Source organism: Flavobacterium sp. FlaQc-30 (assembly GCF_044005885.1).
Taxonomy (GTDB): domain Bacteria; phylum Bacteroidota; class Bacteroidia; order Flavobacteriales; family Flavobacteriaceae; genus Flavobacterium.
The window spans coordinates 115,344-173,014 of the sequence record NZ_JBIPCO010000005.1; the positions used below are offsets into that span (position 1 = coordinate 115,344).

The 57,671-nt window shown below is 41.3% G+C and carries 52 protein-coding genes (2 of these 52 cut by a window edge); 22 read left to right on the forward strand and 30 right to left on the reverse strand.

From position 1 onward, the window contains the following. The 4 genes in view from ACHRV0_RS12735 to ACHRV0_RS12750 are tightly spaced (at most 24 nt apart) and all read right to left on the reverse strand, a layout consistent with a single transcriptional unit that may run on beyond the window. A protein-coding gene (locus ACHRV0_RS12735; RefSeq protein ID WP_395441078.1) for a DUF262 domain-containing protein crosses the window boundary here: on the reverse strand, nt 1–602 show its 5' portion. It extends 1,468 nt beyond the left edge of the window; the window shows 602 of its 2,070 coding nt (coding positions 1–602); the start codon lies at nt 600–602; its stop codon lies beyond the left edge, outside the window. Nucleotide 603: 1 nt separating this feature from the next. Next, nucleotides 604–2,331 (reverse strand): DUF262 domain-containing protein, encoded by a 1,728-nt coding sequence (locus ACHRV0_RS12740; protein ID WP_395441079.1) that lies wholly within the window; start codon nt 2,329–2,331, stop codon nt 604–606. Between the two features lie 24 nt (nt 2,332–2,355). Next, nucleotides 2,356–2,829 carry an exonuclease domain-containing protein gene (locus ACHRV0_RS12745; protein WP_395441080.1) on the reverse strand — a complete coding sequence of 158 codons (474 nt, stop codon included), beginning with the start codon at nt 2,827–2,829 and terminating at the stop codon, nt 2,356–2,358. Beyond that, nucleotides 2,829–3,728 carry a helix-turn-helix transcriptional regulator gene (locus ACHRV0_RS12750; RefSeq protein WP_395441081.1) on the reverse strand — a complete coding sequence of 300 codons (900 nt, stop codon included), beginning with the start codon at nt 3,726–3,728 and terminating at the stop codon, nt 2,829–2,831. The genes ACHRV0_RS12745 and ACHRV0_RS12750 overlap by 1 nt, the downstream gene beginning before the upstream one ends. A gap of 452 nt (nt 3,729–4,180) precedes the next feature. Here ACHRV0_RS12750 and ACHRV0_RS12755 point away from each other — a divergent pair, with 452 nt between their 5' ends. The 13 genes from ACHRV0_RS12755 (at nt 4,181) to chrA (ending at nt 13,822) form a co-directional block, all read left to right on the forward strand. Further along, nucleotides 4,181–4,360 carry a hypothetical protein gene (locus tag ACHRV0_RS12755; protein WP_395441082.1) on the forward strand — a complete coding sequence of 60 codons (180 nt, stop codon included), beginning with the start codon at nt 4,181–4,183 and terminating at the stop codon, nt 4,358–4,360. A gap of 399 nt (nt 4,361–4,759) precedes the next feature. Beyond that, on the forward strand, nt 4,760–5,170 hold the full coding sequence (locus tag ACHRV0_RS12760; RefSeq protein ID WP_395441083.1) for a single-stranded DNA-binding protein: 411 nt from the start codon (nt 4,760–4,762) through the stop codon (nt 5,168–5,170). Nucleotides 5,171–5,221: 51 nt separating this feature from the next. After that, the gene (locus ACHRV0_RS12765) at nt 5,222–6,295 is read left to right on the forward strand and encodes a DUF932 domain-containing protein (RefSeq protein ID WP_395441084.1); all 1,074 of its coding nucleotides are present in this window, start codon (nt 5,222–5,224) and stop codon (nt 6,293–6,295) included. 120 nt (nt 6,296–6,415) lie between these two features. Further along, the gene (locus ACHRV0_RS12770) at nt 6,416–7,081 is read left to right on the forward strand and encodes a PRTRC system protein E (RefSeq protein WP_395441085.1); all 666 of its coding nucleotides are present in this window, start codon (nt 6,416–6,418) and stop codon (nt 7,079–7,081) included. A gap of 16 nt (nt 7,082–7,097) precedes the next feature. Continuing rightward, nucleotides 7,098–7,316 carry a PRTRC system protein C gene (locus ACHRV0_RS12775; RefSeq protein WP_395441086.1) on the forward strand — a complete coding sequence of 73 codons (219 nt, stop codon included), beginning with the start codon at nt 7,098–7,100 and terminating at the stop codon, nt 7,314–7,316. A 16-nt stretch (nt 7,317–7,332) separates the two neighbouring features. Then, a complete protein-coding gene (locus ACHRV0_RS12780) occupies nt 7,333–8,517 on the forward strand; it encodes a hypothetical protein (RefSeq protein ID WP_395441087.1) in 1,185 nt (394 codons plus the stop codon). Then, nucleotides 8,501–9,229, forward strand: a complete 729-nt coding sequence (locus ACHRV0_RS12785; protein WP_395441088.1) for a PRTRC system protein B — start codon at nt 8,501–8,503, stop codon at nt 9,227–9,229. The genes ACHRV0_RS12780 and ACHRV0_RS12785 overlap by 17 nt, the downstream gene beginning before the upstream one ends. Continuing rightward, entirely contained in the window at nt 9,226–10,029 is an 804-nt protein-coding gene (locus ACHRV0_RS12790; RefSeq protein WP_395441089.1) for a PRTRC system ThiF family protein, read from the forward strand. The genes ACHRV0_RS12785 and ACHRV0_RS12790 overlap by 4 nt, the downstream gene beginning before the upstream one ends. A 279-nt stretch (nt 10,030–10,308) precedes the next feature. Further along, the gene (locus tag ACHRV0_RS12795; RefSeq protein WP_395441090.1) at nt 10,309–11,133 is read left to right on the forward strand and encodes an AraC family transcriptional regulator; all 825 of its coding nucleotides are present in this window, start codon (nt 10,309–10,311) and stop codon (nt 11,131–11,133) included. 72 nt (nt 11,134–11,205) lie between these two features. Then, nucleotides 11,206–11,694: a hypothetical protein gene (locus ACHRV0_RS12800; protein WP_395441091.1), complete on the forward strand. Its 489-nt coding sequence runs from the start codon at nt 11,206–11,208 to the stop codon at nt 11,692–11,694. Further along, a complete protein-coding gene (locus ACHRV0_RS12805; protein WP_395441092.1) occupies nt 11,691–12,269 on the forward strand; it encodes a phosphatase PAP2 family protein in 579 nt (192 codons plus the stop codon). The genes ACHRV0_RS12800 and ACHRV0_RS12805 overlap by 4 nt, the downstream gene beginning before the upstream one ends. Nucleotide 12,270: 1 nt before the next feature. Further along, entirely contained in the window at nt 12,271–12,702 is a 432-nt protein-coding gene (locus tag ACHRV0_RS12810) for a DoxX family protein (protein WP_395441093.1), read from the forward strand. Further along, entirely contained in the window at nt 12,692–13,822 is a 1,131-nt protein-coding gene (chrA, locus tag ACHRV0_RS12815; protein ID WP_395441094.1) for a chromate efflux transporter, read from the forward strand. Before ACHRV0_RS12810 ends, chrA begins: the two co-directional genes overlap by 11 nt. Before the next feature lie 115 nt (nt 13,823–13,937). Here chrA and ACHRV0_RS12820 read toward each other — a convergent pair whose 3' ends face one another. The 16 genes from ACHRV0_RS12820 to ACHRV0_RS12895 form a co-directional block, all read right to left on the reverse strand. Beyond that, nucleotides 13,938–14,978 (reverse strand): IS110 family transposase, encoded by a 1,041-nt coding sequence (locus ACHRV0_RS12820; protein WP_395441095.1) that lies wholly within the window; start codon nt 14,976–14,978, stop codon nt 13,938–13,940. A gap of 256 nt (nt 14,979–15,234) precedes the next feature. Continuing rightward, the gene (locus tag ACHRV0_RS12825; protein ID WP_395441096.1) at nt 15,235–15,786 is read right to left on the reverse strand and encodes a hypothetical protein; all 552 of its coding nucleotides are present in this window, start codon (nt 15,784–15,786) and stop codon (nt 15,235–15,237) included. 184 nt (nt 15,787–15,970) lie between these two features. Next, nucleotides 15,971–16,864, reverse strand: coding sequence for a conjugative transposon protein TraN (gene traN / locus ACHRV0_RS12830; protein WP_395441097.1), 894 nt, complete (start codon nt 16,862–16,864; stop codon nt 15,971–15,973). Between the two features lie 23 nt (nt 16,865–16,887). Further along, nucleotides 16,888–18,168, reverse strand: coding sequence for a conjugative transposon protein TraM (gene traM / locus ACHRV0_RS12835; protein WP_395441098.1), 1,281 nt, complete (start codon nt 18,166–18,168; stop codon nt 16,888–16,890). Nucleotides 18,169–18,172: 4 nt separating this feature from the next. Next, the gene (locus ACHRV0_RS12840; RefSeq protein WP_395441099.1) at nt 18,173–18,442 is read right to left on the reverse strand and encodes a nitrogen regulatory IIA protein; all 270 of its coding nucleotides are present in this window, start codon (nt 18,440–18,442) and stop codon (nt 18,173–18,175) included. 19 nt (nt 18,443–18,461) lie between these two features. Further along, a complete protein-coding gene (locus ACHRV0_RS12845; protein WP_395441100.1) occupies nt 18,462–18,899 on the reverse strand; it encodes a hypothetical protein in 438 nt (145 codons plus the stop codon). 9 nt (nt 18,900–18,908) lie between these two features. After that, entirely contained in the window at nt 18,909–19,532 is a 624-nt protein-coding gene (gene traK, locus ACHRV0_RS12850) for a conjugative transposon protein TraK (RefSeq protein WP_395441101.1), read from the reverse strand. A 19-nt stretch (nt 19,533–19,551) separates the two neighbouring features. After that, complete coding sequence (traJ, locus tag ACHRV0_RS12855; RefSeq protein ID WP_395441102.1) at nt 19,552–20,547, reverse strand: conjugative transposon protein TraJ; 996 nt, start codon at nt 20,545–20,547, stop codon at nt 19,552–19,554. A gap of 1 nt (nt 20,548) precedes the next feature. Continuing rightward, nucleotides 20,549–21,181, reverse strand: coding sequence for a DUF4141 domain-containing protein (locus tag ACHRV0_RS12860; protein ID WP_395441103.1), 633 nt, complete (start codon nt 21,179–21,181; stop codon nt 20,549–20,551). Between the two features lie 27 nt (nt 21,182–21,208). Next, nucleotides 21,209–23,713, reverse strand: coding sequence for a TraG family conjugative transposon ATPase (locus ACHRV0_RS12865; RefSeq protein ID WP_395441104.1), 2,505 nt, complete (start codon nt 23,711–23,713; stop codon nt 21,209–21,211). After that, nucleotides 23,710–24,042, reverse strand: coding sequence for a DUF4133 domain-containing protein (locus tag ACHRV0_RS12870; RefSeq protein ID WP_395441105.1), 333 nt, complete (start codon nt 24,040–24,042; stop codon nt 23,710–23,712). Before ACHRV0_RS12870 ends, ACHRV0_RS12865 begins: the two co-directional genes overlap by 4 nt. A 9-nt stretch (nt 24,043–24,051) precedes the next feature. Next, entirely contained in the window at nt 24,052–24,357 is a 306-nt protein-coding gene (locus tag ACHRV0_RS12875) for a DUF4134 domain-containing protein (protein WP_395441106.1), read from the reverse strand. Nucleotides 24,358–24,557: 200 nt separating this feature from the next. After that, nucleotides 24,558–25,406 (reverse strand): hypothetical protein, encoded by an 849-nt coding sequence (locus ACHRV0_RS12880; protein WP_395441107.1) that lies wholly within the window; start codon nt 25,404–25,406, stop codon nt 24,558–24,560. A gap of 40 nt (nt 25,407–25,446) precedes the next feature. Then, nucleotides 25,447–26,076 carry a conjugal transfer protein TraD gene (locus tag ACHRV0_RS12885; protein ID WP_395441108.1) on the reverse strand — a complete coding sequence of 210 codons (630 nt, stop codon included), beginning with the start codon at nt 26,074–26,076 and terminating at the stop codon, nt 25,447–25,449. Nucleotides 26,077–26,078: 2 nt separating this feature from the next. Then, complete coding sequence (locus tag ACHRV0_RS12890; RefSeq protein WP_395441109.1) at nt 26,079–26,495, reverse strand: DUF3408 domain-containing protein; 417 nt, start codon at nt 26,493–26,495, stop codon at nt 26,079–26,081. 4 nt (nt 26,496–26,499) lie between these two features. After that, nucleotides 26,500–27,267 carry a ParA family protein gene (locus ACHRV0_RS12895; protein ID WP_395441110.1) on the reverse strand — a complete coding sequence of 256 codons (768 nt, stop codon included), beginning with the start codon at nt 27,265–27,267 and terminating at the stop codon, nt 26,500–26,502. Between the two features lie 657 nt (nt 27,268–27,924). On the opposite strand from ACHRV0_RS12895, the gene mobA reads away from it, so the two are divergent. The 5 genes from mobA to ACHRV0_RS12920 all read left to right on the forward strand — a co-directional run bounded on the left by mobA (nt 27,925) and on the right by ACHRV0_RS12920 (nt 33,632). Then, the gene (mobA, locus tag ACHRV0_RS12900; protein WP_395441111.1) at nt 27,925–28,362 is read left to right on the forward strand and encodes a conjugal transfer protein MobA; all 438 of its coding nucleotides are present in this window, start codon (nt 27,925–27,927) and stop codon (nt 28,360–28,362) included. 1 nt (nt 28,363) lies between these two features. Continuing rightward, a complete protein-coding gene (gene mobB, locus ACHRV0_RS12905; RefSeq protein ID WP_395441274.1) occupies nt 28,364–29,650 on the forward strand; it encodes a conjugal transfer protein MobB in 1,287 nt (428 codons plus the stop codon). 138 nt (nt 29,651–29,788) lie between these two features. After that, nucleotides 29,789–30,826: a YhcG family protein gene (locus ACHRV0_RS12910; protein ID WP_395441112.1), complete on the forward strand. Its 1,038-nt coding sequence runs from the start codon at nt 29,789–29,791 to the stop codon at nt 30,824–30,826. A gap of 244 nt (nt 30,827–31,070) precedes the next feature. Next, nucleotides 31,071–33,089: a conjugal transfer protein MobC gene (gene mobC / locus ACHRV0_RS12915; RefSeq protein ID WP_395441113.1), complete on the forward strand. Its 2,019-nt coding sequence runs from the start codon at nt 31,071–31,073 to the stop codon at nt 33,087–33,089. A 150-nt stretch (nt 33,090–33,239) separates the two neighbouring features. Further along, nucleotides 33,240–33,632 (forward strand): hypothetical protein, encoded by a 393-nt coding sequence (locus ACHRV0_RS12920; RefSeq protein ID WP_395441114.1) that lies wholly within the window; start codon nt 33,240–33,242, stop codon nt 33,630–33,632. Nucleotides 33,633–33,665: 33 nt separating this feature from the next. Here ACHRV0_RS12920 and ACHRV0_RS12925 read toward each other — a convergent pair whose 3' ends face one another. The 7 genes from ACHRV0_RS12925 to ACHRV0_RS12955 form a co-directional block, all read right to left on the reverse strand. Further along, complete coding sequence (locus tag ACHRV0_RS12925; protein WP_395441115.1) at nt 33,666–39,029, reverse strand: Eco57I restriction-modification methylase domain-containing protein; 5,364 nt, start codon at nt 39,027–39,029, stop codon at nt 33,666–33,668. Then, the gene (locus ACHRV0_RS12930) at nt 39,016–39,453 is read right to left on the reverse strand and encodes a DUF1896 domain-containing protein (RefSeq protein ID WP_395441116.1); all 438 of its coding nucleotides are present in this window, start codon (nt 39,451–39,453) and stop codon (nt 39,016–39,018) included. Before ACHRV0_RS12930 ends, ACHRV0_RS12925 begins: the two co-directional genes overlap by 14 nt. A gap of 241 nt (nt 39,454–39,694) precedes the next feature. Then, nucleotides 39,695–41,785 (reverse strand): DNA topoisomerase, encoded by a 2,091-nt coding sequence (locus ACHRV0_RS12935; protein ID WP_395441117.1) that lies wholly within the window; start codon nt 41,783–41,785, stop codon nt 39,695–39,697. A gap of 4 nt (nt 41,786–41,789) precedes the next feature. After that, nucleotides 41,790–43,226: a DUF3945 domain-containing protein gene (locus ACHRV0_RS12940; protein WP_395441118.1), complete on the reverse strand. Its 1,437-nt coding sequence runs from the start codon at nt 43,224–43,226 to the stop codon at nt 41,790–41,792. A gap of 81 nt (nt 43,227–43,307) precedes the next feature. After that, nucleotides 43,308–43,616: a helix-turn-helix domain-containing protein gene (locus ACHRV0_RS12945; RefSeq protein WP_395441119.1), complete on the reverse strand. Its 309-nt coding sequence runs from the start codon at nt 43,614–43,616 to the stop codon at nt 43,308–43,310. 223 nt (nt 43,617–43,839) lie between these two features. Continuing rightward, nucleotides 43,840–44,688 carry an RteC domain-containing protein gene (locus tag ACHRV0_RS12950; RefSeq protein ID WP_395441275.1) on the reverse strand — a complete coding sequence of 283 codons (849 nt, stop codon included), beginning with the start codon at nt 44,686–44,688 and terminating at the stop codon, nt 43,840–43,842. Nucleotides 44,689–44,788: 100 nt separating this feature from the next. Beyond that, nucleotides 44,789–47,215, reverse strand: a complete 2,427-nt coding sequence (locus tag ACHRV0_RS12955) for an aminotransferase class I/II-fold pyridoxal phosphate-dependent enzyme (RefSeq protein WP_395441120.1) — start codon at nt 47,213–47,215, stop codon at nt 44,789–44,791. 245 nt (nt 47,216–47,460) lie between these two features. On the opposite strand from ACHRV0_RS12955, the gene ACHRV0_RS12960 reads away from it, so the two are divergent. The 4 genes from ACHRV0_RS12960 to ACHRV0_RS12975 all read left to right on the forward strand — a co-directional run bounded on the left by ACHRV0_RS12960 (nt 47,461) and on the right by ACHRV0_RS12975 (nt 50,771). Beyond that, nucleotides 47,461–47,844, forward strand: coding sequence for a hypothetical protein (locus tag ACHRV0_RS12960; protein WP_395441121.1), 384 nt, complete (start codon nt 47,461–47,463; stop codon nt 47,842–47,844). Nucleotides 47,845–47,888: 44 nt separating this feature from the next. After that, entirely contained in the window at nt 47,889–48,833 is a 945-nt protein-coding gene (locus tag ACHRV0_RS12965) for a helix-turn-helix domain-containing protein (protein WP_395441122.1), read from the forward strand. 79 nt (nt 48,834–48,912) lie between these two features. Beyond that, a complete protein-coding gene (locus tag ACHRV0_RS12970) occupies nt 48,913–50,403 on the forward strand; it encodes a MauE/DoxX family redox-associated membrane protein (RefSeq protein WP_395441123.1) in 1,491 nt (496 codons plus the stop codon). Nucleotides 50,404–50,501: 98 nt separating this feature from the next. Beyond that, a complete protein-coding gene (locus ACHRV0_RS12975; protein ID WP_276173400.1) occupies nt 50,502–50,771 on the forward strand; it encodes a hypothetical protein in 270 nt (89 codons plus the stop codon). Nucleotides 50,772–50,833: 62 nt separating this feature from the next. Here the strand turns inward: ACHRV0_RS12975 and ACHRV0_RS12980 are convergent, their stop codons facing one another. The 3 genes from ACHRV0_RS12980 to ACHRV0_RS12990 all read right to left on the reverse strand — a co-directional run. Then, nucleotides 50,834–53,335 carry a prolyl oligopeptidase family serine peptidase gene (locus ACHRV0_RS12980; protein WP_395441124.1) on the reverse strand — a complete coding sequence of 834 codons (2,502 nt, stop codon included), beginning with the start codon at nt 53,333–53,335 and terminating at the stop codon, nt 50,834–50,836. A gap of 114 nt (nt 53,336–53,449) precedes the next feature. Continuing rightward, on the reverse strand, nt 53,450–54,868 hold the full coding sequence (locus ACHRV0_RS12985; RefSeq protein WP_395441125.1) for a RagB/SusD family nutrient uptake outer membrane protein: 1,419 nt from the start codon (nt 54,866–54,868) through the stop codon (nt 53,450–53,452). A gap of 16 nt (nt 54,869–54,884) precedes the next feature. Next, nucleotides 54,885–57,671, reverse strand: the 3' portion of a protein-coding gene (locus tag ACHRV0_RS12990) for a SusC/RagA family TonB-linked outer membrane protein (protein ID WP_395441126.1). The gene runs 240 nt beyond the window's last position; 2,787 of the gene's 3,027 nt are visible here — the last part of the coding sequence; its start codon lies beyond the right edge, outside the window — the gene reads right to left on this strand; it ends in the stop codon at nt 54,885–54,887.

Here is a 57,671-nt window from a genome sequence, read left to right on the forward strand (position 1 = left end):
AGTTCTTTAAACAGGAACGTTATTGGAGGATTTTCAGAAGTAAGATCTTTGAAAAAAGTGGCCATTTCATCTTCACTTTTCACTTCTAATTTTTCTTCAATAGCATCGAGCATTGTGAGCATCGCTTTGATTGTCGGATCTTTTTTCCAGGATAAGAAGAACCAATTAGAATCAGATATTTTTTCACTTATTTTTTTTCCTTCTCCTAAATCATCTCGATTGTCAACTAATTCATTGCAAAATTCTCTAGACGAAGTGCGTGTTTCATAAGTGAATTTTAGCAAAGTATTTTTGCTTTCAGCCAATTTATCTGTTTTTAAATAAAGATACCAATGCAGTAAAAAAAGTGTAGTCAATCGTTGTTGACCATCAAGAGGTTGTAAAACCTTCTCGTCGACATTTCCATAAACAAAATCTAGTTCTAAAGCCTTTTTATTTTCTAAAGTATCTATCAAGCTGGATAGAAAACCATTTCTAATTATTTTAGTCTTATCATCATTTCGACCTTGTGCGTAGTCACGCTGAATAATTGGGATTTCAATTTTATTTTTAGAAATAAGTTGCCAAAAACCCATTCCGTTTTCTAGTGTATTGTTGCTCATGTTAGCTTTGTTTTTTGTTTGGGAAAATTATATTATCAATATCCGTTAAATAAGATGTTCTATCACTTTCATTCCATACTTCTAAATCTTTAAGTTCTTTAGAATAATATTTCATGAAGACATTTTTTGTGCAAATAGGAATGAATACACCATTCTTCTCGTTTTCGATAATTTTTCGTCTCTTCTCTTTAAAAGAATCATTTTTATAAGAACGATTCGTTCCGCTATCCAATAAGCAAAGATTCTTAATGTTATTATCTTCTTCTCCTAATACATAGTTGATTATCTCATCAAATTCTTCGACCGGCGCCTCATTCTGTAAAATGTCCTTAATTTTTGTATTAACTTCATCATCAGCATCTGTAGCAATGTAATTAAGCTTAAGCCAATTTACTTCGTCTTCTTTTTTTACTTTAACCTCCGTAGCAATTGCATGTATATGTTCTATATCCCAACCAATTTTTTTATCCTTAAATCTATTAAAAGGAAATCTGCTTGTTTCTTTTTTAAAATTCAGCATTGTCTGAATATTGTGCAGTAATAAAATGTTTCTTACAGATCCGTTTTTGTATTCCAAATTAGCTAAATCGGTATCTGATTTCTTTTGAATTTCAGTGTCTATAAAAATTTTGAAGTCATTTTTTTTCTTGTTTTTAACTTCCTTTAGCAAGTCCTTAATATTTGTATTTGTTGCAATTAAATAGCCAATTTTGTGATACAATTCTCGATCATAGAACCACTCTTCAATTGTCTGAAAGATTCGTTTAATTTCTTTCCAATTTGCATCAATTTCATCTTTAGATCTTGTTTTGAATTTTTCTGCAAAAAAGCGAAAGGTAGAGTTTTTATCTTTGGCGTTTTGGGTTCCTTCAATACTTTCCATAAGTTGAAAAATATAATCAATTCTTGTAGGTAATTCATTTTCAGAGTTATTAATGAAATACCAAAGCTCATCGTTTTGTAAAGCATATTCAATTCTGTCCCATTCTGAAGCGATTTCTAATTGTTTTAACCTAATTGTTTCACTGTTAGCGTCTTTGAAGTTTGAACTATTTAAGAAAAGAGCTTTAATTAATTCGGCATTTGTTAACGGAATTTTTCCCATATTAATGCGTGTGAATATTTCGATAGCATCTTTATCAGAAGCAACTTCATACCATATTATCTTAGAATCTGATTTGAATTTCGATTGAAAATTATTGTTGTCAAATTCAACTTTGAATTTGTTTTTGTAATTAAGAACCCATTTGTGAATCGTATCATAAGCATTTGAGATATGATGAAAATCAATATTTGAATTGTTTATTACAGCGCTGCCTTTCAAATCATCTATTTTTTGATTTTTGAGAAATTCAAAACTTTTGTCTCTGGTTTCATATTTTAGGTTAAATTCGGTAATTTTTTGTTTTCCAACCCACATTTCATTTGCATAGTGAATGATAAGAAAAATTGTTGTTAATCGTTGCTGACCATCAATTACTTCGTACCAAACTCCAGATAGATTGTTTCTCTTATTCGTTTCTTCATCACATTCTTTTACAACGATAGGTTGTAAACAATACCATGTTTTATCATTTGAATTAGCAATGGGTAGAGGTGTGAATGAATTAATATCATCCAATAAATCTTCAACTTGTTGTTTTGTCCATCTATAGCCTCTCTGGTAAGATGGGATAAGAAAGTTCATTCCCAATAACTCAGCTATTGGTTTTTCTGTTAAATTAATCATAGATACTATTTATTATATTGTGTTTTAATTTTTGAGACTTTTTAAATACAATTCCGCACAAGCCTTAGCATCACTCAGTGCATCGTGATGGTTTAGTAAAATGTTATGCTGCTTGCACAAGTTGGATAAGTTTGATTTGTAGATTTTATAAGTACAGATTTTATTATAGTTAGGAATTGGTAAATTAAAATGTTGAAGTGTTTTTTCAAGAACAGGAAAATCAAATCCAAAACCATTATGAGCCACTACATTTTGGTTCTCTATAAATGGCTGTATGATTTGCCAGATTTGATTAAAATTAGGAGCGTTACTTGTTTTCTTTGATGAGATTCCATGAATGTCGGTAAATTGATTCCAATAGAAATTTCCGGGTGGTTGCACTAGTAAATTTATTTCTTTAGAAGTTATTCCATTTTCAATTCTAACTAATCCGATTTGACAAATGCTATTTCTATAACCTGTGGCAGTTTCAAAATCTATCGCAGTAAATGTGTTCATTAAATATAGAGATTTGTCATTTGTGAAATTCTGTTTTTCATTTCATTCTGAAGCCTGGCAGGAGAGACGACTTTTACATCTGCACCGTATTTCAATAGTTCCATTACAATATCATTAGTGGTATGTATGTAAATTTCTATAAGTAGCGTATCATCATTCTCTTTTATAATTTTTTGAGATTCATGAAGAGGAAAGGTTTTAATGTAATTTCCTTGCTTATTGACAAATTCGAGAACTACTTTTTCCGCAGGAGAATATGTTTCTACGCCGAAAGCGTGCTGAAATTCTTTTTCCACATTATATTTAATTGGCTTAAACTTAGTGTCTGTAATATTTAGATTTGAAATTCTATCAAGTCCGAAAGTTTTCACTTTGTTGTCTTTTTTATCCAAAGCAATTAAATACCATCGCTGATGAGATTCTTTTATAGCAATAGGATAAACTTCACGATTAGTGCTAAAGTCATCCCAATGCTTCTGGTGTGTGAATTTTGTAATATAAAGATTCTGTATGGCATGAATAATACCGTGAATGTTTTCCGTACCGGATGATTTTCTCTTTTCTAGAAAAACACTAGGGGATAACTTGTTTCCTTCTTGCAAGGCATGATGAATAGAAAAAGCATCCATTATTCGTGTAATCGATTGATCTTCTATTTCTTCTTCATCAATACTATAGGTTTTGTCTTTTCGGTTGTAATCAATTACAATTCCAAATATATCTAGTATATCTTTTTTGTCACGCTCAAACGTTCGAACGGAATATTCAAAATTAGTGTCAATGTCTTCATTCTCTAATTTACGAATAATATGTTTTTGTAAATCTTTAAAGTTACAGTTGCGGCTTCTTAAGCGATCTATAATATACAGGTATCTTTTGAAATATATTAATTTGGACATAGTTGTTTGGTTTTATTTTTCAAAAGTAAAACACTTGTCTGTCATTTTACGGCAGAGTATTACCGATGTTAAAATAGAAACAATATGCTTAATAAAAAAACGGTTTTCCGTAAAACAGTCTTTTTTTACAATATGCCCCTGTAGAATTTATCCACGAAGCGGTCTATTATTCTTCCTGACTTTCCTTTATCCATAATATCCCAATTGCTTCCCATTTGCTTTTATCAAAACCAGTATGCTTCTGTTTTTTGTTTCAGGAGCAAAGGTAGTCCGTGCCCTTTTCCAAAAGCAAGGCCGGGCCTTTGGTCTGCCTTGAAAATCTCCAGCCCTTCGGGTAGTATTTTCAGGCAGAGCCCTGCTTTTGTAGGACACTCACCTTTTTATGCGCATGAAACAAAACACAGCATACTGAGGCTCTTTAGACGAATAAAAAAAAATGTCAGAAAAAAGATTTGAAATATTGGAAAACAGAAGTGGTGAAACAAAACAAGCGCCTGCTCTCATTGCCGAATAAAATTTCTGAAAAAAATAAAATCAAAAGAAATAAGAATAAAAAGGCGCAGAGCAATGCGGGCGGGGATGCAGGGGGAGCAGAAACAAAAGGAAATGCGGGGACGGTAAAAGAAAGCTAAAATGCGGGCGGGTTAAAGCACATTAAATGCAGGGGCGGGAAAAAATGTTAAAAAGAGGGACATGAAAAACAGGGTGGTGCGGGGAAAATGAAAGAAGTGTTTAAGGGTGGGGTTTTGGGTAAGAGTGTTTGAGAATGAAAGGCAATTTAGGCGTCAGGGAAGATTGAAAGGCTTTAAAGGGATGCTGTGGCTACGATGTGAGGATGTTTTTTTGTTTGGGCTTTTTGGGTGTGGAAATTTTGAGCGGGGCTTTTGTGGATGCAGGGCTTTAATAGGAAGTAAAATGCACAGCAGAAGATTATACAGTATAAAAGTATAAAAGTATAAAAATGAATAAATAAATAAAACTATTAAGTAATACAATAATTAAGTGGATATAAATATTTAAAAATCAGAATCATGAACATTACAGGAAGATTGACAAGAGATGCGCAGGTGCGCACATTGTCGGACAGCAGACAGGTGGTGAATTTTTCGGTAGCCATCAACGAGAGCTACAAAAACAGAAAAGGCGACAGGGTGGAGCAGACCACCTTTTTTGACTGCGCCTACTGGATAAGCCCGAGGGTTGCCGAGTGGCTGACAAAAGGCACGGTGGTGGAGCTCACGGGAATGGTAAGCGCACGGGCGTGGAAGAACAGCGAGGGAGAACCGCGAGCGGGGCTGAATTTCAACGCATCGAATATCAAACTGCACGGAGGAGGCAGAAAAGCGGGAACAGCGCAGGAAACGCAGAGCGGGAAGGATTCGGTGCAGGGAGAGAACAACAAACCCAATTTGAAAGAGCCTGAAGAAGACCTGCCGTTTTAAGGGACGGCAGTAAAAGCAGAACATAGTTATAAACCTTAAAATAGATGCATTATGGCACACAATATCAACTATAACAGCAAAACGGGGAAGTATTCGTTTTTCAGCGTGAAGGAAAAAGCGTGGCACGGGCTTGGACAGACAGTAGAACAGTACCCGACAAGCGCGGAAGCCATCAAATACGCAGGGCTTGACTATCAGGTTGCTAAAAGCCCTCTCTACACCAAGGGCTCTGAAATCTTGGTCACCCGTGAGGGCATTGAAGTGGGAAGCTCCGAACTTGCAGTCCCTGACTGCTTTGCCACCATACGCACCGACAGCAATGCCGTTTTGGGCGTGGTAGGAAAGGACTACCATATCGTGCAGAACCGCGAGGCGTTCAGCTTCTTTGATGCCATTGTGGGCGGGAGCGACGGGATACTCTACGAAACGGCGGGAGCGCTCGGGCAGGGGGAACGAATCTTTATTACAGCAAAACTCCCTGACTATATCCGTGTGGGGAAAGGGGATGATGTTACCGAAAAATATATTTTTCTCACGACTTCCCATGACGGAAGCGGTAGCATCACGGCGGCATTCACGCCCATCCGCATTGTATGCCAGAACACCCTTAACGCTTCGCTCCGCTCAATGAGCAACGTGGTGCGCATCCGCCATACCTCGGGTGCTAAACAGCGACTTGACGATGCCCATAAAGTGATGGGGCTTGCCGACAGGCTCAGCGCACAGCTTAAAGGCATCTTCAATAACTGGGCTCAAGTAAAGATTACGGACAGGGAAGTCAAAAAGCTTATACAGTTGGCTTTATGCCCAAATAAGGAAACCTTGGAGCTAATCAGAAAAGGTGCGGAGGAAGAGGCTTCCGCAATATTCAAAAATACCGTAGAGGATGCTTTCGCCTACGCCATGGCAAGCGAGGCACAGCAGATGGAGACTACTAAAGGCACTCTTTTCGGGGCTTACAACGCCGTGACGGGATACTATCAGAATGTGCGCAAATACAGGGACGGTGAGGCAAAACTGCAGTCGATCGTCATGGGAGGCACGGCGCAGGAAAAAGCGCAGAAGGCGTTTGATTTATGCATGGCTTTCAAGACGGACGGCGCGGAAATCCTCAACCTTAACTAGGCGGGAAATAAACCAAAGGCTGTTGCCAAAATGGGACAGCCTTTAAAAAGCTATTCCCATCGGGATTAAAAAGCTGAAAAACTCAGAAACAGCACAAGAAACAATTAAAATTTAAAAGCAATGAACACTAATTTTTTCAATCAGATTGCGCAGATGGACATTATAGGGGATCTGCACATTACCGTAGCCAAAGCAACAGAGGACAGGCTTGTAGTGCTTGTGATGCTACAGAACGAGGCTTGCGGGGACAGCGCAAAGCACAGCATCCCGCCACTGAGCCTTCGCGGTACGGCAGAGGAGCTCGACCAAGGCTTTTTTGAGAATATCACCACGCCCATGCAGAGCGCTTCGGGTCTTATGGTGGATATGGAGGGCTATATGAAACAGCTTGAAAATACCAAGAAGCAGTCTGCCATGGAGAAACAGAAAGCAGAAAGCCAAACAAAGGAAGCCGAGGCAAAGGAGAAAAAGTTCAATGATGGCATGGCAAAGGCGGACGAGCTTGAAAAGGAAGGGAAATTCCGTGAGGCATGGATGAAAGTGCCCGAAATCCACGAGTACCCTTTAAAAGCCGAGCAGTTGCGAAAAAGAAAAGCCGAACTGTCTGCGAAATTTGCGCCCGACCTTTTCGGCATTGCATCAGAGAAGACAGCGCCCGAACCGCCAAGAGAAGCGCTTTTCCCCGAGCACGGCTATACTGGGGAAGACGAACAGACAGACGAAGAGGAAACAGAAACCGAAGAAGCCGAGTATTGGGAAGAAGACCCCGAAGAGCAGCAATATTAACTAAAATACAGCGGTCATGATACTATCGACACAATTGCAGAGGATATTTATACTCAAAGACAAGGGGCAGAAAATCAGGCTTTCCGACCCCGAACCGCGATGGAGCGCCGAAGCGGTGCTGAATTTCTATGCGCCGACATACCCCATACTGACCACAGCCAAGATATCCGCCCCTGCCATCAGGGACGATGCGGTCGAGTACCGATTTGAAACGGTAATGGGAACAAAAGGCTAACCGAAAATCTAAAGCCATGAATTATGCAAAAACAAATCATATCGGGGGCAGTGAAACTGCCCGAGGGAAAAAGGCAAAAACAGCTTCACGAACAGCTCGCAGGGTTTATGCATTGGATGCAGAGACCCAAAGACGCGGGCGAGGTGCAGAAGGACAAACCAAGGGCGGTTCCTGCGGGAATGCTTCCGATGGTTTTCTAAAGGTTTCTTTCCTGCCTGTACTGCAGCAAAATAAAGCGGTACAGGCTGGCAAGGAATCTGAAAAAATGCAGAACGATTTTTATGCGTCCCTTGACAGGCTTGCACGACATTACGGAATTATGCCGATGGCAACCCGCCATTTAGGGTTTCCATACAATACGGCGCTTGCTTTGTGGGATTTGCAGGAAAAGCTCAAAAAAAGCGTGGGGAATTTTTCCGAACTGCGGGTGTTGCAGGACTCAGAGAAAACCTATCTGACAAGCGAGGAAAAATACCATACAGGCACAACGCTCTATTATATCCCGATACAGCCGATTTATCAGATGCTCAAAGCCCCAAAACGAAAGATGAATGCTCAACTGCTTTTATCGGTCTGTGCTTATCTGTACCATGTGGCAGGGATTCCGTACTACAGGGAAGAGGGAAGCTACCTGTACTGGCTCTATGAAATGCACAGGGAATGGACGGAGCAGGAAGAGGACAGGGAGGAAGACGAAAGGTACATCGGTGAGTTTGACAAGGCGGAATTTATTGGGGACTTTATCGCACAGAAGATTTTCAGCCCCAAGAACCTGACCTTTTTTGAAAAACGGCTGAACGACTTTAAATGCCTTAATGCCTTTGATGAGGAATGCTTGGATATCGCCAAAAATGCTTTTGCCTTATTTGCAGACTATCCCAACGAGAGCATTTTTCGAAATGCAGTCGTACAGGACGGAGATGAAGACGCAGAAACGGAAGAGGAGAGCATAAGCATGGAAAAGTATATTTCCTTTATCTCGCATACCCGAGGATGGCTGTATGAAAGCATTGAGGAGAGCATCAACAATGAATTCAACGAGTATGGCGCAATGGACGAGCCGACAATTATAAAATGTTTTGACGGAAATGAGCTGACAGAGGACAGTCTTGATTTTGAAAGCCGACTGTTTGCCCTTTTGGACGACATGTGCGCCTTGCTGTATAACTATAAAAGCAACGAAGATGAATACTATAATTGATATAACCCGAGATTTTGGAACGCTCTACCGCCCGAAATCAGCCCTTGTTTTTTATGAAAGCAATACTTTAGATAAAGAGGTGTATGTCGAGCATTTTGATATGGATAAAAACGGCATGCCTATCAACGCCCATCCGCTTACGGAGCGTGAAGCCGAGGGGCTTGCCAAGGCGCTCGCCAATGAAAAGCAGAAGCAGACCACCTTTCTGCGATCTAGCGGAATTCTGCCGACAAACATTCTGCATATCAATCCAAGCAGGGAAAAAAGTTCTGTGATATGGCATACCAAATCCCAAAAAAGACCGCTGTATTTCATAGAAGGCTTGGGCATTCCCTGCGGTCAGGCTCTTGTCCCTGCCATGGTCTGGCAGGCGGACAAAAGAGGCCTGCGGGTGTTTGCCTTAAAAGGCAACCGCAGACCATCGGAAAAAACACCGCTTTATCATGCGCCGTTTTTCAACATCTACGAGGACGGCAGGGTGTGCATGGGCTCGGTAAATGTGGAAATAAAGGAATCATCCTCAATTGAAGAGTTTATAAAGGCGTGGGAGCATTATTTCTTTAAAAGCTATTTCAGCCACCTTATGGGAGAGAACAGTACCGTAGAAGGCAATTGCGTGAGCCTTTGGAAAGACCTTGTCGCATCGGGCAGAGCTTTTCCCACAGCGATTTTGAAAAAAAGCCACAAAACACTTAAAAACTTATTGCCATGAAAACGGAGAAAACCAAAATGCATTTTACAGACCCATATCTCATTAGCCCGACCAATCCCATTACTGTCAATCTTATAGGGGCGGACGGTACTGGCTCAAAGGTGCTCACTGCCCTTATGGAAATGAACCACAGCCTTATGGCTCTCGGGCATGCAGGGCTCTTGGTGCGCCTATGGGATGATGATGTAATCACAAATGCCAACCTCGGCAGACAGCGCTTTGCGCACAGCGAGCTCGGGCTTTACAAATCCGTGGCGCTTATCAACCGCGCCAACCGCTTTACAGGGACAAACTGGAAAGCGGAAACCGTTAAATTTGAAAGGGACAGCTTTGGGAAACTTCCCGAAAATGCTAAAGCAACTATTTATATCACGTGTACGGACAGCGCAAAGTCCCGTTTTGAAACTGCCGATATTTTAAAGAACTGTAACCAAAGGCATCACAGGGACGCCCCGAGGTATTGGATGGATTTTGGCAACAGCACCTGCACCGGGCAGGTCATACTCTCCACGGTGGGGGAGATTGTACAGCCGAAATCAGAGAAGTTTGGTGCCGTTGCGAGCCTGCCGTTTGTGACCGAGGAATTTGGCGAACTTTTAAATCAGTCCGAACAGCACGACGACACGCCGAGCTGTTCGCTTGCCGAGGCGCTCGAAAAACAGGATCTGTTTATTAATTCGGCTTTGGCGCAGATGGGATGCTCGCTTTTGTGGAATCTCTTTCGTGAGGGCATGACTGCAAACAGGGGATTTTTCCTGAATCTGAAAGATTTCCGCTCTCAGCCCATTGCGGTTGGATAAGCCCGAAACCGGGCGGCAAAAAGGCACTCCTTCCTTTCGGGCGGAGCGTCTTTTTGCGTTTAAAGCGGTGGAGCGCCTTTGCCAAAATACAGTTCCCGCTATTTTACCAAACCCGCTGTGTTTTTATTAAGGGATGACTAATCCCTTTTGCTGTATTGGCGGGCTTCTTTTCTTTCCGAGGCGGCCAAAGAAAAGATTCTGTGTTATACTCCAAATTTTTTTAAAACTTTTTGACACGGTTCAAAATTTTGTATTTTGCAGTTTTAAAAGTTAGAACGATTGAAAAAATCAATAGAAATAAAAAATAAAATTGAAATGATGGAGCTGATAAAAGTTTCACCATTTAGAAAAGTTATACGTAGAACAGAACCCCATAAACACAATAGTTATTTTGAGATTATTTATCTCTCAAAAGGTAAAGGAAAACATACTATTGATACACAAGAATTTTCAATAGCACCACCAATTATTTTCATCGTGCGTAAAGAGCAGGTACATTTTTGGGATATTGAAACAGAGCCATCCGGTTTTGTAATCATTATTAAAAAATCGTTTATTGAAAAAAACCTAGACAAGGAAATAAAGCAGTTACTTTCAAAAATAAGTCCCTTTCCTTGTCTATATCCAAATGACAAAAATACAGTTGAACAGTTATTCCAACTCTTAAACAAAGAATATCAAGAAAGTAAGGGGGAGAGTAACGCAATAATAGAAGGCTTACTGAAAGCTTTATTAGCTAAATTACTTCAATCTGAAAGACCTGAAAATTCGATAAGAAACCACAAAGAAAATCTTTTTCACAAATTTAAAGACCTTCTTGCGCAGGAGAAAAAATTGACAAACAAAGTTGTACACTATGCCAAACTTTTTAATACTACTCCTCAAAACCTCAATGCCATTTGCAGAAGGGAAAACAACCAGTCAGCGACGGAAGTGCTTTCAGAGTTTATAATTGGTGAAGCTAAACGATTATTACTTTACACCGACCTAACCATTATTGAAATTTCTTACTCATTAGACTTCAAGGACAACTCCCACTTTACAAAATATTTTAAGCGTTACACAGGGATTACACCAAATGCTTTTCGATCAGTGACGAGTTAGGGGTGATACCATTCGTTTTTCAAATAAACCACAAAGTCATTTATTTGTTGTTTATTTTTACTAAAAAAAAAGATGCAAAAAATATTAATTACTCTCCTTACACTCTCCATGTTAAGTTGCGGTCAAAAATCTGATAATTCGCAATATTTACAAACTAAGATTGACAGTTTAGAAAATAAACTTTCTCAAACATATAAGCCAGGATTTGGTGAATTTATGGGTAACATACAAATTCATCACGCTAAACTTTGGTTCGCAGGAGAAAATCAAAATTGGCAGTTAGCCGATTTTGAAATGAATGAAATCAAAGAAAATTTAGACGGGATTCAAAAATATTGTTCCGACAGAACTGAAACCAAATCTATCGGAATGATTAATTTGGCAATGGATAGTTTGAGTAATTCAATTCTGAAAAAGAACAAAGTAATGTTTCAAAGAAATTATACAACTCTCACAAATTCTTGCAATACTTGCCACCAAGCCACAAATCACGAATATAACGTAATAACCATTCCGAAAATTCCACCGTTTTCAAATCAAGATTTTATGACAAAAAAATGATAGAATTTATTAAAGAATTAGACATTTCAATACTTTTATGCTTAAATGGTGGTCATTCCGGATTTTGGGATGAAGTGATGTGGTTTGCTAGTGGTAAATTTACATGGCTTCCATTTTATGTGTTTTTGTTATCACTGTTAATATGGAAGTATCGAAAAGATGCGATTTTTATGATATTATTGATCGTTTTACTAATCACTATAAGTGATCAGTTAGCTTCAGGAATATTCAAACCATTATTTGAAAGATTGCGGCCAAGCCATAATCCTGATTTAATAGATAAGCTTCACATTGTTAATAATTACAGAGGCGGAAAGTTTGGTTTCACATCATCCCATGCAGCCAATGTGTTTTCATTGGCATTCTACCTTACGCTGGTGGCCAGGGACAAACTAAAATGGATGCCTTTTGTCCTTATCCCCTGGGCAGTATTTGTCAGTATAAGCAGGGTTTATCTTGGAGTGCATTATCCGACGGATATTATTGTTCCGGCCGTTCTGAGTATTCCAATTGCTTTGTTTGTGGCTCGAATTTACAATTTCTATAATCCAATTATATTAAAAAAAATCGCTTAATATGTTCAAAAAGATCATCACGACCGACAACTCAAAAACCACAATTATAATCCGCTTGATTATTGGTGCGGTTTTCTTTTCCGAAGGAATTCAAAAATTTTTATTTCCAACCATTCGTGGTGCTGGCCGCTTTGAAAAAATCGGTTTTCCATCACCTGATTTTTTAGGAAGTTTTGTTGGGTTTTTCGAAATCCTCTGTGGAATTCTACTTTTAGTTGGTCTGCTAACCCGTTTAGCCAGTATTCCGTTAATCATAATAATGCTTGTAGCTTTTGCAACTACTAAAGCTGAAGTGTTAGCAGATGAGGGCTTTTGGGAGCTTCTTCACGGAAGCCGTACTGATTGGGCAATGCTTTTAGGAAGTATTTTTCTTTTAATTACAGGTGGAGGTAATTGGTCTATTGATAAAATTTTAATGAGGAATGGCGAATGATATTCATATAAAAGAGATTGCTAAACTCTTTCTCAAGCTGGGATTGATTGGTTTTGGAGGTCCGGCGGCACATATTGCAATGATGCAGCAGGAAGTTGTACTTAAAAGAAAGTGGATGAGCGAACAGCATTTTTTAGATTTATTAGGAGCTACTAATCTTATTCCAGGACCCAATAGTACTGAGATGGCAATACATATTGGATACGACAAAGGGGGCTGGAAAGGACTACTCGCTGCTGGCATGTGCTTTATTTTTCCAGCGGTTTTCATTACTGGTATTTTTGCTTGGCTGTACAAACAATACGGACAGTTGCCCGAAATACAGCCGTTTATTTATGGTATCAAACCAGCCATTATAGCCATCATTATCGGGGCAATTTTTCCATTAGGCAAAAAATCGATTAAGTCAGTTTTATTAGCATTTATAGGTATCGCTGTATTGGTTTTGTCTTTTTTCGGAATCGGGGAAATGTATTTAATGTTTGGTGCAGGCCTGTTTGCATTGGGTATGTTTTATATTCAAAATCAAAAAATAAATACGCTGCAAAGTTTTATTCCGGTTCTTTTTTTTCAAATTGCAAACAATCAATTACTTTCAGAAACAAACACCAGATTATTTTGGATGTTTTTAAAAATTGGTGCTATTCTCTACGGAAGCGGTTATGTGTTATTCGCATTTTTAGATACGGAACTGGTAGCAAACGGCTTACTTACCCGACAGCAATTGATGGATGCTATTGCAGTTGGTCAATTTACACCAGGTCCTGTTTTTTCATCAGTTACATTTATCGGCTATCAAATCAATGGATTATCCGGGGCTGTTATCTCAACGATTGCTATTTTCCTTCCATCGTTTGTATTAGTAGCATTGCTTAACCCTTTGATGAAAAAAATGAGGAATTCTAAGGGGCTGTCAGCTTCGCTGGATGCTGTAAATATAGCATCTGTTGCCATTATTATTGCTGTTTGTTTTACAATGGGTAAAGAAACCATAATCGATTGGAAGACAATCAGCATTGCACTTATTAGTGCAATTATCGTTTTCAAATTCAAAACAATTAACAGTGCATTTATTGTCTTGGGGGGTGCAATACTTGGCTTTCTTTTATATCAATTTTAATCTTATAACGGTATAAAAAGGCAATAGTATCTATTGGTAGTAGCAAATAAACTAATACCCCTTTTAAAGAATTCATGTGGATAGATAAATTAACAATAAGTAATTCAACTCTCCATTACATAGCTATTACTGCAGACGGCAAAATTTGATTTGCATATTCCGAGTTATAATAAGAATTGTTTTTCCAGAGGATAAAAGTCAATTCTAAAATTTTTCTTTGGATGGCAACGATAGCTTTCATTTTAATGCCATGCCTTGAAACCAATCTTAAAAAGATATCTCTAAACCTTTCATCGGTTCTAATCGCAGCCAGTGCCGGAAAGTGCATGACTTTCCTTAAATTCCGATTACCCCGCTTGGATATGCGTGGTTTGGATTTTACAGAGGTACCAGATGTCTTTTCTCTTACATCTAATCCCGCATAACTAACCAGTTGCCTTTTATTTTTTATGAGTTCGAAACCGTTGGTTTCAGCAATAATGGTCACGGCAGTCAAATTTCCAACTCCAGGTATAGAAGATATTATTTTCATCTTTTCTGCTAATACCTCATCTTTTTTGATGAGTTTAGAAATTTCTTCTCTTATCTCCTTTTCCTGCGTATTAATTAATGCTATTCTTTTGTTTGTTCTTTTAACTGACTTTTCACTTGATGTTGCAGAGATACGTTCAGCATGCAACTGATTTTTTAACATGGTACGTTCCTGTACCAGCTGCTCGCGCTCCCGACAAAGCTGCCTTAAATCATTAAATATTTTTAGAGGAGGTTGCCAAACTTCCAATTGCCTTTCCAAACCAAATCTTGCAATTGCTTGAGAAGCACTCTTGTCAGTAATCGTTCTTATATCAAGTGTTCTCACATAATTACTAATCTTGTTTGGTAAAACTATACTGACTTGTTTTTGAACACTACAAAGATAATAGGCTAACGATTCATGGTAAACCCCTGTTGCTTCCATTACGTAACGTACTTCCGTTGAGGTTAGTGTTTGCTTATTAACCCACAATACAAGACTGGAAAACCCTTTTTTAGTATTGGGAAATACCTTGTAAGCATAAACTTCAATACTGATCTGCTCGTCCATCCGACCAAGCGACACAACTAATTCCTTTTGCGCAACATCAATTCCGACTGTTTGTTTTAATAATACCTTCATCTTATTTCGTTTAGGTAAGTGATAACCTTTTCTCATCTTTTCTCCTGAGTGGATATACAGGCTATACGACCTCAAATAGAGATGTATTCCTTACATTCTGTTCAGATTCTAAAAGGTAAAAGAAGAGGAGGCAGTCTCTTTTCTTGAATATACCGTAAGGCTATTTAAAGCAAAATCTGCTCTCGCTCTTCTTCACTTAAATTATGTTAGACAAACATAGGAGAAGCAAAAGAAGGCCGCCTTATTGTGCAGGCTCTTATTTAAATTGTGGTATAGGCTCTTTTTTCCAGCGCGAAAATCCTTTGAAGAGATACTGCATCTTTTCAAATTCGATAAGGACTATGAGCTCTTCTTTGCACTTGGCTCTAAATCCCCGAATACGCAGGAAGTCCTTAAGGGGGAAATCAGCCATCTGCCCGAAGGTTTCCATCTCCATTGCATCGAGTACTGTCAGCAGTCTCCTGCTTAACGGATACTGGCTGTCTAAGACGCGTTTTTCCCTGTCTTTTTTTGTTTTTTCTTTTCTGATCTGGGCTGGACTGGGGTTTAATTCGCGTTTTAGCTCCTGCAGCTTCTCAATATACCCGTTGATTTCTGAAAGCAGTTCGGCCACAGCCTTTGCTTTGCTCAATGTTCTCTCTAAAAGCGCCTCGACATATTCGGACGTAACACCATATTGCGCTGCTGCCTCCTGCAGTGGCATATTTTCTGTCAGGAGTCTATGAAGCATATCATATTCCTTTTCAGGAAGCACTTTTCTCGATATTTCGGTATAAAGCCTGTTGGCGCGGTCAATATCATTCTGCATAACAATAAAAGTTAATCGTTCTTGCCAAAATATTTTTTGGCTTTTTCGGATAATTACTAAGGTATTAAAATTGATTGAGTTATGAAATTTATTTAAAGCAAAGATTTAAGAAAGATATGAAACAAAACAGCCCAAGCAATGCTTTGGGCTGTAATACTTTTTCATTTCAATATTTTGGTAAGCATTAAAATTTAAGGTGCATATCGTTTATCAGCCTGGCTTTTACCAGATCTGAATTTTTAATCTTGAGTGTCTGGTGTCTGCCACCGCTTTTCTCAAAGATCTCGATCAGCATCAGTTTGTCATCCGATATTGTAAACTGGTCCAGGAGGAAGACATTCTGGTCAGTGGCTTTTCCGGAAATCTCATAAATCATTTTATAAGCGCGCAGCGGAACAATCGGAATTTGCTGGATGGCAGTGCGTCTGGCTGTTTTTTTATCGACAACCTTGAAGACCATAAAATCAATACGGAAAGGGACATTGGTGCTGTTTTCAAGCTGCGTATGGAAATAATACTTGCCGTTGTGGATGTAGATGCCCTTTAGGCTGAACTCAATCCCGAAACTCTGCGATGAAATGTGTTTTAAGACTCGTTTATTGTTTTTGTAAATAGTTTCCATAATCAAGGCAGCGAGGGAAGGAGGGGTTTTGCCTAGGTCTTCAAAAAGCACACCGCTTGCGGTGGTTTTGTCCACGGTCTTGTGCATCAGTTGAAGATCATAGCTCAGAGTTGATGGCAGGGAGCTGTACTGAACATTAAAACTGTAAAATCGTCCGTCATCGGTAATTACCGAAAAGTTGGTTTCCTGGTCAAAATCCTTAACCCCTGCTTTGATACGAAGGACGTTTTCTGCATCCTCGGCCTTTGAGGCAATCAGGCATTCACTTCCAAGATCTACGTATCGGATAGCGGACGGGAAAATAAGATGGGAAGTTTTATCGTAGGTGACCTGCATATTGTACGGCAAAATCTCTCCTAAATTAAGGCTCGTGGCTTCGTTTTCCTGAGCTGATGCGGATACAGAATAGGCTATTAAAAAGGTGATTGCCAAAAATGTCTTTAAATAATTTTTCATAATTAATTGATTTAAAATTGTTGTTATTTTTTGGAAACAAGAAGCACCTGATGCCCCGCTTTCAGGGTAACTTTAGGAGTCCTCACTTTTTTGGCGAAATAGCCCGAGATGCCTTGGACCACCCCGCGGCTCAGGTCAGCGGCCATCTGCTGTCCTGCAGACTGGGTCATCATAAGGCTGGTGCCGGACTGCTGGCTCATATTGCCCGCCATTTCGGTCAGGGCGCTTCTTTCTGCAGAATTGGGAATAGGAACTCCCTGCTGGCCGTCCAGATCGTAAATGGTTATATCCGCTGGAATAATCGATCCGTCAAGTTCTATAGAAGTGATTTTCAGCTGAAGACGCCCTGCCTGAATCCTGGCATGCGCAGTGACTATAGAACCTGCGGCTATGATACCGCCTGAAATCTTTGCAGGTTCCAGCAATCGAAGCGATACGCCCGCCTCCCCGATAACGGTCTGGGTCTGGTGCACGCATGCCTTGACGCTGTTTTTTGGCTGAAGGGTTTCCTGCAATGAAGATGCAGAAGTAAAGCCTCTGTCCGTGTTCCATTTTGCCAAGAAAGTGCTGTCGGTAGATGTACGGTACAGTGCCGAGACCTTGCTTTTTCTTTCAGGAACCAGCGCCGAAAAATCCTTCTCTTCTGATTGCGCCATTTCCACTGTAGTGTTTTTGGCTGCAATAGTGGGAGTAGCGGAGCCTGTGGGAAGATACTTGGCTGCCATCTGATAGGATTTTTCCATAAGCGCTAGCTGGTCATCAACAGTGGCGGGCGGGGGTATTTCCTTTTGCGCGAGTTCCTGTTTGAGCTCATCGAGCTGCCTGCGAAGTTCTTTTGATTCGCTGTTGTCCTCTTGATAGAATGAGCCGAGCGTGCTTTGGGCGCTGCGGTAGGTGTTCAGTGCCGGATTTTTAGAATCATCCTCATCACCAGACGGTGGCTGTTTCTGCTCGGTGCTGTCCTCATTCCAGTAATCTGACAGTGTCGTTAAAGCGTTCTTTTTCTGCTCTTCCTTATCTTCAAGCATTTTCTGCTCATACGCTTTCTGTTTGTCTGCCTGCAGTACAGATCCGCTCGCCTGCGGCACGCTGTCGTTGAGACCAATATCTTCGATATGTTTTTTATCCTTCGACGGTTTAAAGATTAAGTAGATACAGCCGATGCAGACAATTCCCATCAGCGTGAAAATGAGCGGTTTTTTAAAACGCTCGACAGCTGTCTTCTTTTCATCAGGCACAAATGAACTGCTGCTCTGGACAGCCTCTTCTGAGAAAAGACGGACTTTCTTTTTAGTTTCTTTCATATTGCTATTTTTTTAAAATTGTCTTTAGGGTGTCCTTCACAGATGCCTGGCTTTCTTTTTCTGGCTGTGCCGGGTTTTGCATCTGCTCGACAGCCATAGTGTTTTTCGCGTGTGCCGTATCACGGCATACGTTGAAAATGATAACTGCCGTCAGCAGCGCGTAAGCTGTAAAAAAGTAAAGTATTACTTGGTGCTGCCTTTTTATTGGCATTGCTTCCCAGTCCTTGTCAAGCCTTTCCAGCCACATGTCTATGTTTGCTCTTAATTTTTCCATAGTTAATGATTTTGCCTTGTCACATTCTAAACCCTCTTCTTTTGGGAGCGATCTCTTCTTTATATTTTTCTGACACTTGGGCAATAGCCTCCATTTTTGTCGGGATCGAATTTGCTGTAAGGTCTGTCAGTTTAGACTGCTTCAATAATTGCCCGTAGCGGTCTGTTCTTTTTATATACATTTCTGTTTGCTCTAAATCAAATTTACCGTTCTCATATTTAACCCACATATTGCACTCAACTCTTGGCTTGTCTTCGCCATTCCATTCGAGGTAGGTAGATAAATGCAGAATATTTGCTAATAATGGAGCATCATTTCCATTTTTAATAATCTCCAAAAAACCACTAATGCTTTCCCATAGGGTGCCTGCACAGCAGCTCTCTGTATGGAAATAACCGTCGTATCCCTTATCTTTGAGGGTTTTTACGAATGCGTCTAAATCTAATACAGCTTCCATAAGATTTTTTTAGCGTTCGATGACTTCTATATCCCTGTTTTCAACCACGGCAAATTTTTCAATATTAAAGCCCTGCGGGTTGTTGTCCGAGCGTACCGAGTTGACCAGGAGGCAGGATGTCACCAGACTGCGTTTGGTAACATTGCTCGAGCGTATGATAATCTGCCTTGCATAGCTGCGCACTGCATAAGGGTATGTATCGAAACTGCAAACGACGCTGTCCATCTCAATGCGCTGCTGGACATTCCCTGATATGATCCGGTTGTAATAGCCTTTCTCCAAAAGGTCCTTGTAATAATCAAAGGCACTTTTATCGGCAAGATTGAATGCCCTTTTCATATTGCTTTCGATGGCATTCTTATCAGGAGCAAGGGTAAAGAACAGTTCGTGAAAACGCCTTACGTGCTCACGGGCTTCCACAGGACGGTTGATCGAGGCATCTTGGGCAAGTGCGAGCATGAGTGATTTGCCATTGTCAAGCACATAAATTTTCTGGCGCTGCAGTTCGGCAAAACTGTATGATCTCCAAAGCGCATAGCCTGTCACCACGGTACATAGTAAAGCAAACACGAAAGCGTAAAGCCTGATCTGCCGAAAACTGTTTTCTATATTTCTGAGTGTTTTAAATTCCATTTAACTGAATGTTTATTGTTTACTTATTGAGAAGCCTTCCGGCAATGTTGCCTGCGGCCGAACCTGCGCCGGCGCCTGCTATATTTCCGGATTTCATGGCGGTCTGGTGGATGTTGCGTGAAAAATTTCCTGCGCCCCCTGCCTGGATTATCCAGCCTGTCACTGTCGGAATGGTAAAATATCCCACGATCCCGATAATCATAAAAATGATGTACACCGTGTTTGACGTGTCGGGAATGAAGGCGGGATCTGCAAGCATTTCAATATCCCTTTCAATAATTAGGGACTGGATCCTGGCCAGCATCGAGCTGAACAGATCCGCTACGGGAAGCCAGAGATAGACGCTGACATACCTTGTAATCCACTGGGTGAGTGTCGACTCAAAGCCGTCCCAGACCGATATGGCAAAAGCGATGGGTCCGAGGATGGACAGCACGATAAGAAAGAAAGTCCGGATGGTGTCTATCACGAGCGCTGCCGCTTGAAACAGTATTTCCAGCAGGTTGCGAAACCACTCTTTCATTATTTTCTCTATCTGATAGGTCTGCCGGTCCATATACATTGTGGCCATTGTACCGATGTCTGAGGGCGACCAGCCCAGTTCGTCGAGCTTCTTGTCGAACTCAGCGTCCGATACCATGTAAGCGGTCTCGGGATTGCGTATCATCGCTTCATGTTCCAGTAGGTCTTTTTTTGCCTGAAGATCGTTCAGGTCCAATACCTGATCTTCCAGTATGCTGTGTGTTCCCTGAACTACCGGGCTTAATACGGCATTGATTGAGCCTAGTACTATGGTCGGGAAAAACATAATGCAGAGCCCCAGTGCAAAAGGGCGCAGAAGTGGGTAGACGTCAATGGGCTCGGCGCGGCTTAACGCCTGCCAGACTTTCAGGGCGATATAAAACAGTGCTCCGAGCCCTGCCAGTCCTTTTGCCACTGCCGCCATATCGGCGGACAGTGGCAGCATCTCATCATACAGAGATCGAAGGACCTCATGAAGATTATTGAATTCCATATTACCAGTATTTTTGGTTCGGGCTGCCGTAGAGATCAAGGACCCTTTTGGTACTGTTCTGCTTTTTAGCCCTTAGGATGCTGACTGAAATATTTTTATTGGTATAATAGCGCACCAGGCTGTGGTATTCTTTTACTTCTTTGTATACTCGGTCAACAACATCCATTCGTTCCTTGTCACTGAGTGACAGGCTCGAGGAGGTGACAATCTGCTTGAGTTCTTTTAAAAGCTCGGTGCTCTCTCCCAGCAGCGCCGAATATCCTTTGGCAATGGCGGTGAGTTCCCTTGCCGAAAAGTTCGGGTCATTGAGCATCCTGCCGAAATTCTTTACGTACATTTCCGATACATCGCCTACCAGAAGCACTGTCTGCTGTACCTTGCGCGCATCTTTTACTAGATTGTTGATGGCCTGCAGCTTGTCATAGTATTCCTTGCCCTGCTTGTAGACCTTTTCGACTTCCTTGAAATTCTTCACAACGTTGCTTACCGTCGAGGAGGTCTGTATGATTTCATTGGCACTGTTGAGGATTCCTGAGGCAAGATTGGCAGGGTCGGTTACTACAAACTGCGCTTTTGCTGATGGCGCTGCGGCAAGCATAATTGCGGCACACACCCTAAATATTATTTTTTTCATAGTTTTAGGTTTTAAAATTGTTATAGATTATTGATTTTCCTGCTCGCGTCGTCTTATGGCTATTTGCTTGATGGCGAGCTCGACATCGCCGCCAAGTTCAGAGGCTAGCTGCATCACTTCCATTTTTTCGGTCTCTTCGGTGGTGTAGGCGTAATACTCTTCTAGGCTGACTTCTGTAGCATATACTGCAGAATGCGTTCCTCCAAGCCCGATCCAAACTTCCTTGTACAGGCGCGATGTGTCGTTGTTCATGTTGATGGAAAGCACCTGCGATTTTTCCTTGTCGGTTAGCCCCAGCATTGCCTGTATGTCATCAAACTTGTTCATGTACTTGCGCTGGTCTAGAAGGATTTTGCAGTCGGAATTGTTGATGATGCTTTCCTTGACGATGGGCGACTGTATAATGTCGTCCACTTCCTGGGTCACTACTATGGCCTCTCCATAGAATTTTCTAACAGTCTTGAACAAATACTTGATGTAATTCGCCATTCCTTCCTTGGCAATTGCTTTCCATGCCTCCTCAATCAGGATAAGCTTGCGGATGCCTTTAAGCCTTCGCATCTTGTTGATGAACACTTCCATGATGATGATCGTCACAATTGGGAAGAGAATCTTGTGCTCCTTGATGGCGTCAATCTCAAATACGATAAAGCGCTTGGTAAGAAGGTCCAGCTGCTTGTCGGAATTCAGCAGGTAGTCATACTCGCCGCCTTTGTAATAAGGCTCAAGGACATTCAGGAAATTGGCTATGTCAAAATCTTTCTCTCTTACCTGTTTTTCATTCAGTACGCTTCGGTAATCCCCACGGACATACTCGTAGAAGCCGTTGAAAGAAGGATAGGCATCATCGTGCTTGATCTTTTCGATATAGCCGCTAACGGCATTGGAGAGTGCGACTTCTTCGGAGCGTGTAGGAGGCTCATCATCACGTTTCCATAAGGTGAGGATCAGCGTTTTGACACTTTCCCTTTTTTCGATGTCGAAAATCCCGTCATCGGTATAGAATGGGTTGAATGCAATGGGATTTTCCTCGGTATAGGTAAAATACACTCCGTCTTCGCCTTTGGTTTTCCCTTTGATGAGCTCGCACAAACCTTGGTAAGAGTTGCCGGTATCAACCAGAAGGACATGAGACCCCTGCTCATAATACTGCCTTACCATATGGTTGGTGAAAAAAGACTTGCCGCTTCCCGAGGGGCCGAGTATGAATTTGTTGCGGTTGGTAATGATGCCGCGTTTCATGGGCAGGTCCGAAATATCCAGATGAATGGGTTTGCCAGTGAGCCTGTCGGCCATCTTGATGCCGAAAGGCGATGGCGAATCGTGGTAATTGGTTTCCTGGGTGAAAAAGCACAAAGCCGGCCCTATAAACGTGTAAAAGCTTTCCTCGCTGGGGAAGTCTCCTGCATTTCCGGGCATCCCCGCCCAATAGAGCGTTGCTGTGTCGGTTGTATTGTGCCTTGGCTTGCATTCCATAAGGGCCAGCGCGCTCCCGCAGTCGTTTTTGAGCTGCTTGAGTTCGGACGGCTCTTCAGACCATGCCATGACATTAAAGTGCGCCCTTATAGAGGAGAGCCCAAAAGAGTGCGCCTCATTGAGATAGCGTTCAATCCATTCTTTGTTGATCTGGTTGGCGCGGCTGTAGCGTGCCAAGGAGTGCATATTTCGGGCGGACTTTTCAAATTTCTGAAGGTTCTCCTCGCTGCTGTCCACAAACAGGTACTGGTTGTAGATGTGGCTGCAGTCAAGCAGCAGCCCTACGGGCGCTGCAAATGACAGGCGGCAGTCGCTTCGGTCGGTCGAGAGCTTCTCATATCTTGTATCAGCTGATACCGATGAGGGCAGATCGTCAGTGTCGGAAAGCGTATGCAGGCACAGCCTTTTGTTTCCCACACGAACCTCTTCGCTGCCCAAGGCGATATCCTGGAGGGGCGTTCCTGTTTCCCGTGAAAGGGTTAGATACTGTTCCAGCAGTCCCTGCCGGTCTTCTGATCCAATAATGTCCTCTTCGCTCATGCGGCTGATTTTTACAAGTCCGCAGTCGTTTATAATGCGCTCAAACTGCGCGACGGCTTCCATGAAACGTTGGATTGTTTCCTTGTCCCTGATTTCTTTTGGTATCAGGACACCTTTGCAAAGAGAAGAGAAGTTGCTCTGAATCCGCATGCGCTCTTTGGTGGTCTTTGTCAGAAATAGGTAGCAGGAATGGTTCAGGAATGGATGTTCATTAAAATGGCGCTGAAAGGATCTGGATAGAAAACCCTGCTGTTCCATATCCAGACTAGGATCGTAATTCTCCCTGATATACCAGTCCTGTTTATGGACGACCGTGAAGTCAGGCAGCGTCTTAACAGCCTTATGCCATGCAGAGTGGATGGCTTGATACTCAGGGGAAGCTACGGTGTAGAGTTCAGGCAGATGCACTTCAAAGCAGGCAGTGATGTCCGCATCCTTGGAAAGGATGCAGTTGTTTTCTACCGCCAGCAGCGGAAATCTGCTTTCCAGTGTCGTGGTTTTGGCTGTGCTTCTCATAGGGAGTGTGGTTTAGGAGCTGACCTTAAGCCGCGTCTTACAGGCTTGCGGCAGATGATGTAACGGGGATGCCTTTTTTTGGCGCTCATCTTCATCAGCCCGTGCTCTCCGTACTTTCTGTTTAGCGAAAAGGTCTGCCAGACAATCATCGAAGAGCCGCCCGCGCCAAGAAATAGACAGATATAGGAACTGGTTCCTGCCATATATAGAATCATCACAAGGATAAGCATTCCCAGAAGCCCGCCTGCGAAAATAAAAAGATACTGCGCCTTGAGCCCTCTGAACTCGACGGTCTTTCCGATGCCTTTATTGATGCTGTAATTATCCATATCGCAGCGTTAAAGGAAAAAGGAGCGTAGGATTGTAGCGGCGACAATAAGGAAGATACAGGCCCCGAACCAGCTTGCTGCAGTTTTTGAGGTATCAGGATCGCCGCTGCTGAATTTGTTGTATACCTTAACACCGCCAATCAGACCGACCACGGCGCCTATGGCGTAGATGAGCTGCGTGGCGGGATCGAAGTAGGAGGTAACCATCTGGGTAGCTTCTGTGATGCCTGCAGCGCCGTTGCCCTGTGCTGATAGCTTTAAGGATGACAGCACTACGATTGCTGCCAGCTGAATTTTTTTTCTTTGTTTTTCCATGACTAAACACTTTAAATATGTTGCTTTATACCGCACTATGCGGACTCTTGCGACAAAGGTGTTCTGGAAACCGACTGCCTGCCGTAAAGAGGCATCCGATGGAACTACTTGGCACTCAGAAGCATCAAGTGTATTGCCGGGTATAAAAAACGCCGAGATGGATGGGCTCGGCGTTTGAAATTTTTATTTGAAATGATAATCTAGAGTCTGCGTCTCCTTTTTCGCTGTATTGGTTCACGAGACGGTTTTTTACGGAGAGGGGCATTCTCCGCGCGCATTTGTTTTTGCTCAAGGTTCAGCTTAATGCTTTCTGGGATGTTGGTCTGGGCCCATGGCAGTGTTTGGGCTTTAAACTGCATCTGAAATTCCTTTTCCCTAATGCAGTTGAAAGGAGCAAAGCCATATTTAACATTCCAGCCAACCCTGTCCAGCAGCTGAAGGGGAGGAAACTTTACCACTATGATATCTTTAGGAAGCTCCGTAATTGACAGATGGTCTATTTCCTGAAATTCATGCGTTTTTGGATTATAGGGAAAAATATAGGCATGAGCAAGCCGGTCGTAATAGCCGTTTATCTGGTCAAGACTGATGCCTTTGGATTTGAAGTCGTCTTTTGGGCGAAGCCTGTTGGCCGCTATATCTACAAAAAAGGGATGTCCGGCAATTTTTAAAATTGGCAGTTTTCTTTGGTTCCATCGCAGCTCAAGGAGGCTTCCGGGCCGTATCGCCAGCTCAAAATCTGTTTTTCCCTTGATGTTTTCCACGGTTGTGTTATACCTTTCGGCCATACCGGAAGGATCCAGCTCGTTCAGGTTGGGTATAGTGATCTTTTTGACTGTGCCGTCTTCCTTGAAGCTGAGGCCGGATTCCAGCCTTGCTAAATTCTTAGCGGCGGTATCGTAATGAAATTGATATCCGTGGCCTAGATAAAACATATCCTTGAAAGATATGATATTTTTAAGATCACCTTTTTCCGATAGTTCCTCTCTAGCCGCGTTAATGATGAATTCAGTTCCTTCGATGTCTATTGCAGGGGGTATTTTTTCCATATTGCATAGTTTGTTAAAATGACAAAGGGGACTTTCATCCTCAGACAAAATCCCCAATATCAAATTCATTCAAATCATTTTTCCGCAGATAGGAAGAGCTGGATTCTTTATCAGAAGTAAGGCTCCCGTCCAGCAGCTTGGCTATTTTCCGGGAGGCGCTTTCTATGGAATTCTCCAGCAGGCTGAATAGTTCGGTTCCCTGTATTTTTTGAACCAATGCAATGGCTGTTTCCTTTTGGGAATGCTCCAGATTCTCTTTTTCCAGCAGCATCCCTACAGCGCTCAGTTCCTCGAAGGTAACCCCTTGGGCAAAACCGTCATTCCCTGCCAGCATTCCATAACCGCTCCATTCTTCCTCCTCCTGCAGAAGATCGGGCTGGTATCTGAAAACGTCGTCCAGCTCTTCCTGCGGAATTTCTATATCGACATGCTGATGGTCGATTTCTGTGTCAAAATTATCCATTTCCTGTCCCAGCTTTCTGCCTTGGCTGGCAGTGGCGTTGATTGGCATTAGAAGGCTTGCCGTTTTGGGCTGTCCCATAAAATCGGGCAGGTCAGAAGGGGTTTCTTTTGCGGCATGTTTGCCGTTTTTCGTGATTTGAATGGTAATTTTATCCTGCAGCAAAAGGATTATGACAATCAGCAGGCAAATTAAGATCAGCGTTTCCATAATTAAAATATCGGTTTGTATTTATCATTGAAGCTTTTGATGATTCTCTCGCCGAACTCCTGGAAATGATAGTCGAGAAGATTGTCCAGATAGGCGTAAATGCTTATTTTGTCTTCTCCGATAACCTGAACAATCCTGGTTAGTTTCTCATGAAAATCCGGACGGATATATACCGTTTTACCGTCACGGGCATTGGAGGCGGGCTTTTTGAAAAATAGGCTTTCGTAATCCTGATTTCCTTCCTTCTTTATTTTGCCGCGCTCTTTTGCTGTCTGGTGTTCCTTTGATGGCTTCACTTCCTTTGGTTCCTCTTCAGGCTGTATGTGAAGTCCTTCTTTGCGGATCCCGTCTACCATAAGGTTCATCATCATCTCTTCGTTTATCTCAGGTATATTTTTTTTCTTGATGTTTTTTTCCATGACCCTATGATTTGGTTATTCTTAAAAATTCATTTATGAAGCGGTCCATACCGCATGAGTTCATCAGCCGCTGGTCGGGAGGCATCAAAGTGCAGCGGAAAATAGTTCGGGCATCCGCTTCGCTTTCTTTGCGGAAACGGGTGCTGTTCATGATCTGGCAGTCCATCAGGCTGAGTCCGAGCTCAGAAATAAGCTTGTTATAGACCTCATAGAGAGGGGAGCGTTCGCGGCCGTCCACCTGATTCCAAAAAAGGTTGATGGTTTTGATTGATGTTGCTCCTTTTTTCATAATAACATCTTTCATGAGCTGGGTGAAGACAAGTGTGCTTTCCATAACCACGCGATCTGCTGTTATGGGGGTGAAGATATGATGCATCCCTGCCAAGGCCTTTAATATCCCGGGTGTGTTTACAGTTCCCGGAAGGTCAAAAAAGATATAGTCAACAGGAACCGTTGAAGATTCTAAGAAATCTTGTGCGGCCTGAAGCACGCCTTCCGCTTTGTGCTGCAAGATAGGATAGGCCTTTTTGTTGATGGCGGTAAACTGCCTGAAGGCCGCCTTTTTTAAAAAATCATTTTCCATTACCATAGATAGATCGCGGGTTTTCATCTTCATCAGGCTGTGCTGCGGGAAGTCTGCATCGAATACCGCTACATTATACCCTAGACGGTAATGCAGTGTACTGGCGGCAAGTGTGGTAAAGGTGCTTTTGCCTACGCCTCCCTTCTGGGAGGAAAAGGCGACAAATACTGTTTTGTAGTTTGTTTTCATTTTTAATGTATTTAGTTATTGACTCATATATGTACCCAAGTATGCTGTTATCTGCAGCTGCCTCTCAGTAAGCAGCTGCGCAGAAATCGGAGTAGCTATGCAGATAGTTAATATTTTATCTGCATACCTGCATAAACCAAAGGGTCTACAGGTGTGTATTTAAATAGGCCAGTACCAGCGGATCTCTTTATGTCTTTCTTTAGATATGCAGATCTTGAGCTATTCGGTTATGTGCATAATTGCGTAACTATATCATGGCATAATCACCTGCGTACACCTTGCTGCACGTACAAAGGAATGCCGATAAATAGGTATTTATTTTGGCAGGAGCCAATTGGCGCTAGGAGGCATTTTTAGGCATTGTGACCACTTGCAATGCTTAGATCGACAGTGCTTTATTTTGCAATGTGAATTATTAGTAAAAGGCAAATGCAGAAACAGCTCGAAATATCCGGTAAAAGAGAGACAGCTTCAGGCTGTCTTTCCCTGCTACCTTCAATCCGTCCCGAAGGGCGGATTTTTGTGTTCGCCAGAACACGGCAAGTTGTGTTTTGAGGCACTCGAAACTGAGTTCGTGCCTCAAAACAACTTGCCCTGCCGGGGGCTGGAAAAACCTTCCGAAGTCAGGTTTTTTGCAGAAGTCAAAATGGATTTGTTATGAAACAGGAAAATAATGGTAAAGCAAACAGAGGCGGCAGGAATCCTAAAATCGATCCCAGCATACACAGGCATGTTTTTCGTCTGACTGAAAACGAAAATGCCGAGCTTTTATCGATGTATGAATCGTCAGGAATGCACAATAAGGCGAAATTTATCATATCGCTTTTGTTTGGAAAGGAAGTGAAGACTGTTAAAGTAGACAAAGGAACAGTTGATTTTTATATGCGGCTGACCACATTCCACAGCCAGTTCCGGTCGGCAGGTGCAAACTATAATCAGGTTGTGAAACTACTGTACCGCAATTTTTCGGAGAAAAAAGCGTCAGCCTATCTGTACAAACTCGAAAAACAGACCGCTGAACTTGCTGCCTTATGCCAAAAAATTATTCTTATTGCAGAAGAATTTGAAGAAAAACACCTTAAAAAACAGCCTTGAAATGATAGCAAAAATTGGAAGAAGCAGCAATCTTCATGGCGCGCTGGCTTACAACCAGATGAAAGTTCAAAAAGAAAAAGGCCAGATACTCTTTACCAATAGGATGATCGAAACACCAAACGGCATATATTCAACTGCAGATTTGGCACGATCCTTTGAGCCTTTTCTGCTGGCCAACAGAAATACGGAAAAGCCCGCACTGCATATTTCACTTAATCCTGACCCACATGATAATGTAAGCGATGATAAATTTATAGCAATGGCACAGCAGTATATGCAGGGGATGGGATATGCAGAGCAGCCTTTTGCAGTATTTAAACACACCGATATTGACCGTACCCATGTCCATGTAGTGACAGTCTGCGTGGATGAAGCAGGCAGGAAGATTTCGGACAAGTTTGAGAAGAGAAGATCGATGGCTCTCTGCCGTGAGCTTGAAAGAAAGTATGCCTTAGTTCCTGCAACAGAAAAAGGGCATAATCGGGATAATAAAATTTGCACTCCGGTTGATTATAGGAAAGCTGATATCAAAAGCCAGATCGCTTCTGTTGTGCGCAGTCTGCAGCAATACTACCAATTCCATACCTTCGGTGAATATAATGCCCTACTTTCCCTGTTTAATATTACTGCTGAAAAAACAGAAAGCCATATGTATGGAAAAGCCAGGCAGGGATTGCTGTATATTCCCTTAAATGAAAATGGAGAAAGGGCGGGACATCCTTTGAAGGCGTCTTTATTTGGCAGGGGAGCCTGCCTGCCTGCTTTGAATCTGCATTTTGCAAGATGCAAAGAAGCCTTAAGCCATGCCGATGCAAAAGCCGTACTTAAGGAAGCTGCTATCACTGCCCTCCACTCGACTATTAATCAGAAAGATTTCAATATGCAGCTGGCCAAAAAGGGAATCAATACAGTTTCGAGGGCAAATGATGCCGGGCGTATTTACGGGATCACTTTCATAGATCACAATTCCAGAACCGTTTGGAACGGTTCGCATCTTGGCAAAGAATTTTCTGCCAACGCCTTTAACGATAGATGGGCTAATTGTATGAAAGCAGAATTTGCAACCTCTGGGCAGCCAAAATCCACTGTGCCGAGATTCGATGATATGGAAGATTTATTTGCCGAAAAGCCGCATCGATTATTCGATTTCCCAAATATTGACAAACAGCAGAGCGGGCTGTTTGTAGCATGGGCAGGAATTTTGCCTGATGCCCTTGGTGACGATTTTAACGAACTTGCATGGAGCGCTAAAATGAAAAAAAGAAGAAAGTCCAAAAAATATAAATAGGCGCTGCTTTGTTTGATTACGCTTTCTCTTATTCAATTCACAAACCAGCACCAATCGAGTATTGTATGCTTGAAAAACCTTGTTCAGCCACAAGGCTCTTTTTGTTATATTTGTCCATATCCTAACTTTTCCTTTACTATGAGTGATGAAATTATAAAAAGCCGTGACTATATAGATTGGTCAGCCTTTATTTTCAATAAAATAAAGCATGCCCAAACCCAGACTGCTCTTAAAGTGAATGCCGATATGCTTGCTTTATATTGGGAAATTGGAAATTCTATTATTGAGAAACAGCATCAGAATAGTTGGGGGAGCAAGGTAATTGACCTTCTGGCTGCTGATTTAGCCCGCAGCTTCCCTGACAGCAGAGGCTTTTCTGTGCGCAATCTTAAGTATATGAGGGCTTTTTCCGAGGCATATCCTGATTTTCCAATAGTGCAAGTCCCGCTTGCACAATCGGAAAACCAATTTGTGCAAGTGCCGCTTGCACAAATTACCTGGTATCACCACATAAGTCTTCTGGCAAAAGTGAAAAATGTGGCGGAACGTGCATTTTATATAGCTGAAACATCTAAAAATGAATGGAGCAGGGATGTGATGCTATTACAGGTTCAAAGCAATCTGTATTCCAGAAGCGGAAAGGCATTGCATAATTTTGAGCAGACACTGCCTGAATATCAATCCGATTTGGCGAAGAGCATTTTTAAAGACCCTTATAATTTTGATTTTTTAATGCTTTCTGCAAAAGTCAAGGAGATTGAGATAGAAAAGCTGCTGATACAGAAAATTACAGACTTTTTATTGGAGCTTGGAAAGGGATTTGCATTTGTAGGAAGGCAGTACGCAATAGAGGTTGACAATACAGAATACAAAATCGATCTGCTTTTTTACCATACCATCCTGCATGCGTATGTTGTAATAGAGCTCAAGGCAGGTGAATTTATGCCGGAGTACGTTTCCAAGCTTAACTTTTACATTAGCGCTATAGACGATTCGCTCAAAACTCCGGCAGATGAGCGTACTATTGGCCTGCTTCTCTGTGCATCGAAAAGCAACATCAAAGTAGAATATGCAATGCGCGGTCTTGACAAGCCCTTAGGAGTCGCCACTTACCAATTGGAGCAGCTGGTAAAGGAGAATATTGATAAATTAATAGATAATTCTGGACAGGAATAATAGGTTCTCAAATGCCTGCAATAATATTTTAAGCCTTCAAAGTCATTTGGTTTTGGAGGTTTTTTATTGTGGAGCATAGAATCCTCTTGCCGTAATATACGCCTTCTTTATATTCAGTAAGACAATTTAAAAACAAAGTCCGATTGCAGGGCCAAAGGCAGACAGCTTCTGCCAAATTCCGACATGTACTTACAGCGGGCAGCAACGGCATTTAAATTAACGCCCGGATATAAACATTATTAAAATGCAGGGAGATGATGATTTAAGAGGTCTTGCCAAAATAATGGCATTTATGAGGGCAGTAAGCATATTGATAGTCCTAATGCATCTGTACTGGTACTGCTATGGCTTCTTTGTGGACATGGGTTGGACATTGCAAGCTATCAATAAAATATTAGGTGGATTTGACCGCACAGCAGGATTGTTTTCCAACACGCTTTACACTAAAATTTTTGCAGTACTGCTATTGGCTTTAAGCTGTCTGGGAACAAAGGGAGTAAAGAACCAGAAAATTACCTGGACTAAAATCTTAAGCGCTTTAGGCGCCGGCTTTGTTCTTTATTTTTTAAATACGCCGTTATTAACCCTTCCAAAGCAAACTGCAGCGTTCTTCTATATCCTTACATTGGGGATGGGCTATACAGCCTTGATGATGGCAGGGGTGTGGAGCAGCCGCCTTTTGCGTACCAATCTGATGTCAGATGTATTCAATAACGAGAATGAGAGTTTTCAGCAGGAAACCAGACTCTTGCAGAATGAGTTTTCTGTAAATCTTCCGACGAGATTTTATTATAAAAACAAATGGAACAACGGCTGGATTAATATCGTAAATCCATTTAGGGCAACAATAGTTCTCGGTACTCCCGGATCTGGCAAATCATATGCAATAGTCAACAATTACATCAAGCAGCAGATCGAAAAAGGCTTTTCGATGTATATCTATGATTTCAAGTTCGACGACCTTTCCACAGTTGCGTACAATCATCTATTAAAGCATCATAACAATTACATAGTCAAACCGAAATTCTACGTAATCAACTTCGATGATCCAAGGAAAAGCCATCGCTGCAATCCACTTAATCCTGATTTCATGACCGATATTTCTGACGCCTATGAAGCGGCTTATACCATAATGCTGAATCTGAACAGGAGCTGGATACAGAAGCAGGGGGATTTCTTTGTAGAAAGCCCGATTATTCTTTTAGCAGCCATTATATGGTTTCTTAAAATCTATGAAAATGGGAAGTATTGCACTTTTCCGCATGCTATAGAATTATTGAATAAAAAATATGCAGATGTGTTTACTATCCTTACCTCTTATCCAGAGCTGGAGAACTACCTGTCACCGTTTATGGATGCATGGCAGGGCGGCGCCCAGGACCAGCTTCAGGGGCAGATTGCTTCGGCTAAAATCCCTCTGTCCCGTATGATTTCGCCACAACTGTATTGGGTTATGACGGGCGATGATTTTTCATTGGACATCAACAATTCTAATGAACCTAAAATACTTTGCGTGGGTAACAATCCCGACCGCCAGAATATCTATTCAGCTGCACTGGGATTGTACAATTCACGCATTGTAAAGCTTATCAATAAGAAGGGTCAATTGAAAAGTTCGGTTATCATAGACGAACTGCCAACCATTTATTTTCGCGGACTTGATAATCTTATTGCCACCGCCCGAAGCAATAAAGTGGCTGTCTGTTTAGGTTTTCAGGATTTTTCGCAACTGAACCGCGACTACGGTGATAAGGAGAGCAAGGTCATTCAGAATACCGTAGGCAATATTTTTAGCGGCCAGGTAGTAGGAGAAACAGCAAAAAGCCTTTCGGAACGATTCGGCAAAGTATTGCAGAAGAGGCAAAGCATGAGCATAAACCGAAATGACACATCAACTTCAATATCCACGCAACTGGACAGCCTGATACCGGCATCCAAAATATCCACGCTAACACAAGGATTCTTTGTTGGAGCTGTTTCCGATAACTTTAATGAGCGTATAGAGCAGAAAATTTTCCATGCCGAAATTGTTGTGGATAATAAGAAGGTGGAATCCGAAATTAAGGATTATCAAAAAATACCGGCTATTTTATCCTTTGTCGATAAGCAGGGCCGTGACATGATGAAGCAGGAAATAGAGGAGAATTATAAACTTATAAAACAGGACATTGTTCTGGTTATTGAAAGAGAATTGCAACGCATTAAGAATGACCCCGGACTGCAACATCTAGTGCCAAAGGAAGGCAGCGGTGCAAATAAGTAAGAACAGATGAGATTGCAAATCGTAAGTTTCGAAATAAATCCTCTTGCTGAAACATTCACCAGTTTATAAATGAGTATATTTACTATTCTCATCGGTTCTTACCAAGTTTGTGAATTTTTTAATCATTTACTATAAGATAAAAAAAATGTTATGAAAAGGATTTTAGTCTGTATTATTCTAGGTCTTTTGGCAGCCACTGCTGCAGCACAGAGTACCACTGGGGCACCTACACAAAATATATCTGTAGGTAGTGATCTTGCATACCGCCTTTTTGCTACCCGAAATATGTATACATTTATTAAATTGGATACGAGGAACGGTCAAATGTGGCAGGTTCAATGGAGTACTAAGAGTAAATCTAGATTTGTGAGTACGCTATCTGATATCTCTCGAGTTGATAAAGAAAAAGAGAAGAATGGCAGATTCTTTCTCTATCCCACAACCAAGATATATACTTTTATTTTGCTTGACCAATTGGACGGCAGAACATGGCAAGTGCAATGGGGTAATGAAGAGGATAGGGCGGTGATTGAAGTATATTAAGAGTTTATAATGAAATAGTAAGCTAATTAAAGCTTAAGTCTTTAAGCTTGCTTGAGAACTTTTCTGTGTTGGGATGCCATGGTTTTCAATAGTTTCTTTTTGCTCGTTATTTTCCGGAGTGATAGACAATTGAATTTTACGTTCAACTGATGCCAATTCTGTTTTCAGCTTACCCAAAAGGCTTTCCTTGGGCCAAGTGCTGTTTAGCACTTCATGAAGAATAGGTAGATCTTTTTGTATTTCGGCAATCCTCTTTTTTTCCTGTGATATGTAATCTGGCAGTTTTCCAAGCGCATTAAGAAAGTTCAATGATGCGAGATTTTCATCTTTAGCGATGATACCGTTGTTGTAGGTATATTTGATATTGCCTTCGCCTTGGATCAAAAATCGGTTTATCTTTAAATCAACTCCCTCTTTTTCGGACGATTCTGTTTTTAGTAAGATTGAAAAACCGTATAAAGTGCCGATTACTTCAAATTGTCCTCCTGTATGGGCTTTCTCTGAAAGATCGTTGAGTTTTTTGCCCATCTGTTTTACATCAGCATCAGAGGATAATCCTTCCAATTTTAAAAGATTTTCAATTGTGCCGTCAGTACCTTTATGTATACGGTGTTGAAAATTTTTCCAATCAAGACACATTCGCTCAAGACGGTCTTTGGCATTTTCCAGCATTACCGTAAAATCTTGCACTTTGTATTTCGCGCTAAACTTAGAACGGTTGAAAGCCTGTTTTTCGCTTTCAAGGCCCCCAATCTTTTTTTCCAGCTTGGCTTTTTCTAAAAGATCAGTATTTCCTGAAAGGATAGCCACATATTCCGAGAAATTCATTCCCGATTTTTCGTCCATACTTCCTTCGTCAATAGTACGTTTGCTAAGATTGTTGTTTTTTAGCTGGTCTATGAAGAGTTGCTTGTTATGCAACAAATTAAATTTATAGCTATCCAATGATTTTTCTACGGCATAAATAATGACATCTACTTTATTATCTGCAAAGAATTTGGCAATTTCATTTCCCTTACGTACAGCACGGCCGTCGCGTTGGGCAAGGTCACTCGGACGCCACGGTGTATCAAGATGATGGACTGCGACAGCTCTTTTCTGTGCATTTACACCTGTGCCCAGCATACTTGTAGAACCAAACAAAACTCTGATTTTTCCCTCGTTCATGCCTTTGACAAACTCTTTGCGCTGCTTATCGGTCTTGGCTTCCTGAATGAATCTCACCTCGTTTGCTGGGATTCCGTGGTCTTCTACAAGTTTGCGTTTGATTTCCCAATACACATTCCATTCGCCAGGTTTATAAGTGCCCAGATCGGAGAAAACAAATTGCGTTGCTTTCTGTGCATTATATTGCCTGTAATACCTTGCAATATTTGCCGCGCAATGTGAGGCCTTATTATCGGGGTGGTCTTTGTAGCTTGCGCTTACCATACGCATATCAAGCGACATTTTGCGGGCAAAGTCAGTGGCGATCAGCATTTTCGCTTTTTCTTCGCTGGGGCTTAGTTTTGGCCTTCCCAACAGTTCGGCATTTCCTGTTTTAGCAAATTCCATTAGCTTTTTAATAAAATCTTCCTGGTCTGGAGTAGGCTTGATATTATACAATAACTCGTTCTTATCAGGACGGTCTATGCCTATATCTTGTGCTGTACGGTAATCTGTGATTTCCGAATAAAACTGCGCCAGCTCTGGAACTTTGATAAAGTATCGGAAACGTTCTTTTGCCACAATATTGTTAGCTACCGAAAATTCATAATCTGTGGTTTTTCTTGCATATATGGCAGCCCAGGCGTCAAAAGAGTGGATGCCCTGTTTTTCCATTGCTCTTGGTCTGAGATATTTGAACAGCAGATAAAGTTCAGTTAAAGAATTGCTTATGGTTGTACCCGACAGAAAGGTTGCTCCCATATCCCCATTGATGCGCTCTTGAATAGTGCGGACTGCAAACAGAAGGTTTAATGCCTTTTGGCTTCCATCTACATTGCCTAATCCAGAAACTCTTGTATGTCTTGTATTGAACATCAGGTTTTTGAATTGGTGGCTTTCATCCACGAACAGATGGTCAATGCCCATCATTTTAAAGTCAACCACATCATCTTTGCGGGTTTCAATATCATGCTGCAGTGTTTTAAGCCTGACTTCAAGGTTTTCCTTGCGCTTGATAACTCCAGCAAGCATCGCTCGGGTAACTTCTTTGCCTTGCGATTGCAGGGCCTCTAGATTGCGCTCTACGCTATCTAATTCAATTTCGAGGATTTCCTTTTGCATCTCAGGTGACTGCGGTATCATGCCGAACTGGTCGTGGGTAAGTATCACGCAATCCCAATCATTGTTTTTGATATCCCCGAAAATACGCAGGCGTTTTTGCGGCGTAAAGTCTTCTTTGCCCGGATACAGGATTCTAGCATGTGGATAGGCAGTACGGTAAGCTTCTGCAATCTCATGAACATTGCTTTTCAAACCGATAATCATTGGTTTATTAGCTAGACCCAAACGTTTCATTTCCTGTGCCGCTGTACACATTACAAGAGTTTTTCCTGCGCCCACTTCGTGGTCGCATATTGCACCATTGTTGAGTTTTATCATCCAAACGGTATCTTTTTGGCTAGAGTACAGATCTTCGATACCCAGTGCCTTTCGATCCAGTCCTGGAAACTCCTGATGGCTTCCATCATAGTTAGGTCTGACAAAACAATTAAACGTATCGTTATACTGCTTGGTTAGCATGTTTTTAAATTCATCATTTTGTGCGTGCAGCCAATCACTAAAAGCAATGCGGATTTCATCAATCTTAGAATTGGCTATTTGTATAGCTTCGATGTCCCGTACCTTGGCTTCTTGATCACCAACCATAATTTTCTTTGTAATGTCTGGTGTGGTATTGACAAGAGCGTGTTTAAGCAATGCAATTCCATCAAAGGTGCGGCTTTCGGACTTGACGGCGTATTTCTCCCAAATATTCATATTGCCCTGATGACATTTTACTGAAAAATCATCAGAGCTTTCCGAGTAATTTACATGTACATCTGCGTCGAAGAGATTGGAAGCAAAACGGGCGTAAAGTTCTGTAGGTATCCAACGTTCGCCCAAATTAAAATCAAGTTCCTCAAATTCGATTCGTCTAGGCCGAGATTCTTCCAAAATGGCAAGACTTGCTTTGGCTTGGCTATCTTCTGGATTATTCTCGAGGTATGCTTTTATATCTTGAGCTTTCTCAACTACATTGCCTGCGATCCAGCGTTCGGATATTTCATATTCCTTTTGCAGAGGATTGTAAAAAATGCGGTCTCTTAATGCTTCTGTCAAAGCATCGTGCGTCATATTGCTAATTTCAGACATATAATTCAAATCGACCTTTCCGCATTTGTTAAGCGAAGCCGCCAGTGTTTCCTCAGGATTGTTAATTGCTATAGTTAAAGAGGAGAAGCTAACAGGATGAGTGAAGATATCAGCTTTGTGTACAATGCCGCCAACCACACGTTCCAGATAGGGGATTTCTTTGCCGGAACTGTCAGTTCTGATCAGTTTGATATTATCAGCAGTGTTAAGAGTGCCGTACTTTTTGACAAAAGCATCATATAGGCGGTTAAGATTTTGCCTTTCTTCTTTTTGTTCTGTCTGGAAGGCCGCCTCATTGTTATACAGCCTTTGGTAGACATCACGAAGAGCTATGTATGCTTCGGCTCTTGCTTTCTGCGAAAGATGCAGTGGCAAAGGATAGAATCTTGCTACACCTTCTGATGTATCTAGATCTTGCAAATGTCCAACCCAGCCCATATCCGACACAAGACAACCGTTTCGGTGAAATGATTGCAACACGCCGGTATATGGAGCGGGTTGGGGGATAACCGGCGTCTCAGGAAAATTATCTTCGGTGGAATTGGAAAATAGATCACCGACAGTTTTTTGCTTATGATCTTCCATCAAGTTATTGGTGTTCGTAATTGCCGGCACGTACGTTTGCTGCAATCCACTGAAAAGGTCGGTTTGCCAGCCAGCCTGGCTAATATTTTTTTTCCGGCTTTGTTTTTTTGCTTTTGCTTTGGATGAATTGGCTACTGTAGCATGCTGGTCTACATTTTCAAACAGGTCAAAAATGCTTAACTGTTTTGATTCCTTAGAGTTTTGCTCATTAGTTGAGGAGGCAGGTAGAGATAGGTTCTGACTTTGATGACTAAATGTTTTGAATTCCTTAGATCTAGCGACTGTTGTGTTCGTCTTTTTTGGTATAGGTTCTACAATGTTTTGATTTGTGTATGAGCCAAGTTCGAGATGAGCTGTAAAATCATCCAAGAGCATTTGTTTAAGTTCTTTTGCAATGCCCTCAATACCACCTTTATGCGTATAAATTAATGCAGATTGCCCATAAGCATCGGTTCCTAATTCAAATTCGGTATGAACAATCCTTGAATTGTCCTTAAATAAAGCATTGCCACGCGTATTGAATTCTGTTTGTTCGCTTTGGCAAAAAAGCTCTTCCCTTTGGGTCAATCCTGGCTTTGTCAGATTCTTTTGCAGAATGATCAGATCACTGCCAACTGCCGTACCTGCGAATTCCGTAAAAAGGTTGTTAGGCAGGCGGACTGCTGAAATTAGCTTGTTATGCTGCATAAGCCTCCTACGGATCGGCTCGTTGCTCGGGCTGTTGAGAACTCCCTGCGAAGTGATGTACACCAGCAGACCGCCCTCACGGAGCATATCAGTCCCTTTGAAGAAAAAGTAATTGTGAACGCTTCGCGCTGCCTGAACTTTTGTACTGTCCTTGCTTCGAGAATACGATAGGTCGAAAATGGAAGTGTCGCCAAAAGGAATGTTGCTGGCTACCAGATCATAGCTGTTTTGTTCCTTTTCGGGAATTTCTTCAAAACCGGAAATCCGGATATTGTCTTCAGGATAGAGATGTTTTAAAATCTGACCGGTAAGCAGATCCTTTTCATAAGCAGTTGCGCTGAATTTTTGATTCTTTGAAAATGATTTTAAGAATAAGCCTATTCCAGCTGATGGTTCGAGTAAATTATCAATGTCCACACCGACTTCACGCAGGGCATCAGAAATCGCATCTATGGCTTGTGGCGGTGTATAAAAAGCCGTTAGGACGGAGTTTTTCATACTATCTACATACCTGCGGTACTGCTTTTCATCTGCGGAATTTTCTTTGAGCAGCTGGTGCAGATTCTGTGTCATAGGAAAAAGGTCGTGTTCGGATTTTCTCCAGTTATTGATATCAGTTTCTTTTGAAGCGGGGTTCAATATAAATTTAAGACCGCCAAATCCGCTGTACTGCATCATTAGCAGTCTTTCCCCTGCGGTAGCTTGTCGCTTCGCTTTCTCCAGATTAAAAGCGATTTGCAGCGCATCAATGTTCTGCTGGAGATGCTGTTTTTTACTGAAGCCCATTTTCCTGTATCCATATTGCGATAGTTCCAGTTATTTCGGTGTAGAGTAGCTCAAACTCTTGGCTGTACGCGAAGTCATCGGATAGGTCATAGCTGGAGAAAACCGGCATACAAATTGGCAACATTTTAAGGGCGAATGGCCGTAATTCTTCATCTGCCATTATGGTATCAAATTCCGTACATATGATCTGAAAAACAGTGTCGAACTTTGAGAAGTGAAGGTTTTTAAAGAGAATGTAATCCGCTATTTCGTGGCATTGTTCAATTGTGTTTCCCGAACTAAATGCCTCTTGGTAGGCAGTGGCCGCCCACAAGGAACGCTGTTGGATGAACATTTGGTCATTCGCTTTTTCAGGGAAGCTGGTATATAATAGTTCCTGCAGTCGTAATCTGAAATACGATAGTTCTATTTGCTGAGTATTCATAGTTGATCTTCTTAAGAATTTTCGTTAAGCCTAAATTACAACCGTAGTTTAGAGTGTTTGCAGAATTGGGATGCCTTGGCCGAGTGTGGCAGGATTTGGCTAAAAAATATCGATTATGTAAAGATTACTTCGAAAATAAAACCCTCTGAATCATCAGAGGGTTTATGATAGTATTTACATCTACAGAATTATAATTAACTTACTTTTCATTTACGAGAAAAAGCCGATCCTCATGCGAGGGTTATTCTCCGTTTTTTTTATGGTTTTTGTTTGGTGAAAACTCAAAGGAGCTTTCTGCATTTTCATTAAGTACAATATAGGCATCAAATTTATTTTCCGATCTGCTTTTCATTCCTTTTATTAATGAAGTTCTGCCTTCATTGACAAGATTTTGGATGTCAGATAAGCTTAATTGCACGCCGCAAATATTGCGAAACTGTATCCAAGAGCATGCTTCATCTGTGCATTTTACAACTTTATCATTAATCATAACGTGCTGGGTTTTGCACTTTGGACATAGGAGTTCCGGCAAGTCATTTTGGGCAATGACAGTCTGCAATAATTCATCTGTAATGCTTGATGCATAATTTTCCATTTCCTTTAAAAACACTGCAGCATCGGCTTTATGGGTTTCGATTTTCTGCAAGGCAAGCTCCCATTGGGCAGTCATTGAAACATCAGCAATCTTTTTGTCTTTTACCAATTCATATACCTGCAGCCCTTTTCCAGTTGGGATTAAGGATTTCATATCGCGTTGAATATAATTGCGTGTAAATAGAGTTTCAATAACGGCCGCTCTAGTTGCAGGGGTACCAATGCCAATATGCTGTAAAGCTTTCCGTTCGTCTTCATTTTCGATATCATTTCCGGCACTTTCCATAGCCGACAAAAGGCTTGCCTCGGTATGAAGAAAAGGCGGTTTTGTTTTCTTTTCCAAAATACAAAGCTCTTTTATTTTAAGTTCATCGCCTTTTTTCAGCTCAGGCAGATCCAGCAGGGGTTCAGTATCATTAGAGAAACTGCCTTTAATGGACCGCCATCCTGCCTCAATAATTCGGGAGCCTTTTGCAGTAAAATCATAATGGAGTATTTGTAGGCTGATATCGGTCAATTCTTTGACGCATGGCTCGGAAATGGCCTCAAGCAATCGAAAGGCAATCATATTGTAAACAGCATTTTCTTTTGCACTAAGTGCTGACGGAATCTTATCGGTAATCAATAATCCATGATGGTCAGTTACTCGGAGATAGTTCACGATACGCTTATTGAATCTGCTCCATTTTATTTGGGAAATGGCCTGTTTGAAGTTTTCCCTCTTTTGTAAAGCTCTTACAAGCCTAGGAATTTCGGGCCAAATGTCTTCAGGAATGTATTTGCTTCCAGTTCGCGGATATGTGATAAACTTCTTTTCGTAAAGACTTTGGGCAATGTTGAGGGTTTCCTCGGCAGAAAGGTTCAGTTTTTTATTGGCTTCTTTCTGAAGGCCGGTAAGGTCGAACAGTAAAGGAGGCTGCTCTGTTTCAATTTTGCCGTCTGCCGATGTGACCATTGCCATTGGGCTTCGCTCAATAGCTTTCAGTACATTGCCGGCTAGTTTTCTGTCGTCCCATTTGATTTTTGAGATGCTTTTAAAATTTATCAGATCTTTGCTATGGGATAACTGTATCTGCGAATAATTTTTTACTGGGAAATCCCTGTTTGCCAGATAGCGTCTGCATATTAATGCCAGTGTAGGAGTCTGAACTCTTCCAAGTGAATATACTCCATTATCGGCAGCTATGGAAAGGGCCTGTGAAGCATTAATGCCCACCAGCCAGTCGGCACGGCTTCTGCCTTGCGCAGCCTGATATAATCCGTCAAATTCTTTTCCGTCTTTCAGGTTATCAAAACCATGTTTGATGGCTTTTTCGGTAAGCGAGCTTATCCAGAGTCGGTTAAAGGGTTTGCTGCATTTCAGGTATTGGTAAATGTACCTGAAAATAAGTTCGCCTTCGCGTCCTGCATCTGTTGCCGCGATAATGCTCTCGCTTTGATTAAATAGGTCTTCAATGATTTTAAGCTGTTTTATTGCGCCTGTATCAGCAGTGCAGCCTTTATCTTTTTTGACCTTTCTGACAGTCAGTAAAAAAGGGTTTGGGAGGATCGGCAGTGATGCTTTTTCAAATCCCGTGATTCCGTAATCTTCAGGCATTCCTAATCCTACAAGATGGCCTAGTGCCCATGTAACAAAATAGCCGTTACCTGTCAGATAGCCATCCTTTTTTTCTGTGGCTTTGATTATAACGGCTATTTCTCTTGCTACGCTCGGTTTTTCTGCAATAACTGTGATCATATCATTACATTTTACGCCCTTTTGATTTGGCAGGAGATTGAGAATCTTCTTGCTGTTCCTGCTGTTTTCTGTCATGAGGATTTGTCTGCCCTGATTTTAAGGGCTCATTTATGTTTTTAGTAGTTTCATTAGTTTTTCCTTCTGAATTTACGGCTGTCTGGGTTTTATGCGCTTCTGATGGTTTTATCTGTTCTTTGATCTTGTCTGGATTTTGGAATGAAAAATCTGTTCTATCGGTCTCCTTATTGTAGGTGATGTATCCGTTATATTCTTTTCCTTTCTTATCCACGAGACCGCTGATGTAGACCGTCTGGCCATCTTGGAGCTTTTGATGCTGCTCATTGTTGAGTTCTTTGTCCCTAAAAGTCTTTTGTGCGCCCTGAGTCTGGTTCTGCTGGTTGCCTTGTGCCTGCTTATTTGGGTCATTTCTGTCAAAGAGAAATTCTACAAAACGTTTGTCGGCATTGAACTGGACAGTTGCGTCAAAGGCGGTTCCTTTTTTGGAAACCATACCTTCCAAAGGAAGCGGTTTTCCTTCCAAGAGAGTCTGCTTTTGCTCTTCACTCAGCTTTATTCCTTTAATTTCATCAGGAATTTTAATGAAGTCAGTACGCAAAGCCACCACTTCATTGGTAAGCCTGTCTATGCTAATTATCGAGGGCAATATTTCATTGTTTTTCGGATTGGTAAGATTAACTACTCGGCCCATATTGCCTGTCCCGAGAAGATTCTCTTTGTCTTCCTTACTGAACTCGTGGCCGAAAAAAGAGAAATTCAGATTAGGTTCTTTTCGGATGCCATGGATGGCCACCACAACCTGTCCTTCATCGTTTTGTTTCAATGATAAACGGGCATCCATTCTGGTAACGGCTGTGCCTAGGTTGAGGCTTACAGGTACGAGTTCATTTGTTTTGTATCCTTTTAGAAGCGGGTCCAGAAGGTTCATTTTTTCTAGTTTTTCCTTACTTAAACCAAGATGGTTTAATGTTTCCCAATCAATCTGTTCCGGTTTGTATTTGTATTCGCTTGTTTCCGGATTTGTCTGTGCTGTTTCCATATCAATTTTATTTTTTTGTTCATATTCTTTTACTTCGTGCTGTTTCATTAATTGGTCGCCTTCAGGAGTCGGGCAATCTATCTGTTTCTGCATGTCTTTAGAAATATCGACAGCCAGTAGTGCGGGGATTTTGAAGAACGAAAAATTAGTTGGGTTCTTCAGCTGGCTGAAAAAATTGGAAAAAAAATTCGAGAATAAATCTCCCTGCTTATCTACCCGCATGAACTGATTCTGATTTTTCCGGGTGGGTTCAGTGGTCTGCAGATTGCCATTCTGGTCAATGCCTTTTACCGCTAGGATTTTCTTTTTTTCTTTATCGAAGACCAGCAGAATATCCGAGAGCTCTTCTGTGATTTTGGGTTTATCATTAATTTTTTCGTCCATAATTTTAAATTTTATATTCATATGCGAAATTAAAAGCGGTGGATGTGCCTATAAAAAGCTGGAATATTGTGGCATCCTTTTTCATCCGTTGGCGTGGGAATTTGGCATTCGGACGTTAAAGCTTTCTCTGATGAACTGGTGCACATCAGAGAGTTTATAATATATTTTTCCGCTGATAGTATAGTAGGGAAGCCTTCGTGAAGAGCGGTAGCGCTGCAGAGACCTTGAGCTTATTTTAAGCATCTGCAATATATCCTGATTGTCCAAAAGCTCTTCACCATCGATGCTGCCGCGTTTTTTTTCAAGTTCTCTAATATGCGCTCCCATAAGATCGAAACGTTCCATTATCCTTTCCATCCAAGAGATGAATTCCATTCTGTCTATGTTCATGGCGTTTTGTTTTGCATTAATGGTGCAAAATTGCCAAAAGCATAAGTCTTTCACTGCCAATGCATGCCAATGTAAAATACTGTTTTGGGAAAATTTTAACGATTAAATAAATTGTCCTAAATAGTTGATTTGATAGGACAGGGCAGTGCTGATAAATGCTGCTGTATGCAGTCGGCCATTCGATGCCAATTGCATCATATTGGCAAGAGGAAAGTATAAGACGCTACAGTTCTTTTTCCATATGCTGTTTAAAGGAAGACTTCAGCTGATCCAGAAATATGCTTTTGCTGTCAGTCCTGTCTTTCATTCGATGGAAGGCATGATGGACATCGCCGAGCTGCACTCTGAACAGAAGCTGGAATACCGTGCTTATTTTACGGATTCCAGCTTTTCCATGAGAAATGCTGCCAGAGGCATGGAGGGCATAAATCAATTCGATCAGGGCATTTTTTGAATCTGTCCAGAAAAAATCCCTGTTTGCCGTATTGCTTTCCGATAATATGCTGGTTTGTTCGGTTTCGGGTTCAATTTTGGAACTCAGGTAGCTGTAAAGCAGTTCGTTTGCTATGATGCGCGCCACTTTATAATCATAGTAGGTAGAAAATTCAGGATCAACTTCAAAAACAAAACTATTTACTCCCTCATGTAGGTCTATTTTGCCAAGGCAAAAAAAGTGGTGGTCCCATTCAGTTCTTCCTGTGCGGTAGTAGCGGTAAAAATCATTGTTGTAAAAATGCTCTTTATATTCCTGCTTGAGGAGATTGAGCTCATTGGAAAAATACTTGTGATGCATTTTACCGCTTATCACCGGACAGGATGCCTCAATGCGGAAAACTTTATTGTAGAATATCAGTTTCCCCAGTATCTGGGGTTTAACGCTTTTAAAAAAATTAATCTCTTCATTTTCATCAGAGAATCCCTTTTCTAAAACATTTTTCTTTACCGTACAAAGCAAGTTTCGAAGCACGGTGGTCATCTGGTAGGATTTTTCAATTATATCTTCAGGATCTAAGCTGAATTGCTGTTCTGCTTTTCGAATAACCTGAAGTGCGTTCTCACATGTGGATCTTATCATGACAACAGATTTTAGATTTATTTGAACAAGGAAAAGCTTTGGGCATCACTGCCCAGAAATTTATTGTGTTTTTTTGTGAAAATATATTTTGGTTGGATCAGCGAACGGTAATGGTTTCGTTCTGCAGTGTCTGCATGAGTTCCATTGCATAATTGTCCCGTGCCTGCACGTATGCTACTTTAGGTATAATGGAAGCGCCAAGTTTTTTCTTCTCAAAAGTTGCCGAGATGCCAAAATCGATCCTTTCAATTTTAAGCTCTCGCGCTCTTTTGATGGTTTGGTATAAAAGCTGTCTGTAGAGATTGAGTCCTTCTGAGGTAACATAGTCCATTCCGATAAGTTCAGGCACATATACAGCTGATGAATTTTTGTAGCAGAACATTATCCCACAGAAATTTCGTTGGACCGAATCTCTAAGCGAGAGGATTATGAACTCCCAGTTTGAGCAACTGTTCATGTTTTGAAATACTTCCCTGCTATAGGTGAAAGTATTTATAGCCAAATTTCGCTCCTTGACATTGCAGTATAGTTCGTAGGCCCACTTTAGCTCTTCTTCATTTAGAGTGTTTTTTATCTCCACATCATAGTATTTCTCAAAAGGAAGTATTTCTTTACTGAAATGTCTTCGCGAACGCGGTGAAAGCAAATCGCCATAACTATTTAAAGCATGCAAATGCTTATTTTCGAGAACACATGATTCTGGCATATCAATCCTAAAATAGCCTTGATTTCTCACCATCTCATCCCATTGGAATCCGTGATCAAAATCGCGCAGAACTAACATATCGGCATCCAGGGAATTGTATTTTTCTTCCAATCTGTTCAAGAGCATTCGTAATGAATGCTCTGCCAGAGGATGGGTCTCGTCAATATAGCAATGTAGACCTTCGGTAAACAATGATCCGGTACTCAGTACTTTGGATGTCATATGAATAGGGTCAGTTTTTCGGAGATCTTCAAGATGTCTTGATACTGATTCCGTGGCGAGCATATCATCTTTCCAGATACCGCATGTGCAGAATGTCATTAAAACCACCTGCTTGTTCTGGTCACGGATAATGTAATAGAAAAAATCCCATTTATTGTCCGGATCAGTACTATCAGCAAAAGTAAGTTCAAGATACCTCATGCCATCCCAGTCTAGGATATTGTGAATGCCCAAATATTTGTTCCATTCCTGCCTGCTGATGTCCGCTATAGTGGTTCGCTCTTCAATTTGAAGCGATTCTGTCTGCTGTTTCTTTGCAGGCAGTTTTGAGCTGATGTCCATTTTAAAAGCCTGACGTATCTTTTCTTCGCTGCTTCCAGTTTCTTCCACTGCTTTCTGGAAATGATAATCCATTGCAGAGACAAGTTCTGATATATCTTTAATCCGATTATGTGCAGATATCGTGATGCGGATGCCAGTATTTTTTATTGGTACGGCCGGATAGATTCCTAGATTCAGGTAAAATCCTTCGTTAAAGAGGCGTTTGGTAAAATTATAAGCTGTTGCTGGTGTTCCCATTCCAATATAGAAAACAGGAGAGTCGTTATCAGAGACTAGGGGCAGACTTGTATTTGAAAGCAGATTTCCGAAATAAGCTGTTTTTTTAGCAAGCTCAGACTGATGCTTCTTGATTTCATCGGAGAGGTGTATGTCACAAGATGCGATCGCGGCTCCTACGGACGCTGGTTCAAGCTGTGCAGAAAATGTGAGAGGGCCGCCAAAAGTTTTGATCTTTTCACGTAATTTATCATCGGTGCAGAAAAATGTGGCACCGCTTGCGCCAAAAGTTTTGCTGAGCGTACTGACCACAACAATATTGTCTTGAAGCGTTCCAATAGAATCAAAGATAAAGCCCGTGCCGTTTTTTCCTTTCCAGCTCATACCGTGCACATCATCAAAATAGAGGTGGAGCTGCTGATATTTATGGGTAAGGCGGATAAGGTCCTGTACTGGTGCATAGTCACCGTACATCGAATAGACGCCGTCGGCCATGTACCATATTTTGCCGGGTCTGCTGCTCAGTGCACGTATCTTGTCTTCAAGCATCTCCAGGTTATTGTGGCGTATCATCTCCACCGGTATTCCCCTTAGTTTTAGCACCTGGCAGGCATTCTGGACGCTCCAATGTGCCTGATGGTCAATAATAACTGCATCTTCATCACGTATAAGTGTAGGGATGATCGCCATATGGCCTAAAGTGCTGTTCTTAGTGATGATCGGCTCTATGCCATACATTTTGCATATCTTGCTTTCAAGCTCGGCATATAAAGGATGGGATAGATAAGTTTTAGAAAGTGGAAACTGAGTTCCATAATTTCTTATTGCGGAAACTGCAGCTTTTTTCAGCCTTTTGTCCTGTTCAAGGCCTAGATAGCCTGTTGTGCCGAAATGCAGCATTTCACTGCCGTGTATCTTTATAGTTCTGCCATTAAGATATTCGCCTTCTGCGCGCAGGTGTAAAATGCCCTCGTCTTTTGCGCTTGAAAAAACAGTATCGACTGTATCGATAAAATTGTTATGCTTGATTTTTGCCATTTTTTTATAAGATTATTTTGGATTTTTTTACTTGATTTTTTTAACACTGAGTGAACTGATAGTTAAAATTCATTATAAAAATTGAAAGTATTTTTGTTTGTATATATTTTAATCCCAATATAGCAACGGTAATTCCCGATTTGACAACAAGTAACCATGTTTTGCAAGAAATAATCCACATTTGACAATTAAAATGTTTCTAAATCTTTATATTTTTGTTAAATTTCAGTTTTAAATTATAGGTCATGATCCCCACACATGAATCTTTTGAGAATCAAAATGCAAGGTTCTGGATTGAAAAAGGAATCCTCTTTTTTGAATACAAACCCAATACGGCAGTAGATCTGCAGGTTGCTATGCGCGTGGTTGCGGACCGGATCGCTTTTCAAAATGAAAGGGAGCTTCCCATATTTTGCGATACTAGGGGAATCGCCTCAATTGACAAGGCGGCCAGGGACTATCTAGCCAAGTCTGGATCACTTCTTGCAAAAGCAGTAGCTCTGATAGGAAGTGAGAATGTTTCCATGACTATGAGCACTTTTTATGTGGAAATCAACAAACCGTCCGTGCCTACCCGAATTTTTATTGTGGAGCAGGAGGCGCTGGACTATCTAATGGACTTCGTTTAGGACAGACGTAAACAGTCAGTCATAGAATATATAAATCAGTACAAATGAAAAATCCTCACAACCGCCAGCGGATGGTATCGATGCATAAGATGTTGTTTGAAATGGCAAGAGGCAATTTCAATAACCAGATTCCTTTGAGCAGCTTCGATGACGAAATTGAAACTTTGGTTGTCCTGGTCAATATGGTTGCGGAAGAACTCAAAGAGTCTGCCTTCCACTCGGGTTTTGTCAACCCCTACATTACTCATAGGATGGTGACGCCCGCTACTTTTATTTTAGATGAAAATCATTCGATAAAAGATGTGAATCAAGGAGCATTGAAAATTTTGGGATATGATTCGGCAGAAATGCTCAATAGGCCAATTAAGGAATTCCTTCTGGATGATTTCTCGGATATGTCAGATATCGAGAAAAGGGAGCTCGAAGAAATGCTTTTATCGGGCGAAATAATTACACTGAATTTTTTAACATACAAAAAGCTGATAGTAAGTGCGGAGTGTTCTGTGTCTAGATTATCGGACGGCAACTTTACGGTTCTCAGCTTCATAACACCTTTTCTCCAGCTTGCTGAAGTTGGTACGGAGGCCCACGAAATAGCAGAGCATAGGCATCATAATTTCAGAAAATCCGATGCGCGCCTGATGCAGCGTGTTTATGATTATGTATTGGATAATTTGGCAGAGCCACTGCCGTCAGTAAAGGAACTGGCAAGGCTTTTTGGCACAAATGATTTTAAGCTTAAAGATGGATTCAGATATTTCTTCCATACAAGCATTTATAAGTTTTATACAGAGGAAAGGCTCAAAAGAGCATACCTAATGATCGAACAGACCGATATTCCTTTGAAGAATATTTCTTTTATGAATGGTTTTAACAGCTATCCAAACTTTTCAAAGTCATTCAAGAAACGATTTGGAACCTCTCCTAACGAAGTAAGCCGAAACAATACTGGCAATCTTTTTTATGAAAGGGACATTAATCCTTCCTGAATAATTATCGCTCCCGATACTACAAGTGATATGAGGTTTTAATTCAGAATTTTACAATCTGAAATCAAATTGAAAAATCATGAAGCGCAGTTTAGGGACAACTTTTAAGAAGTATTTTGTAGAAACAGTCTGCTCATTATTTATTCTGCTTTTTATATATGCCGCAGTAAGCAAAGCGATGGACTTTGAGAATTTCCGCGCCCAGATAGGGCAGTCTCCGCTCTTAAGCCCATTTGCAAATTTTATATCAGTAGGCGTTATTATGGCAGAAATAATTATTTCAGTTCTGCTGGCTGTTCCAAAGGCTAAATATCTTGCACTCTGGCTAGCTGCCGCATTAATGGCAATGTTTACGGCGTACATCATCATCATACTTAATTTCAGTTCATTCATACCTTGCTCCTGTGGGGGTATTTTGGAGAAGATGGGATGGGGACAGCATCTTGTTTTTAATATCGCATTCCTTTTTATGGCAATGGCAGCTGTTAAGTTGAGCACTAAAGACAATGGAGTTTTATTAAAACTTTGTGGAGTTGCAATCGCCAGTGCGGGCATGGTGGTTATTTTATTTGTTTTTTCTGAGGATATAATGGAAAGGGAAAATCCCTTTATAAGACGTTTTCCCAAAGCTTCTGCTGCAAAGACCAATATGCTTGATCTTCGAAATTATTCGTATTATATTGCAGGTGCTCATGGTAATAAAATTTATCTTGGCAATTGGAAAGCTCCTCTTGAGATACTTGAAACAGACTCGAATTTCAAATATACCGTTAAGCATACCATTATCTTGAATAGGGAAAACTATAGCTATAAAGCCGTGGAGGTTAGAATCCATTATCCTTATTTTTATGTTATGGATGGTACCGTGCCAGTCATTTATAGAGGACTGGTTTCAAACTGGAAGGCATCGGTACTTACAGAGGGAAAGTTCCATTTTTCCAGTATTGTTTTCCTTGATCCAAATCAGTTTGCCTTCCGCACTCAAAAGCCTCCATCAGGCGAGAATATCATGGGTTATGGCATAGGTTATCCAGCACCACATATTCAGTATAGTGATGAGGTATTTCAAAAGCAAAAGGATGGAATTTTTGACACAGACGGAACACTGCAGTACAGCGATAAAATGCAGAAGATAATATTCACCTATTATTACAGGAACCAGTATATCATTGCTGAGAATAATCTCAAAGTTAAGGCTAGACCGCGCACCATAGACACTACTGTCCACGCAAAGTTAAAAGTGGTAAAATTAGAAAAGTCTGGAGATATAAAATTAAGCGCGCCTCCCTATACCGTCAACAGAAACACTTCTGTAATCGGAAAATTGCTTTTTGTCAATTCAATGCTTAGAGGAAGATACGAAGATGAGAAGGTATGGAAAAATGCAACCGTAATTGATGTCTACGATATTGCGAAACAGACTTACGTGCTTAGTTTTTATGTCTATGATCAGACGCAGAATATCAAAATGGGAAGCTTTTTTGCGGCAGACTCTGCGCTATATGCCATTTCAGGACATTATCTGCTTAAGTATGAATATGGCAAAAGAATCAATTCAATAATCTATTAGTAAGAAAATATAAAAAATATACCGGCCGGTAGCAGGATCTTGACCGAAAACCTGTAGAAAAGAGTAGGTCTCTATTAAATAATTAAATTTTAGATATTATGAAATCAACAATTTTAAAAGCATTTGCTCTGCCATTGGCAGCATTTGCTCTAGCAAGCGCTGGTGCAGCCAGCACTGCTGATGCGGAAAAAAGTAAAACATCTGCAGTGATTCAAGCTTACATCCACAATCCTGCAGAGGATGATTGTGAGCCTGTAACTGTAAATTGTGAGCCAGGAAACGGGCAATTATGTACCAGCGGTTCTTTTGAGGCCTATGGAAAAGATAATGAAAACAGTGATTGTAATGTCCAATTGCGCCGCCTTTAGATGAATCAAATTATTAACAAAAGATAATGCAGTTTCAAATTGAAACTGCATTTTTTTTCCGGCTAGTCATTGGAAGTTCCGTAAGAAATCCATTCGGCCGTTTTTTTATCTTTTAAAAAATAGTCAAACCACTCCATAATCCTCCTGCTAAGGTCTTCCTGATTTGAAGCTTTTTTAAGGTTATGGTCTTCTGTAGGGTAGATCAGCATTACACTTGGCTTTTTAAGCTTTCTAAGCGCGAGGTAGTAAGCCACACTTTGGGTGTAGGGGACAACGCGGTCTTCCTTCCCTGACCAAAGAAGTAGAGGAGTATTTATTTTATCGGCATTTAAAAGCGGATTATTTTTTAGATAGTTTTCCTTTTTTTCAAAAAGTGAGTTTCCTATTCGATACTGCTGGCTTTCAAATCGCCACATCTCTGACTGTGCAATTCCATTTCTGCTGATGTTGAAATAGTACCCTATAATGTCGCTGATCCCGGCACCAGATGCCGCTACGGAAAATAGCCCTGTCTGCGAAATAATGAAATTAGCCTCATATCCTCCGAAGGAATGCCCATAAAGTCCGATCCTTTTCCTATCTACAAAGCCTTTTTCCAGGACAGCATTAACGGCGGATTTTACGGATTCTAAGGCTGATATTCCAGGATTACCCTTTTTATAGATGATGTCAGGCAGAAGCACAAAATATCCATTAATAGAGTAGTTGGTGATGTTAAATCCAATAGTGCTCTGCAGGGAAGGATTCTGGTAATTATTTACAAGACCAGACATGTTTTCGTAAATGTACACAATCATCGGATATTTTTTAGAAGGATTGAAACCTGCTGGATAAATCATTGCGGACTTGACCATTTCACCTGCGGAGTCACGGCAGTATACCATTTCTGATTTTCCATAAAAGTATTCTTTTTGATGCAGATTCGATTTAAATAGGATTGATTGATTAGTACCGTTTTTTTTGAATTCAAGTTGGGGAGGATTATTATAAGTCTGGGATGTATAGGCAAAGCAGTGGTTTTTGCTTTGCAGAAGCTGTTCGAATTTTTTGCTCCCATGTACAATCAGTTTTTCCCCTGCTTTAAAATTCAGAGAATGATATCCTGTGGAATGGTCTTTTATATTTCTACTCTCAAAAATAAGATCTTCATCCATGGAGAAGGTTTTATTTAGAGTGGGATTATTTAGACGAAAGGAAATATTCTTTTCGCGTCCTTTTGTCAATCGTCTGATGTATGATCCGTCAGCTGCCGCCATCCATATATCATACTGGTCATAAAGCAGAATGTTTTTTCCGTCGATACTCCATCCTGCGCAGCCGTAAACGCTGAACTGGCTCCTAATTGAAGGTTCGGAATCGTTGTCCCAAGAAATTTGTGTATTTTCTGTGAGGTTAATGTGCTGTCTGTCAATCGGATTAAAGATCCACCAGTTTTTCTCGCGGTAATATAGAATCCTGTTACTGGAAGGGTCGAATTTCATCTGCGCAGGATCTATGGACTGCTTTTTTAAAAATTGGATTGTGCTATCGCTTCTTAATTGTTTTATGTAAAAATCTGCTTCCTCATAATATTTATCTTGAAGCCCATAAGGGTTTTTATCGAAGATGACGGCAAAATCCTGTCTTCCGGTTATTCCAAAGGTAAAATGCCCTTCTTCATTCAGCTTAAAAAAGGAATCAGTTTCAGGGAACCAGACCGCTTTTTTCGGACTTTCTGCTCCATTTTGCATCTTGTTCCTTGCAGGATAAAGCGATTTATCATTCCCGTTCCATACTTCAACTGTTGCATCTGTTTTTTGGGAATTTGAAGACTTGTTTCGGATTAGCATGAAGAAAACTTTTTTTCCGTCTTTAGAAATCTGAAGAGGCAGCTTGGAATTGATGATCAGGTCTGCACCAAGTTTCTTATCATTTAAATTAAATGAAAATAGCCGGCTATCTCCAGCTCTGTAATAGTATAGCCCTGTTTTATTACTTACCGAGTCCATTACTGAAAGAAACGCAACATTACTGTCCTGCCAAGTGGGTTTAAAAAGCCTATAAGGGCTTTTTTCAGTAATCAAGACTTTCTGATAATTGCCGAAATGGATAATGCCGCTTTCGTAAAAATTATTTTTTTTGGCTATGTAAAGCAAATCTTCACTGTGAGAATTCATTACATACTCCGTGATGCCGCTAATGGTATCTAGAGTTTTTCCATTACCATTGTATAAGGTGAGCAATTTATCTTTACTTCCAGTGGAAGCAGTTACGATGAATTTGCCTTTTAAAGGCAGCTCGTAGCTGGCCACATCTTTCAATACTGCTGTTGTTAGAGAAGTGAGATTGAAGAGCCTTAGATTGGATTTAGCATCTAGAAAAGCAAATATAGCTTCTCCTGCAAACTTTCCGTCTTTTCCTTTTGGAAATGGGTAGGTCTTATTTGTGGAGGTATTGCAGAGAAACAATGTATCCACTGCACTTTCGTACCGCATTTCAAAGCTTATCCATTTTCCTTTCTCTGATATGCTTTTCAGCTCCAGCGTACCCCAGCGGCTATAATCTCCTTCTGTGGCTTGCGTCATTTGCCTCGCCTGTCCCATACAGGGACAGGCAGATGGCAAAATCCACAAATTCAACAAATTCAAAATAAAAATTCTAAAATGGTTTCGCATCGAATTGAATTTCTTTACTTATTTCTAATAGCCCTGATTCTGCGGATTCAAGTTTGGATTTGAATTTAATTCCAAAACAGGAATCGGCCAGAGCCGGTCATTGGCATTCCAGCCGGGTTTTAAAGGAGACAAGGCTTCATCTAGTTTTCCAAAGCGCTTAAGGTCAAAGAACCTTTGGCCAAATTCGGTAAACAGTTCAAAACGGCGCTGCTGCAAAATATCGGCTATAATATCTTCGGAAGAAATTGCGGCGGTATTTGAAAGGCCTGCAGCATATCTGATGATGTTCAGATCTTCTTTTGCTCCTGTAAGATCTCCCTGATTAGCTCTAGCTTCTGAACGTATCAGATACTGTTCAGCCAGACGAAGCACAACGGAATATTCCAGTGAGCTGGAAGTAGGCTGGTCCTGCTTGTACTTATAGGCATAATGCCACCTTTGAGCGCCGTTGGTCACCATTGCAGTCCACTGGGTCTTTCTTTTATCTTCCGGCTCAAATGAATTGATGAATTCTTCTCTCAAGCCTACAATAGGCGGAGGACCCACCTTAAAGATGTAGAGGTCGCCTTCCTGCGTATTGGCGCCAGCAGTTCCAGGCATCAGCTGCCAGATTGTTTCTGTGCTGCCTTTCAGAAATATCCTGTCAAGATTGCTTTCCTTTTTATACAAAGGGTTATTGATTACTGAAGATGCGGCGGCAGAGGCTTCGGGATATAATTTCATATAAAGATAAAGTCTTGCAAGCAGGGCTTTGGCAGCACTTCGATTAGGCCTTATTCTCTCATTTGATATATATTTCTCAGGCAGATGGTCTGCTGCTCTTTTTAGATCTTCAAGAGCGTTCTGATATATCTGGCCTGTCGTCACTTTTGAGATTTTGCTGTTAATTGTATAATCTGTTGTGGTTACATAAGGAATATCACCGTAAATGCCTGTTAGGGTAAAATGGAGAATAGCTCTTACAAACAGCGATTCACCCATCAGCTGATTCTTTTGATCCTGCGTTAAGGCTGCGGATTTTTGGATACCTTCAATGATGCTGTTTGCAACGTAAATCTGATTGTAGCTCTGATTCCAAATATCACTTACCTGAGGAGTTCCTGCAGTAAGACTGTTATTGAATAAATTGCTGACGCTGTTGGGCTGGTAGTAATTGAATTCGTCTGCGTAGAGGCCAAGCATAGAGGACAGGCCCGTTGTACTGCCAGCAAGAATGCCGTTCATTCTCAGTTTCGTGTACAATCCCGCCATTGCTGCATTTGCTGTTTCAGCATCCTCAAAGGCGGCATCTGAGGTCAGCTGGGATTTAGGCAGGTCTACTTCGACAAAATTATCGCAGGAGCTAAAAAAAATGAATGTTAAGACGGCTGATAGCACCAGCATTAAAAATCTATTGCTTTTTTTGCAGAAACCAGTCTGCAGAACTTCTATGCTATTTTTCATGGTTCTGGTTATTAAGTTAGAAAGTCAGCTGAACGCCGGCAGTAAATATTTGTAAAGGAGGCAGATATCCGCTAAATCTAAATTCTGGATCTCCATTTTTGTATGGCGTGAAAGTGAGCAGGTTCTGCCCTTGAAGCGATAGCCTGCACTGCACTCCTTTAATTGTCTCCAATGGCAGATCATAGCTAAGGGAAATATTTTTCAGGCGGATATAGGAAGCATCGACAATGCCCGCATTACTGTCTGAGTAATTATAATACGCATTTACAGCAGCACTGTTCTGTCCTGATGTATTGATCTGATAAGGCGTAATATCTCCCTGATTATTCCATGCATGAACCATATCTTGCGGCTGGTTTATAAAACTCCCGCCGGGAACATAAGAGCTGTAATCATAATTCAGCTGTTTTACAAACTGGAAAAGGAAGTCCAGCTGCAGGCGTTTATACTGGACAGTATTTTGCAGTCCCCCATAAAATTCGGGTGTAAGATCAACTACAGTCTGACGGTCTTCAATGGAAATTATTCCATCCTTGTTTAAATCTGCAAACTCATAGTTTCCTGTTGATGGATTGACACCATTAAACTGATAGGTCTTTGCTATTGTTGTTGGTTTGCCGATAACATATCTGTTTGAGTAAGTTGAGCCTTCCAACCCAGGAAATGAAACAAGCCTATTTCTGGCCACAGTGACATTGAAATTGGTAGACCATTTAAAATTAGGGTTGTTGAAATTAATTGTGCGGAGAGTAAATTCAAGGCCCGAATTTTCAACAACGGCATCCAGATTTGCGCTTACAGAACTGAATCCTGTCGTTGCAGGGAGCGGTATGCCGACCAGCTGGTTGGAAGACCTGTTTCTGTATCCTGCTGCAGTAAAGAATAATCTGTCGTGGAAAAATCCGGTCTCAAGCGCTATTTCTAATTTTCTATTTATTTCCCAGCTGAAATTTGGATTGAAAAGCCTTGTGGGATCCATGCCTACTACACCATTGTATGCGCTTCCAGAGCTTGTGTAGGTGTCCAGAAACTGATAATCTCCGATTTGGTCGCTTCCTGTGGTTCCGTAGCTTGCACGCAATTTGCCAAAACTCAAAAAAGAGTCTTCCTTGATAAAATCTTCTTTGGAAAACAGCCACGCTGCGCCAGCGGCTCCAAAAGTGGCAAATTGTCTGCCTGGACCAAATCTGCTGGAGCCGTCTCTTCTTGCAGTCAGATTCAGGATGTATTTCTCTTTGAAATTGTAATTCACTCTTCCAAAGAATGCCTGATATTTATAAAGAATTTCATCGTTTACAAGGATAGATTTGGTAACGGCTGCAGAGAGATCAGTAATCTGACTGTTGCTTGCAAAGCCTCTGCCAGACTGGTAAAGTCTTGATGTGGACTGATGCTGCGCAGTACCGCCAATCAGAAGATCTATAGAGCTGTCTTCAAAATCATGGAACCAGCGAATTTGAGGCTCCATTATCCAAGACTGTCTTGCTGTAAGGTTGGTATAGATGGATGATCTGCTGCTTCCGATGTTTAGTGCCGGGTTGTTCATAGTGGAAGGCAGCAGACGCTGCTCCGAATTTTTCAGATCTGTGAAACCTAGATTAGCCTTTATTTCCAAATGTGGTGTGATGCTGTAACTAAGCACTGCGTTAGCCACCAGATCATTTATCTTGCCAATATTGACTCCCCGCAGCTGTGCAAGAGGGTTTCTGAAGGTGTTGTTTTCAAAATTCAGATTTCCCTGACTGTCATACAATGCGGGAGCATTTGGAGCCAGTGTTCTGGCAATGCGGGTAAGATCGGTTCCAGGCTGCACGTTATTTTGAAAGGTGTAGCCTGCTGAGAAAGTAAGTTTGAATCTTTTGTCCTCGCTGCTGTGGTTCATGTTGAAATGGACAGCTCCTTTGTCATATCCGAAATCTTCAGGCAGGACAGTTGTTTCAGTTCTGTAGGTGCCGCTTAAAAGAAACTGGGTTAGATCAGAGCCTCCCGTAATGGAAGCCTGCAGGTTGGTTATAGCTGAGGTTCCTCCCAACAGCTCTTTCTGCCAGTCGGTGTACCTGTTCTGATCCCAAGTGCCGTTAATGTCATAAGCTGCAGCTGGATAGGAGGTAATCCCATCATTGGCAAAAGCCTGTCTTCTCATTTCAAGATATTCAGATGTATTCATTAGAGGAACCATTGCAGTTACCCATCCCGCACCGGTTGAGGCGTTAAGCGTAAAGCTAGTTTTTCCCGCTTTTCCTTTTTTGGTTGTGATTAAGACCACTCCGTTTGCTCCCCGAGATCCATAAATGGAAGTGGCATCCGCATCTTTTAGCACCTCTATGCTTTCAATGTCATTTGGATTGATGCTGTTTAAAGGCCCTGTCGAGGTTGGAACTCCCGAATTGGTATTACTGTATCCTATTGCGTCTGAAGAATAAGGGACGCCGTCGATAATATACAAAGGCTGGTTTCCATCTTCTCGCAGACTGTTCATTCCCCTGATTTTAATCTGAAAGCCTGTGCCCGGGGTTCCCGAATCCTGTATTATATCGACCCCCGCCATGCGTCCCTGCATTGTGGCCAGCACATTGGATACGGGCTGTTTTTCAATGTCTTTCGATGTGATTTTGGCTATGCTACCTGTGCGTTCGCTTTCTTTGACCGAGTAGTATCCCGCATTGATTCGGACCTCCTGCAAGGTAGTGGTGTCGTATGATAAAATGATATTTAGAGATGAACGTCCCTGAATTGGTACCAAGGCAGTTTTAAAACCTATATAAGATACTACGAGAGTGTCATTAGGTGCAGTGGCAATCGT

Coding starts and splice junctions, on each gene's coding strand:
- ACHRV0_RS12740 (WP_395441079.1), bottom strand. CDS start 2,331: ATGATTAATTTAACAGAAAAACCAATAGCTGAGTTATTGGGAATGAAC.
- ACHRV0_RS12745 (WP_395441080.1), bottom strand. CDS start 2,829: ATGAACACATTTACTGCGATAGATTTTGAAACTGCCACAGGTTATAGA.
- ACHRV0_RS12750 (WP_395441081.1), bottom strand. CDS start 3,728: ATGTCCAAATTAATATATTTCAAAAGATACCTGTATATTATAGATCGC.
- ACHRV0_RS12760 (WP_395441083.1), top strand. CDS start 4,760: ATGAACATTACAGGAAGATTGACAAGAGATGCGCAGGTGCGCACATTG.
- ACHRV0_RS12765 (WP_395441084.1), top strand. CDS start 5,222: ATGGCACACAATATCAACTATAACAGCAAAACGGGGAAGTATTCGTTT.
- ACHRV0_RS12770 (WP_395441085.1), top strand. CDS start 6,416: ATGAACACTAATTTTTTCAATCAGATTGCGCAGATGGACATTATAGGG.
- ACHRV0_RS12775 (WP_395441086.1), top strand. CDS start 7,098: ATGATACTATCGACACAATTGCAGAGGATATTTATACTCAAAGACAAG.
- ACHRV0_RS12780 (WP_395441087.1), top strand. CDS start 7,333: ATGAATTATGCAAAAACAAATCATATCGGGGGCAGTGAAACTGCCCGA.
- ACHRV0_RS12785 (WP_395441088.1), top strand. CDS start 8,501: ATGAATACTATAATTGATATAACCCGAGATTTTGGAACGCTCTACCGC.
- ACHRV0_RS12790 (WP_395441089.1), top strand. CDS start 9,226: ATGAAAACGGAGAAAACCAAAATGCATTTTACAGACCCATATCTCATT.
- ACHRV0_RS12800 (WP_395441091.1), top strand. CDS start 11,206: ATGCAAAAAATATTAATTACTCTCCTTACACTCTCCATGTTAAGTTGC.
- ACHRV0_RS12805 (WP_395441092.1), top strand. CDS start 11,691: ATGATAGAATTTATTAAAGAATTAGACATTTCAATACTTTTATGCTTA.
- ACHRV0_RS12810 (WP_395441093.1), top strand. CDS start 12,271: ATGTTCAAAAAGATCATCACGACCGACAACTCAAAAACCACAATTATA.
- chrA (WP_395441094.1), top strand. CDS start 12,692: ATGGCGAATGATATTCATATAAAAGAGATTGCTAAACTCTTTCTCAAG.
- ACHRV0_RS12820 (WP_395441095.1), bottom strand. CDS start 14,978: ATGAAGGTATTATTAAAACAAACAGTCGGAATTGATGTTGCGCAAAAG.
- ACHRV0_RS12825 (WP_395441096.1), bottom strand. CDS start 15,786: ATGCAGAATGATATTGACCGCGCCAACAGGCTTTATACCGAAATATCG.
- traN (WP_395441097.1), bottom strand. CDS start 16,864: ATGAAAAATTATTTAAAGACATTTTTGGCAATCACCTTTTTAATAGCC.
- traM (WP_395441098.1), bottom strand. CDS start 18,168: ATGAAAGAAACTAAAAAGAAAGTCCGTCTTTTCTCAGAAGAGGCTGTC.
- ACHRV0_RS12840 (WP_395441099.1), bottom strand. CDS start 18,442: ATGGAAAAATTAAGAGCAAACATAGACATGTGGCTGGAAAGGCTTGAC.
- ACHRV0_RS12845 (WP_395441100.1), bottom strand. CDS start 18,899: ATGGAAGCTGTATTAGATTTAGACGCATTCGTAAAAACCCTCAAAGAT.
- traK (WP_395441101.1), bottom strand. CDS start 19,532: ATGGAATTTAAAACACTCAGAAATATAGAAAACAGTTTTCGGCAGATC.
- traJ (WP_395441102.1), bottom strand. CDS start 20,547: ATGGAATTCAATAATCTTCATGAGGTCCTTCGATCTCTGTATGATGAG.
- ACHRV0_RS12860 (WP_395441103.1), bottom strand. CDS start 21,181: ATGAAAAAAATAATATTTAGGGTGTGTGCCGCAATTATGCTTGCCGCA.
- ACHRV0_RS12865 (WP_395441104.1), bottom strand. CDS start 23,713: ATGAGAAGCACAGCCAAAACCACGACACTGGAAAGCAGATTTCCGCTG.
- ACHRV0_RS12870 (WP_395441105.1), bottom strand. CDS start 24,042: ATGGATAATTACAGCATCAATAAAGGCATCGGAAAGACCGTCGAGTTC.
- ACHRV0_RS12875 (WP_395441106.1), bottom strand. CDS start 24,357: ATGGAAAAACAAAGAAAAAAAATTCAGCTGGCAGCAATCGTAGTGCTG.
- ACHRV0_RS12880 (WP_395441107.1), bottom strand. CDS start 25,406: ATGGAAAAAATACCCCCTGCAATAGACATCGAAGGAACTGAATTCATC.
- ACHRV0_RS12885 (WP_395441108.1), bottom strand. CDS start 26,076: ATGGAAACGCTGATCTTAATTTGCCTGCTGATTGTCATAATCCTTTTG.
- ACHRV0_RS12890 (WP_395441109.1), bottom strand. CDS start 26,495: ATGGAAAAAAACATCAAGAAAAAAAATATACCTGAGATAAACGAAGAG.
- ACHRV0_RS12895 (WP_395441110.1), bottom strand. CDS start 27,267: ATGAAAACAAACTACAAAACAGTATTTGTCGCCTTTTCCTCCCAGAAG.
- mobA (WP_395441111.1), top strand. CDS start 27,925: ATGAAACAGGAAAATAATGGTAAAGCAAACAGAGGCGGCAGGAATCCT.
- mobB (WP_395441274.1), top strand. CDS start 28,364: ATGATAGCAAAAATTGGAAGAAGCAGCAATCTTCATGGCGCGCTGGCT.
- ACHRV0_RS12910 (WP_395441112.1), top strand. CDS start 29,789: ATGAGTGATGAAATTATAAAAAGCCGTGACTATATAGATTGGTCAGCC.
- mobC (WP_395441113.1), top strand. CDS start 31,071: ATGCAGGGAGATGATGATTTAAGAGGTCTTGCCAAAATAATGGCATTT.
- ACHRV0_RS12920 (WP_395441114.1), top strand. CDS start 33,240: ATGAAAAGGATTTTAGTCTGTATTATTCTAGGTCTTTTGGCAGCCACT.
- ACHRV0_RS12925 (WP_395441115.1), bottom strand. CDS start 39,029: ATGGGCTTCAGTAAAAAACAGCATCTCCAGCAGAACATTGATGCGCTG.
- ACHRV0_RS12930 (WP_395441116.1), bottom strand. CDS start 39,453: ATGAATACTCAGCAAATAGAACTATCGTATTTCAGATTACGACTGCAG.
- ACHRV0_RS12935 (WP_395441117.1), bottom strand. CDS start 41,785: ATGATCACAGTTATTGCAGAAAAACCGAGCGTAGCAAGAGAAATAGCC.
- ACHRV0_RS12940 (WP_395441118.1), bottom strand. CDS start 43,226: ATGGACGAAAAAATTAATGATAAACCCAAAATCACAGAAGAGCTCTCG.
- ACHRV0_RS12945 (WP_395441119.1), bottom strand. CDS start 43,616: ATGAACATAGACAGAATGGAATTCATCTCTTGGATGGAAAGGATAATG.
- ACHRV0_RS12955 (WP_395441120.1), bottom strand. CDS start 47,215: ATGGCAAAAATCAAGCATAACAATTTTATCGATACAGTCGATACTGTT.
- ACHRV0_RS12960 (WP_395441121.1), top strand. CDS start 47,461: ATGATCCCCACACATGAATCTTTTGAGAATCAAAATGCAAGGTTCTGG.
- ACHRV0_RS12965 (WP_395441122.1), top strand. CDS start 47,889: ATGAAAAATCCTCACAACCGCCAGCGGATGGTATCGATGCATAAGATG.
- ACHRV0_RS12970 (WP_395441123.1), top strand. CDS start 48,913: ATGAAGCGCAGTTTAGGGACAACTTTTAAGAAGTATTTTGTAGAAACA.
- ACHRV0_RS12975 (WP_276173400.1), top strand. CDS start 50,502: ATGAAATCAACAATTTTAAAAGCATTTGCTCTGCCATTGGCAGCATTT.
- ACHRV0_RS12980 (WP_395441124.1), bottom strand. CDS start 53,335: ATGACGCAAGCCACAGAAGGAGATTATAGCCGCTGGGGTACGCTGGAG.
- ACHRV0_RS12985 (WP_395441125.1), bottom strand. CDS start 54,868: ATGAAAAATAGCATAGAAGTTCTGCAGACTGGTTTCTGCAAAAAAAGC.